Genomic DNA, 56791 nt, shown 5'->3' with positions numbered 1-56791 from the left:
GCCACCAACCCGTGGGAGCATTGGGCCAATTCAGGCGCAGCGGAGGACGGCTCGTTGCAGAACGGCTGGCTGCTGGTGCACGCCGACAAGGCCGCGCGCGTGCCTGACGAGCATTCCGAGACGCCCTACATGACGCGCCGCGCGATGGACTTCATCGGCGAGGCCGAGACCGACGGCCGGCCGTGGTGCCTGCATCTGTCCTACATCAAGCCGCACTGGCCCTACATCGCGCCAGAGCCCTATGCGAGCATGTATTCGACCGATGACATGATCCCGGCGATCCGCTCCGAGCGCGAGCGGCAAAATCCGCATCCGGTGTTCGGCGCCTACATGGACATGCGCTACTCCCGCAACATGGCGCGCGACGATGCCCGCGAGAAGGTGATCCCGACCTATATGGGCCTGATCACCCAGATCGATGATCAAATGGGCGTGCTGATGAAGTTCCTGGAGGAACGCGGCCTCACGGAAACAACCATGATCGTGTTCACCTCCGATCACGGCGACTATCTCGGCGATCACTGGATGGGCGAGAAGGATCTGTTCCACGAGCAGTCGGCAAAGATCCCGCTGATCATCATCGACCCATCGAAGGAGGCCGACGCCACGCGCGGCACACGCTGCGATGCGCTGGTGGAGGGCATCGATCTCGCGCCGACTTTCGTCGATTATTTCGGCGGCAAGGTGCCGGGACACATCCTCGAAGGACGTTCGCTGCTGCCGCTGCTGCGCGGCCCGACACCGGGCGATTGGCGCAAGGTGGCGTTCTCCGAATATGACTACGCCATGCAGGATGTGCGGCTGAAGCTGAACCAGCCGATCGAGCGCTGCCGGCTGTTCATGGTGTTCGACGGCCGCTGGAAATACATCCACGCCTCCGGCTTCCGCCCGATGCTGTACGACCTCGAAACCGATCCGGACGAGTTCTTGGATCGCGGCGACGATCCGGAGTGTGCCGGCGTCATCGCGCGGTTGCAGGCCGAGCTGTTCGACTGGGCGCTGCATCCCAACGACCACATCACCACGCCCCGCGAGAAGATCGCGAACTATGCCGACAGCCAGCTCCAGGTGAAGGGCGGGATTCTGATCGGCGTCTGGGATGAGGCCGAGCTTGCGTCGATCAAGGACGGCATCGCACAGCGCGCGAAGTTATAAGTGAGGGAGCAAAGCTCTCTCAACTCGTCATGGCCGGGCTTGACCCGGCCATCCACGCGTAGCCGAGCCTGACGCAAGACGTGGATGCCCGGGACAAGCCCGGGCATGACGACGGAGTGTTTGGCACGAGCCGAGCCTAATTCTCGATCTTGTATCCCGTCGCCTTCACGATCGGCTGCCAGAACGCCGTGTTTCGCTGCGAGCTCCTTGCTCAGTCCATCCGCGGTGCTGCCGACCGGGATCAGGCCGATCGCCGTCAGTTTCTCTCTCACCTCGGGCTTGGCAAGCGCTGCGCTCGCGGCGGCGCCGAGCTTGCTCGCAAACTCCGGCGGACTGCCGGCGGGAAGCCACATGCCGTACCAGGCATCGGCGACGAGATCGATGCCGCTCTCCTTCAGCGTCGGAACGTCGGGCGCGAACGGCGACCGCTCCGGGCTCGAGACCGCAATGATCGTCACACCCTTGGCGCGATGCTGCGGCAGCGCATCCGCCAGCGTGGTGATCCCAAACGAGATGTGGCCGCCGATGATGTCGTTGAGGATCGGCGCGCTGCCACGATAAGGCACGCGCGTCAGCGGAATGCCGAGATCCTTCTCGAGCTTGGAGCCCATGAAATGCGGAATGGTGCCGTTGCTCGGCACCCCGAACGACGTCTTGTCGGGATGTGCCTTCAGCCACGCGACGAATCCCTTGAAATCCGAGGCATCGATCCCCGGACCGATCACGACGGCGAACTCGAACCGCGCAAGCAGGGAGACCGGCATGAAATCCTTCGCCGTATCGAAGCTCGGTGCCGTCTCCACCATCGGCAGCAGGTACATGGTCGGCCCCGTCGTCACCAGCACCATGCTGCCGTCGGGGCTTGCACCTTTCACCGCCTTGATACCGATCAGACCGTCACCGCCGGTACGGTTCTCGACCACGATGGTCCGTTGCAGCACCGGCGCCATCTCCTGCGCGATCAGCCGACACAGCGTGTCGCCGCCCGCCCCCGCCGCGAACGGGAAGATGACCTTGCTCAGCCCGGCCTGCGCTTTTGCCCCACCCACCTGCGACGGCAGCGGCAACCCGAGACATCCGGCCATGAATTTGCGGCGATCCATTGGTTTCCTCGTCCAGCCCGCTATTGGTTGGCGGCATTAGAACCGGGCTGGCCGGCAAGACAAGGCCGACCTTCGCCGTTTACGATCCCGCCCGCCTTGCGCCGGCCATCGTCCTGCTGCAAAAGCAGGCCTTAACCGGCGCCATTCTCCGCGCCGCCGTTTCCAGAGCAATTCGTCACACGCGCCAGCACCTACAGACATGGCCAGCCCCGAGCTCAGTCAATTCCGCCGCATCGTCGTCAAGGTCGGCTCCGCGCTGCTGGTCGATTCCGACCGGGGCGAGGTGCGGGCATCGTGGCTCGCCGCGCTCGCCGACGACATGGCCAAGCTGCACCAGGAAGGGCGCGACGTCCTCGTGGTGTCCTCGGGCTCGATCGCACTCGGCCGCAGCCGGCTCAAGCTGCCGCGCGGGCCGCTGAAGCTGGAGGAGAGCCAGGCTGCCGCCGCCGTCGGCCAGATTGCGCTGGCGCGAATCTGGTCGGAGGTGCTTGGCGCGCATGGCATCGGCGCCGGACAGATTTTGGTGACGCTGCAGGACACCGAGGAGCGCCGCCGTTATCTCAACGCCCGCTCCACCATCGGCAAGCTTCTGGAGTGGCGCGCGATCCCAGTGATCAACGAGAACGACACTGTCGCGACCAACGAGATCCGCTACGGCGACAATGACCGCCTCGCCGCGCGCGTCGCCACCATGGCGAGCGCCGATCTGCTGGTGCTGCTGTCCGACATCGACGGGCTCTACGACGCCCCGCCGAAGAACAATCCCAACGCCAAGCTGATCCCGGTGGTCGACAGCATCTCCTCGGAGATCGAGGCGGCGGCAGGAGACGCCGAGTCCGAGCTGTCGCGCGGCGGCATGCGCACCAAGGTCGAGGCGGCCAAGATCGCCACCACCGGCGGCACGCACATGCTGATTGCGTCCGGCAAGATCGAGCATCCGCTGCAGTCGATCGCCAATGGCGGCCGCTGCACCTGGTTCCTGACGCCTGCCAATCCCATCACCTCGCGAAAACGCTGGATCGCGGGCACGCTGGAGCCGAAGGGCACGCTGACCATCGACGCCGGTGCGGTGACGGCGCTGCGCGCCGGCGCCAGCCTGCTGCCGGCCGGCGTGATCAAGGTCGAGGGCCAGTTCGCCCGCGGCGACGCCGTGATCGTCCGCGGCCCCGACGCCAGCGAGGTCGGCCGCGGCCTGATCGCCTATGACGCCGAGGTCGCCGAGCGGATCAAGGGCCGCTCCTCGCCCGACGTGATGACCATCCTCGGCAGCAGCGGCAGGTCCGAGATGATCCACCGCGACGATCTGGTGGTGGGGGGATAAGGGCCTTGCCGTCATGCCCGGGCTTGTCCCGGGCATCCACGTTCTTTCGGGGCCAGCAAAGACGTGGATGGCCGCGTCAGGCCCGGCCATGACGTCGGGCTGGGCCAGTGGCCGAGCCCGAACCCACCGACCGAAGCCCTGCCATACCCGCCCGACCCTTCGCAAAAGCGGGATTTCCGTGCTAGGACACTGCCTTAGCAGAAGGTTGAATTCCCGATGGCCGCCCCCCTCAAAGCCGTTGACGGCAATGCCGATCTTCAGGCGCTGATGTCCGATCTCGCAGCCAAAGCCCGCGCGGCTGCGCGCGTGCTGGCGCTGGCGCCGCCGGAGCAGAAGAACCGGGCGCTGGAGGCCATGGAGCGGGCGATCCGCAGCAATGCTGCAGCGATTCTCGCCGCCAATGCCGAGGACGTCGCCGAGGCGCGCGCGTCCGGCAACGCCACCTCCTCCTTCATCGACCGCCTGACGCTGACGCCGGCGCGTGTCGAAGGCATGGCCGAAGGCATCGCGGTCGTGCGCGGTATCGCCGATCCCGTCGGCATCGTCACCGAGAGCTGGCAGCGGCCGAACGGCATGACCATCGAGCGCGTGCGCGTGCCGCTCGGTGTCGTCGGCGTGATTTTCGAGAGCCGGCCGAACGTTGCCGCGGACGCCGGCGTCCTGTGCCTCAAGTCCGGCAATGCCGTGATCCTGCGTGGCGGCTCCGACAGTTTCCGCTCCTGCCGTGCCATCCATGAATGCCTGGTGCAGGGCCTGCGTGAAGCGGGCCTGCCCGAAGCCGCGATCACGCTGGTGCCGACGCGCGACCGCGCGGCGGTCGGTATGATGCTGTCGGGCCTCAACGGCGCCGTCGACGTCATTGTGCCGCGCGGCGGCAAGAGCCTCGTCGCGCGCGTCGAGCAGGAAGCGCGCGTGCCGGTGTTCGCGCATCTTGAAGGCGTCAATCACGTTTACATCGATGGCAGCGCCGATCTCACCATGGCGAAGTCGATCGTCCTCAATGCCAAGATGCGCCGCACCGGCGTCTGCGGCGCCGCCGAAACGCTGCTGGTCGATCGCGCAGCGGCTGCGAAGAGCCTGAAGCCGCTGGTCGAGATGCTGCTCGAGGCCGGCTGCGAGGTGCGCGGCGACGACGCCGTGCAGAAGACCGACGCGCGCGTAAAACCTGCCAGCGAAGACGATTGGGACACCGAATATCTCGACGCGATCATCGCAGCCAAGGTGGTCGACGGCGTCGACGGCGCAATCGCGCACATCCAGGATCACGGCTCGCATCACACCGATGCAATCGTGAGCGAGAATGATTTGGCTGCGAAGAAATTCCTCAGCGAGGTCGATTCCGCAATCGTGCTGCACAACGCCTCGACGCAGTTCGCCGATGGCGGCGAGTTCGGCTTCGGTGCCGAGATCGGCATCGCCACCGGCCGCTTCCATGCCCGTGGTCCTGTTGGTGCCGAGCAGTTGACCAGCTTCAAGTATCGCGTTCACGGCACAGGGCAGACGCGGCCGTAAGGCATGGCGCGAGGCGTGGGGCATTGAATAACAATTTCGTCGCGCCACGTTTCTTCGCGCAGGCCATACCGCCCTACACCGAAGGCATGCGCATCGGCCTGCTCGGCGGCTCGTTCAATCCGCCGCACCAGGCCCACCGCGCGATCAGCCAGTTCGCGCTGAAGCGCCTTCAGCTCGACCGCGTGTGGTGGCTGGTGACGCCGGGGAATCCGCTGAAGGAGAACGGCAATCTGCATGAGCTCGGCGCGCGCATGCAGGCGGCGCGCGATGTCGCCAACGATTCCAGGATCGAGGTCAGCTGTCTCGAATCCGTCATTCGCACCCGCTATACTATCGACACGATCAACACCTTGCGCCGCCGTCTCAGTGGCTTGCGCTTTGTCTGGATTATGGGCGCCGACAACCTCGCTCAATTCCATCGTTGGCAGCACTGGCGGCGCATCGCCGATCAGGTGCCGATGGCGGTCATCGATCGCCCGCCGCAGAGTTTTCGTGCCCTTGCCTCGCCCGCGGCCCAGGCGCTCGCGCGCTATCGCCTGCCCGAGACTAAGGCAGCATTACTTGCGGACCAGCCGGCGCCGGCCTGGGTCTTCCTGACCGGATTGAAGCTCAACCTCTCCTCGACGGGCTTACGGAACCCGGACGGGAGCTGGAAAGGTACGAAGTGAGACAGAGTGTGCGGGATTGAGGGCTCTCTGGCATATTGAAACCCTTAACCCCACATGATGTAGTGTAACCCGTGAGGGGCGGATTCGGTCCTCGCGATACAGTGAAAGGAATGGTCCCTGGCCACGTCTGTATTGTCCAAGTCAGCTTCAACGAAGTCTGTTTTACCCAAGGCTACGAAACCGACGCGTAAAACATCGACAAAAGCTGCGGCCTTGAAGGCGCAACCCGACGCCGACAAGACGCTGAACCTGATCCTCTCCCGCCTCGACGACATGAAGGCGGAAGAGACGGTCACCATCGACCTTCGCGGCAAATCGGCATACTCCGACTACATGATCGTCACCACCGGCCGCGTGAACCGGCACGTTGGCGCGATCGCGGAGAACGTCGCAAAGAGCCTCAAGGAAACCGGCATCAAGAACATCCACGTCGAGGGCTTGCCCAATTGCGACTGGGTGCTGATCGATTCCGGCGATGTGATCGTGCACGTGTTCAGACCCGAGGTCCGTGAGTTCTACAATCTCGAGAGATTGTACACGCAGGGCCCAGGGGCGGCGAAAGCGATCTGACGCGATCTTAGAGGCGACTGGCCGATTTCGAATCGGCTGACGCGCATGCTAGCGTCGTGCGCGCGCGGATTGCGCGCGGTTCGAAAACACGACTCTGAAACCTCATGCGTGTTGCTGTCATTGCGGTGGGCCGGCTGAAGCAGGGCCCCGAACGGGAGCTTGCCGACCGCTATTTCGAGCGGTTCGACGAGGCCGGCCGCAAGCTCGGATTTCGCGAGCTCACCATCCACGAAATTCCTGAGAGCCGCGCACGCGACACCGCGACGCGAATGACTGAGGAGGCCGCGGCGATCGCCGCGCATATTCCCGAAAAGTCGATCCTGGTGGCGCTGGACGAGCGCGGACAAAACCTCGATTCCACCGTATTCGCACGGCATCTCGGGCGCTGGCGCGACGAGGGCGCCGGTCATACTATCTTCGTGATCGGAGGGGCGGACGGACTTTCGCCCGAATTGCGCCGTAAGGCCAAGCTCGCGATCGCGTTCGGCTCTGCGACCTGGCCGCATCAAATGGTCCGCGTCATGCTTCTGGAACAGCTGTATCGGGCCGCCACCATTCTGGCCGGCCATCCCTATCATCGCGCGTGATTCGCGCCACAACGAGCACCTTGCCGACAAGATGCGAGCGCCGATCCTCAATTTGCTGCTGATTGCGAGCTGCGCCGGCGCAAGCCTCTTCGCTGAAGAAAGCCTCTTCGCTGAAGAAAGCCTCGCGCAAGCTCAGACGGCGGCACCGGCGCCACAGACCGCGGCCATCTCGCCCGACGCCATCAAGCAGCGCGAGCAGGAGCTGGAAGCCGCGCGCGCAAGCAAGAAGAGTGCGGAGGAGGCGCAGGCCAAGCTGAAGGCCGAGATCACCTCGCTCGGCCAGGACCGCACTCAGCTCAATCAGCAATTGATCGACACCGCCGCCAATGTCCGAACCGTCGAGACCAAGATCGACGAGGCCGAGGCGCGGCTGAAGACGCTGAACGGCCGCGAGCAGCAGGCCCGCACCTCGCTCGATTCACGCCGCGCCGACATCGTCGAGGTGCTGGCGGCCCTGCAGCGCGCCGGACGGCGCACCCCGCCGGCGCTGCTGGTGCGGCCCGAAGATGCGCTGCAATCGCTGCGCACCGCGATGCTGCTCGGCGCCGTCGTGCCGGAATTGCGCGGCCGCGCCGAGAAGATCGCAGGCGAACTCGGCGAGCTCGTGACCTTGCGCAAGAGCATCGCTAGCGAACGCGACCAGCTCGCCTCCGACCGCGACAGGATCCGCAGCGACCAGACCCGGCTCGCCGCCCTGGTCGACGAACGGCAGCGCCAGCAGTCCTCGCGCGAAAAGGACCTCGACGCCGAGAATTCGCGCGCCATCACGCTGTCAAAGCAGGTCGGCGATCTGCAGGGGCTGATCGCCAAGATGGAGCAGGACCTGCAAAGCGCAGCCAAGGCGGCCGAGAAGGCGGCCGAGGCCGCAAAGCAGGCCGAGGCCAAGGAAGCGGCAAACGCGGCCGCCAACGCCAAACCCGGCCCGGCCGCGTTCAAGGACCGCTCCCGGACCAGCCCGGCCATCCTGTTCGCCTCAGCCAAGGGACTCCTGCCGTTGCCGGTTAACGGTAACAAGATCAGGGACTTTGGCGGTTCCGATGGGCTCGGTGGGCTCCAGAAGGGCATTTCGCTGGCAACCAAGCCCGGTTCGCAGGTCACGACGCCGTGCGACGGCTGGGTGGTGTATGCCGGCCCCTTCCGCAGCTATGGACAACTCTTGATCCTCAATGCCGGGGGCGGGTATCATGTCCTGATCGCCGGGATGGAGCGCATTTCGGTCAACATCGGACAATTTGTGCTCACGGGGGAGCCGGTCGCGACCATGGGGTCGACATCTCAAGTCGCCTCCATTCTCGCCACGAACGCGAGTCAACCTGTGCTGTATGTCGAGTTCCGCAAAGACGGCACTCCAATCGATCCAGGCCCATGGTGGGCCGCAAATGAAGGCGAGAAGGTTCGCGGATGATGCGCAAGACTTCAGTTATCCTCCTCAGCGCTGCGACCGGTGCGGCGCTGACGCTGTTCGTGACCCAGCCGCGCGCGGTGTTCATGGGCTCCAGCGCGCGAGCCGCGACCGCCGACACCTATCGCCAGCTCAATCTGTTCGGCGACGTCTTCGAGCGCGTGCGCTCCGACTATGTCGAGAAGCCCGACGACACCAAGCTGATCGAATCAGCGATCAGCGGCATGCTCACCGGCCTCGATCCGCATTCGAGCTACATGGACGCCAAGAGCTTCCGCGACATGCAGGTGCAGACCCGCGGCGAGTTCGGCGGCCTCGGCATCGAGGTCACCATGGAGGACGGCCTTATCAAGGTGGTCTCGCCGATCGACGACACGCCCGCCTCGCGCGCCGGTGTCATGGCCAACGACATCATCACCAATCTCGACGATGAAGCGGTGCAGGGCCTGACCCTGAACCAGGCGGTCGAGAAGATGCGCGGCCCCGTCAACACCAAGATCAAGCTCAAGATCATCCGCAAGGGCCAGGACAATCCGATCGACGTCACGCTGGTGCGCGACAACATCCGCGTCCGTTCGGTGCGCGCGCGCGTCGAGGCTGACGACATCGCCTATATCCGCATCACCACCTTCAACGAGCAGACCACCGAAGGCCTGAAGAGGGAGGTCGCCAACCTCTCGACCCAGATCGGCGACAAGCTCAAGGGCTACGTCATCGACCTCCGCAACAATCCGGGCGGCCTGCTCGAGGAGGCCGTCACCGTCTCCGACTCGTTCCTGGAGAAGGGCGAGATCGTGTCGACCCGCGGCCGCAACGCCGAGGAGACCCAGCGCCGCACCGCGCACGCGGGCGACCTCACCAAGGGCAAGCCGGTCATCGTGCTCGTCAACGGCGGCTCGGCCTCGGCGTCCGAGATCGTCGCCGGCGCGCTGCAGGACCACAAGCGTGCGACCATCGTCGGCACGCGCTCGTTCGGCAAGGGCTCGGTGCAGACCATCATCCCGCTCGGCTCGGGCAACGGCGCGCTGCGCCTCACCACCGCGCGCTACTACACGCCGTCGGGCAAGTCGATCCAGGCCAAGGGCATCGTGCCCGACATCGAAGTGCTCCAGGAGGTGCCGGACGAGCTGAAGTCGCGCACCGACACCAAGGGCGAGGCTTCGCTGCGCGGCCATCTCAAGAACGACGGCGACGAGAAGACCGGCTCGCAGTCCTATGTCCCGCCGGATGCCAAGGACGACAAGGCGCTCAAGCTCGCCGACGATCTGCTCCACGGCATCAAGAACAGCGCCTCCGCGGCGCCGACGCCCGGCACCACCGACAAGGCGGCAGCCGATAAGCCCAAAGCGGCGAACTAAATCGCAAGCTCAGCAATCTACGGAAAAGGGCGGCTCTTAGGAGCCGCCCTTTTTGCGTGGAACTCCTGACGTCCCCGGCCTATCCCGGCCTGCCGCCGCTTGACCTCGGCGTGGTATCGTCGGTGGAGTGATTCGGGATCTCGCATGACTGAAACGGCCGATGATCTGAGCGCCCCGCTCGGACAGGACAAGCCGCGCCGAAAACGGCGGCTGCGGCTGCCGTTCACGGTCCTGCAGGCGCTGGCCATGATGCTCGGCCTGTTCCTGGTCGCCTTTGCCGGCTTCGCCATCTTCAACAAGGACCCGCTCGGCGGCGAACCGATGACGCGGCTCGCGATTCGCGATCCCAAAGCCACAGACGAGAAGCCTGCTGCCGGCCACGGCGAGGAGCACGCTCAAGAGAGCAAGCACGCGACTAAGGAGGCGCCGAAAGAGGCTGCCTCCGGCGAGCAGAAGACCGTCACCATGATCGACGGCTCCACCGGCGCGCGCCACAACGTGGTGATCGGCGCCGGCGACGCCGCCGACAAGGGCGAGGCAGCCGCAGCAGTGCCGGCCGTCATGGCCGGGATCGACCCCAAACTGCTGGAGAAATCCCGCTACGGCATGATCCCCGCGGTCTCAGGCGATCTCAAGCCGTTCAATGTCTACGCAGCCGAGGCCGACCGCGCCAAAGCCGCGAAAATGCCGGTGGTGGCGATCGTGATCGGCGGCCTCGGCGTCGGCGCCGCCAAGACCACCGATGCGATCATGAAGCTGCCGGGCGCCGTGACGCTGGCCTTCACGCCCTACGGCGCCGACCCCGGCAAGCTCGCCGAGCGCGCCCGCGCCCAGCGCCACGAGATCTTCCTCCAGATTCCGATGGAGCCCTACGACTTCCCGGACAACGATCCGGGGCCCCAGACGCTCTTGACCTCGCTGACCGCCGACCAGAACACCGACCGGCTGTACTGGCACCTCAGCCGGATGCAGGGCTATGCCGGCATCACCAATTTCATGGGCGCCCGCTTCGTGGCGACCGATGCGGCGATGCAGCCGATCATCCGCGAGGCCTCCAGGCGCGGGCTTGGCTTCTTCGACGACGGCTCCTCGCCCCGCAGCATCGCGCCGCAGGCCGCAGGAAGCCTCGCCGTGCCGTTCGGCAAGGGCGACATCGCGCTCGACGCGGTGCCGACCCCGACCGAGATCGACCGCGCCCTGAACAAGCTGGAAGCGACCGCACGGGAACGCGGCGTTGCCGTCGGCACCGCCTCGGCGCTGCCCGTCTCGATCGAGCGGGTCGGCGCCTGGATCAAGACATTGAGCGACCGAGGTATCCTTTTGGTGCCATTGACAACCGCGATGCTGAAATCAAAATCCAGCTAAATCAAACAATTGGTACGGCACGGGCCCGATGGCCCTGCCGGCAGTACGCGAGGGGTTTGGCGGCATGGCGCGTTATGAGGATCTGCCCTACCGAACCTGCGTCGGGGTGATGCTGATCAACAACAAGGGCCTGGTGTTCATCGGTCGTCGTGCCGGCGGTCTCGAGCAGGTCGACGACGGCCATGTCTGGCAGATGCCGCAGGGCGGCGTCGATCCCGGCGAGGACACCTGGGATGCCGCGAAACGCGAGCTCTATGAAGAGACCAGTGTGCACTCGATCGAGCGGCTCGGCGAGGTTCCGGACTGGCTGATTTACGACATCCCGCGCACGGTGGCGGGGCGCGCCTGGAAGGGACGCTACCGCGGTCAGCGCCAGAAATGGTTTGCGGTGCGCTTCACCGGCAAGGACAGCGAGATCAACGTCGAGAAGCCCGGCGGCGGCGGCCACAAGGCCGAATTCGTCAGCTGGCGCTGGGAGCCGATGAAGAACCTGACCGGGCTGATCATCCCGTTCAAGCGCCCGGTCTACGAGCGCGTGGTGAAGGAATTTTCCGCACTGGCGGATGACTAAATCGAATTGTCATCCGGCTTTGGTGCTAAGGCACCGGCTGGGCTGACAACGAGAGATCCACGCGTGACGAACGAAAAACCCTACCGTCCCAATGTCGGGATCGCGCTGTTCCACGCCGACGGCCGTGTGCTGATCGGGCACCGCTTCAAGGGCGACGGCCCCGAGATCATTTTGCCGGGGCTCGACTGGCAGATGCCGCAAGGCGGCGTCGACGAGGGCGAGGTCTTGCGCGATGCCGCTATGCGCGAGCTCTGGGAGGAGACCAGCGTTGTCAGCGCCGACTATCTCGGCGAGACCGACTGGCTCACCTACGAATTCCCGCCCTACGACGGACCGCAGACGCATCGGCTGGCAAAATTTCGCGGTCAGCGCCAGAAGTGGTTCGCGCTGCGCTTCACCGGCAAGGATGACGAGATCGATCCGCTGACGCCACGCAACGGCCAGCCCGCGGAGTTCGACGCATGGCGCTGGGAGCGGCTCGACCGCGTCGCCGACGTCGTGGTGCCGTTCCGCCGCGAGGTCTACCGCGCGGTAGCGCAGCAGTTTTCGCCCTTCGCAAGCTGAAATCGCGTTCGCACTAATTGGTCGGCCCGACCGTAAACGGGCCGATCGCGATGACGTGGCAGTCGCTGTCGTGCTTGACGCAGTCGGCCAGCGCGCCGTTGACGGCGGTCTGCTCGTCGGCGGCCTTCAGGCCGAGGCCGGGACGGCCGGCGGTGCCGACGGCGACCGCGTTCCAGCCCATGCCATCGCCAAGCTTGCGGACGACCTCGTCGCGCGCATCGGCCACGATCGAGGGATTGGTCGGGGCGTGGAAGAAGCCGTTGGGCTTGAGCAAAGTCGGGATCGGCACAACGAAATTGTCGTCGACCGCCACGATCATGCAGGCCGAGCCCGCAATCGCGCCGCAGGACTCCAGCGAACGCCGCGTCGTCTCGTCGACCGATGCCGCCCCCAGCACCATGAAATATTGCCCGGCCGGGCCGAGCGCGACCGAGCGCGATTTTGCCGCCGGCGCGTAGATGTTCTCGACCCGGGTCCTGGCCTGATCACGCAGCATCGGAAAGTCTTTCGAGACGAACGGGCGCTCGGTCATGGTGTCGTGCCGCACCCAGGGCTGCGGCGGCATCGGCGGGCTGCCATGGCTGTAGACGACCTTGTTGCCGACCGCATAGAGCTCGCAGCGCCGCGGCGATTGCGCCGCGTCCGCGCGCTTCTGGCACTGGTCGAGCGCCGCATTGCGCGCGGCCTCCTCGTTCGGCTGGTTGAGCGCGGAGCCGTTGAAGCCGGCGATGTTCAGGGCGTAGGCCTTGTAATCGCCGGCCGCGGAATATTCGTTGCTGAGATAGGCGCGCTGCCGCTCGCCGATGTACGGCACCGCGTCCACGGCGATCTTGCCGCCCGATGCGGCCGGCGGCGAGGGCGTCGGTGCCGGCGGCGGCGTCAGAGCAGCCGTTTGTGTCGGTGTTGATGTCGGCACAGGCGAGGGCATCGGCGCCTTCGTCGCCATCGCGGGCGTCGGGCTTGGGGATAGCGCCGCGGCCGGGCTCGGCGAAGGCGCAGCCGCAGTCGATGACAGCTGGGTGGTCTCGAGCTTGGTGAAATAGAGGAAGCCGCAGACGCCGATGGCGACGACGGAGACCACGCCAACGACCAGCGGCCACATCCAGTTCGGCGCGGGCTGCGCCTTGGCGACCTTCTTCAGCTGCGGCGTCGCATAAGTCCCGTCCTCGCGCCGCATCGCGATCATATAGGCGTGCACGGGCGTCGGGATGTTCTTCACTTCCTGGGCGCCGATATCGGCGAACTGCACCGACAGCTTGTTGGCGACCTGCTCATGCACGGCACGGGAGACGCAGATGCCGCCGACCTCCGCCAGCCCCTCGAGCCGGGCTGCGATGTTGACGCCATCGCCGAGAAGATCGCCGTCGCGTTCGACCACGTCGCCGATGGTGATGCCGATGCGGAACGACATCTGTCGGCTCGGCGGATAGGCCATGTTGCGGGTTCGCAAGCTTTCCTGAATGTCGATCGCGCAGCGCACCGCATCGACCGCGCTCGGAAACTCCGCGAGCACGGCATCGCCGGCGGTGTTGAAGATGCGGCCGTTTGCCTTTGCGATAAAATCGTCGATGACTTCGCGGTAGGAGGCCAGGCGCCGCAGCGTCTCCTCCTCGTCTTCGGCAACCAGCCTTGAGTAGCCGGCAATATCGGCCGCGAAAATCGCCGCGATCTTGCGCTTCATCTGCACCAGCCCTGGAACCTCATCCGCGGCGGCAGAATGCCGCTATCGGCGGCGCGGTGCAACAAAGTTTCAGCGCCCGCCACAACCGTGACGAGCGCTGAACTTTTTCAGGAATTCTAGGCTTGAGCCCCGACGCAGTGCGCCGGGGCTTAGTGCATAGCCGTGGAGCTGAGCTGCTGCTGGATGCTCTTGTAGTGATCGAGCCGCTCGATGGCCTGATCGAGCTCGGTGCCTTCGTGCTCCTTGAGGCCCTCTTCCATGTCCGAGATGGTCTCGGCGAACTTGGCGCGGTCGAGCTCGGCCAGCGACGTCGCGACGTCGGCGAGCACGGTCAGGCCCTTCTCGGAGACTTCGGCGAGGCCGCCGAGCACGATGATCTTCTCGTGGCGGCCAGCGGTGGTGATGGTGAGGATGCCGGGGCGGATCGCAGCCACGACCGGCGCATGACCCGCCAGCACGCCGAAATCACCCTCGGCGCCGGGAATGTCGACCTGATCGACCTCGCCCGAGAATGCGAGCTTTTCCGGAGAGACGAGATCGAAGTGGAAGGTGGCCATGGGTTACCTGCGAATGGTGAGTAGCGACCAGGCGAGTGGCGAGTAGCGAATGGCGAATAGATCTACTCGCCACTCCCTATTCGCTATTCGCCAGCTTAGGCGGCCTCGGCCGCCAGCTTCTTACCCTTCTCGATCGCCTCTTCGATGGTGCCGACCATGTAGAAGGCGGCTTCCGGCAGGTGGTCATACTTGCCTTCGCAGAGGCCGCGGAAGCCCTTGATGGTGTCCGCGAGGTCGACGAACTTGCCGGGCGAGCCGGTGAAGATTTCGGCGACGTGGAATGGCTGCGACAGGAAGCGCTCGATCTTGCGGGCGCGGGCCACCGTCAGCTTGTCCTCTTCCGAAAGCTCGTCCATGCCGAGAATGGCGATGATGTCCTGGAGCGACTTGTAGCGCTGGAGCACTTGCTGGACCTGACGCGCGGTGTCGTAGTGCTCCTGCCCGACGACGAGCGGCGAGAGCATGCGCGAGGTCGAGTCGAGCGGATCCACCGCCGGATAGATGCCCTTTTCCGAGATCGCGCGGTTCAACACCGTGGTGGCGTCCAAATGCGCGAACGAGGTCGCGGGCGCCGGATCGGTCAAGTCGTCGGCCGGAACGTAAATGGCCTGCACCGAGGTGATCGAGCCCTTCTGAGTGGTGGTGATGCGCTCCTGCAGCGCGCCCATGTCGGTGGCGAGCGTCGGCTGATAACCCACCGCCGACGGGATGCGGCCGAGCAGCGCCGACACTTCCGAGCCGGCCTGCGTGAAGCGGAAGATGTTGTCGACGAAGAACAGCACGTCCTGGCCCTGGTCGCGGAAGTGCTCGGCGACGGTCAGACCGGTGAGGCCGACGCGGGCGCGGGCGCCGGGCGGCTCGTTCATCTGGCCGAACACCAGCGCGCACTTCGATTTCACGCTTGGATCCGGATTGTGCGGATCGGCGTTGACCTTGGACTCGATGAATTCGTGATAGAGGTCGTTGCCCTCGCGGGTACGCTCGCCGACGCCGGCGAACACGGAATAACCGCCGTGCGCCTTCGCGACGTTGTTGATCAGCTCCTGAATCAGCACGGTCTTGCCGACGCCGGCGCCGCCGAACAGGCCGATCTTGCCGCCCTTGGCGTAGGGCGCGAGCAAGTCGACGACCTTGATGCCGGTGACGAGAATTTCAGCTTCGGTCGACTGGTCGGTGTAGCTCGGCGCTTCCTGATGGATGGCGCGCTTGCCCTCGAACTTGATCGGACCGGCTTCGTCGATCGGCTCGCCGATGACGTTCATGATGCGGCCGAGGGTGCCGTCGCCCACCGGAACCGCAATCGGCTGGCCGGTGTCGGTCACGGCCTGGCCGCGCACCAGACCTTCGGTCACGTCCATCGCGATCGTGCGCACGGTGGACTCACCGAGATGCTGCGCAACTTCCAGCACGAGGCGGATGTTGCCGTTCTTGGTTTCCAGCGAATTGAGAATGGCCGGCAGGTGGCCTTCGAACTGAACGTCGACGACGGCGCCCATGACCTGGGTGACGCGACCGACCTGGTTAGCTGCTGTAGCCATGAAGCTCTCCTTCGAAATTCTGTACTTGAACGAGCGTCGTTTGGTTCGTGCGTCAGACCGCCTCGGCGCCGGAGATGATCTCGATCAGCTCCTTGGTGATCTGGGCTTGACGGGTTCGGTTGTAGATCTGGGTTTGCTTGCGAATCATTTCACCCGCGTTGCGGGTGGCGTTGTCCATCGAGCTCATCTGCGCGCCGTAGAACGAGGCGTTGTTTTCCAGGAGCGCGCGGAAGATCTGCACCGCGATGTTGCGCGGCAACAGGCCGGAGAGGAGTTCATCCTCCTCCGGCTCGTATTCATAGGACGTCGTCGGCGCGTTCGCCGCCTTTTCCTCGACGACGAGCGGAATGATCTGCTGCGCGGTCGGGATCTGGGCAATCACCGACTTGAACTGCGCATAGAACAGCGTGCAGACGTCGAACTCGCCGGCGTCGAAACGGGCCAGCACCTTCCTGGCGATGTCCTCGGCGTTGATGAAGCCGAGCTGACGAACGCCGCGCAGGTCGAGGTGCTCGACGATCTGCTTGTCGTAGAGGCGGCGGAGCTGCTCGTAGCCCTTGCGGCCGACGCAGAAGAATTTGACTTCCTTGCCCTGGGCAATCAGCGCCTGGGCGCGCTCGCGGGCGAGGCGCACGATCGAGGAGTTGAAGGCGCCGGACAGGCCGCGCTCGCCGGTGCAGACCAGCAGCAGGTGAACCTGGTCACGGCCGGTGCCGGCGAGCAGCGCCGGCGCACCGGGCGAGCCTGCAGCGGCGCCGGCGATGTTGGAGATCACGGCGCTCATCTTGTCGGCATAGGGCCTCGCCGCCTCGGCCGCTTGCTGGGCGCGGCGCAACCTGGACGCCGCGACCATCTGCATGGCCTTGGTGATCTTTTGCGTCGCCTTGGTGGAGGCGATGCGGACGCGCATGTCTTTAAGTGACGCCATTCTTCGTTCACCCCGGCGGTTCGGCCCTTACAGCCAAGCCACGAGCCTATCCCAGTCATCATGCCCGGGCTCGTCCCGGGCATCCACGTCTCATCTTCCACACGGCTAGGCGTGGATGGCCGGGACATCAATTGCGAAGACGCGCTTCGCGCTTTAGCCCGGCCGTGACGGTGTTCTTATGCGAAAGACTTCGCGTAGCCCTCGACCACCGACTTCAGCTTGGCAGCGGTGTCGTCGGTGAGGTCGCGGGTGTCGCGGATCGAATTGAGGATCTCGGTGTTCTTGCCGCGCAGCAGCGACAGCAGACCGTCCTCGAACGCGCGCACCTTGTTGACCGGAAGCGGATCGAGATAGCCGTTGGTGCCGGCCCAGATCACGCAGACCTGCTCCTCCATCTTCAGCGGCGAGAACTGCGGCTGCTTCAGGAGTTCGGTCAGGCGCGAGCCACGATTGAGCAGGCGCTGGGTCGAGGCATCGAGGTCGGAGCCGAACTGCGCGAACGCCGCCATTTCGCGGTACTGCGCGAGCTCGCCCTTGATCTTGCCGGCGACCTTCTTGGTGGCCTTGGTCTGCGCCGAAGAACCGACGCGCGACACCGACAGACCGACGTTCACCGCGGGACGGATGCCCTGGAAGAACAGGTCGGTTTCCAGGAAGATCTGACCGTCGGTGATCGAGATGACGTTGGTCGGAATGTAGGCCGACACGTCGTTGGCCTGGGTTTCGATGACCGGCAATGCCGTCAGCGAGCCGGAGCCCTGGTCCTTGTTCAGCTTCGCCGCGCGCTCGAGCAGGCGGGAGTGCAGATAGAACACGTCGCCGGGATAAGCTTCGCGGCCCGGCGGGCGGCGCAGCAGCAGCGACATCTGGCGGTAAGCGACGGCCTGCTTGGACAGATCGTCATAGATGATGACGGCGTGCATGCCGTTGTCGCGGAAATACTCGCCCATGGTGCAGCCGGTGAACGGCGCGATGTACTGCATCGGCGCCGGATCCGACGCGGTGGCGGCGACGATGATCGAGTATTCGAGCGCGCCCTGCTCTTCCAGCACCTTCACGAACTGGGCAACGGTGGAACGCTTCTGACCGATCGCGACGTAGACGCAGTACAGCTTGATGTTCTCGTCGGGCTGCGCGTTGAGCGGCTTCTGGTTCAGGATGGTGTCGAGCGCGATCGCGGTCTTGCCGGTCTGACGGTCACCGATGATCAGCTCGCGCTGGCCGCGGCCGATCGGGATCAGGGCATCGATCGCCTTGAGGCCGGTCGCCATCGGCTCGTTCACCGACTTGCGGGGAATGATGCCCGGCGCCTTGACGTCGACGCGCATGCGCTTGTCGGCCTGGATCGGGCCCTTGCCGTCGATCGGATTGCCGAGGCCGTCGACAACGCGGCCGAGCAGGCCCTTGCCGACCGGCGCGTCCACGATGGCGCGGGTACGCTTGACGGTCTGGCCTTCCTTGATCTCGCGGTCGGCACCGAAAATAACGACGCCGACATTGTCGGTCTCGAGGTTCAGCGCCATGCCGCGGGTGCCGTTCTCGAACTCGACCATTTCACCGGCCTGGACGTTGTCCAGACCGTAGACGCGAGCGATACCGTCGCCGACGGACAGCACCTGTCCGACTTCGGAGACTTCAGCTTCCTGGCCGAAATTCTTGATCTGGTCCTTGAGGATCGCGGAAATTTCCGCGGCGCGGATGTCCATCAGCCTGCCTCTTTCATCGCGTGCTTGATCGAATTGAGTTTGGTGCGAAGCGAACTATCGATCATGCGGCTGCCAAGCTTCACGACGAGGCCACCGATGATCGAGGGATCGATCTTCACGTTGAGCGCGACGTCCTTGCCGGTCACCGACTTCAGGGCGACCTTGAGGGCGTCGAGATTCTTGTCCGAGAGCGCCTCCGCCACGGTGACATCCGCGGTCGCCTCGCCCTTGAACTTGGCGAGAAGGGCGCGATAGGCACGAATGACGTCAGCCACCACGAACAGGCGGCGATTGGCGGTCAGCACTTTCAGGAAATTGGCGGAGATGCCGGCGATGCCTGCCTTGTCCAGGACGGCCGAAAGGGCCCTGGACTGGGCATCGGCCGCGAACACAGGGCTGCGGACGAGGCGCTTGAGATCGGCGCTTTCATTCAGCAGACCCTCGAACCGCTCGAGATCGGCCTTGACCTCGTCGACCACCTTCTGGTCGCGGGCCAGTTCAAACAAGGCCGTTGCATAACGGCCCGACACACCTGAAACGGACGTATCTTCTGCAGCCACAGACGCGCTCTTTTAGCTGTCAAATTCGCAAGGGAAAAACCGTCGCCACGAAGCGGCGCCTAGCGATCCAAGCCCTTGGAATTCAAGCGGGACTTTGATTCTCGGCCGACACGGGACGTGCCGGGTCCGTTAAAATCGCGGCTTTGCTAACATAGCAGGCGCGCACGTGCAACATGACGGCAACTTAAAGGCCCGGCAGTGTCCCGCCAGTTCGTCGCACGCTGCGGTCATCGATCGCCGGCCCGCCAGCAACCTGCCGTGAACCTGCCATGCCACGGAATTGCCACGACCGTTACGTCGGCAAGTGGCCCATTCGTTCCTGCCCTCAGCGCATAGCGGCCATGAACACGGCTCGCTGAGGCGTGACCAGATCCGCGCCGCGCTCGTCCGTCGAATACTTATCGAATTCTAAATGTTGAAGCCGACGACTTCCATCTACAGTATTCTGAAGTAATACTTGGGTTAACAAATTGTTAAAGCGAAAGATTACGGAACATCCCCGGGAATATCCGTGCGGGTCACAAGATATTTCATCACGACACATAACAGAACTACTGCCCAATTCATGCCTCATTAGGAATCGAAACGCCAACCCGCTCACAAACTGATGGGGGCTCCACTGGCCACATATGTGGCAATACTAGCGTAGGGACCACTAAATGCTGTCTTTGAAGACGCTGGGCGCTCTGACCCGGCCGCCTACGGCGATCGCTTTCGCCGCCGCAACTCTCCTCGTCGGGGGAACTGCCACCGAAGCTTCCGCCAAATCCAGGCATCACCACAGCTACTCTCACCATCAACACCGCCACCACGCCCAGGACGATACCAACGCGACCTCCGATTGGCGCAACGCCAGTGCGTCGATGACGCCGTCGTCGGGCACGGGCCGCAGCTTCTCGGGCATGGCGTCCTTTTACGGCAACGAGTCCGGCAGCCGCACCGCCTCGGGCCAGCGCTTCAACCAGAACGCCATGACCGCAGCGCACCGTTCGCTGCCGTTCGGGACCAAGCTGCGCGTCACCCATGGCGGCTCGAGCGTCATCGTCACCATCAATGACCGTGGCCCGTTCGTGCGCGGCCGCGTGCTCGACCTCTCCACTGGCGCTGCCCGCGCCATCGGCCTCACCGGCGCCGGCGTCGGCCGCGTCACCGCGGAAGTCGTCTCCTAACGGCGTTCGACGCGCCTCATCTCGCACGCGCAGTTTTCATCATCGTCCGCATGGACATGAGCAGTTTGATGCGCGCGTGAGACAAGCCCGTGGTCTTGGGGGACCGCGGGCTTTTTTGTTGGCTCCGTCATTCCGGGGCGCGCGAAGCGCGAACCCGGAATCCATTTCACCGCGGGAAATGCCGCCCGATGGATTCCGGGCTCGCGACTTCGTCGCGCCCCGGAATGACAGTGGGGCCTACAAAAAGCTCTGCGGATCGACATCGACCTCGAGCTTTTGATTGCCCTTTGGCTTCGGGCATACCGCGAGCCAGTTCCGCAGATAATCGGAGAGATCAAAACCGCGCGCCGATTTCACCAGGATGCGGAAGCGGTAGCGGCCCTTGATCACGGCGAGCGGGGCTTCGGCCGGGCCCAGCACCACCACGCGCTCGTCGCGCGGCGCGAGCGCAACGAGCTTGCGGCCCAGGCCTTCTGCGCTCGGACGGTCGCCGGCCGAGATGATCAGGCTCGCGAGCCGGCCGAACGGCGGATAGAGCGTCTTCTCGCGCAGATCGATCTCGCTGTCGTAGAAGGCCTCGCGGTCGCAGGCGATCAGCGCCTTCATCACGGGGTGATCCGGCTGATGGGTCTGGAGATAGCCGACGCCGCGGCCCTGCTCACGCCCGGCACGGCCGATCACCTGGTTGAGCAATTGCCAGGTCCGCTCCGCCGCACGCGGATCGCCATTGGAAAGGCCGAGATCCGCATCGACCACGCCGACCAGGTTGAGCCGCGGAAAATTGTGGCCCTTGGCGACGAGCTGCGTGCCGATGATGATGTCGACGCGGCCCTCCGCGATCTCGGCAAGTTCGGAACGCATCGTCTCGATCGAGGTGATGAGATCGCTCGACAGCACGATGGTGCGCGCCTCCGGAAACAGCGCGGCCGCCTCCTCCTGCAGGCGCTCGACGCCGGGCCCGACCGCGACCAGCGATTCCTCCGCCGCGCAATGCGGGCAGGTCTGCGGACGCGGCATCGAGAAGCCGCAGTGATGACAAACGAGACGCTGGCGAAAGCGGTGATCGACCAGCCAGGCATCGCAGATGGTGCAGGCGAAGCGATGGCCGCAGGCGCGGCAGAGCGTTAGCGGCGCATAACCGCGGCGATTGAGGAACAGCAGCGCCTGCTCGCGCTTCTCGATCGCGGTTCTGATCTCGCCGGCCAGCCGCGGCGAGATGAAGCGGCCGCGCGCGGGCGGCTCGCGGCGCATGTCGATCGCCTCGATATGCGGCATGTGCTGGCCGCCGAAGCGCGACGGCAGCGCGATGCGTTGATAGCGGTTCTTGCGCGCATTGACCTCGGACTCGACCGACGGCGTGGCAGAGGCCAGCACGATCGGGATCTTGGCGATATGTGCGCGCACCACCGCCATGTCGCGGGCGTGATAATGCACGCCCTCGTCCTGCTTGTAGGCCTGGTCGTGCTCTTCATCGACGACGATGAGGCCGAGATTGGCGTAAGGCAGAAACAGCGCCGAGCGCGCGCCGACTACGACCGGCGCGGTCCCTTCCGAAATCGCGGCCCAATTGCGCGCGCGGGTGCGCGGCGTGAGCTCGGAGTGCCACTCGATCGGGCGCACGCCAAAACGTTGCGCGAAACGATCGAGAAACTGGCCGGTGAGCGCGATCTCCGGCATCAGGATCAGCGTCTGCTTGCCGCGGCGGATCGATTCCGCAACGGCTTCGAAGTAGACCTCGGTCTTGCCCGAGCCGGTGACGCCGTCGAGCAGTGCGACGTGGAAGGTGCCGTTGGCCGCGAGCGCGCGCATCGCATCCACGCCGGCCCGCTGCAGCGGCGAAAAATCCGGCCGGCCGAAATCCGGATCGGGCGCCGGCGGCGGAGGCGGGGGCGGCATCGGCTCGACCGTGAGCGTGCCCTCGTCGACGAGGCCGTCGATCACGCCGGCCGACACGCCGGCTTCCTTCGCGGCCTCGGATTTGGCGTGCAGCAGCCGGTCCGACAGCACCTCGATCACGCGCTGACGTGCCGGCGTCAGCCGCCGCGGGGGATCGCCAACCAGACGCACGCCGGCACGCACGCGCTCGGGCCCGAGATGCTCGCCCATCCGCAGGCACATGCGCAGCACCATGCCACGCGGGCTCAGCGTGTAATTGGCGACCCAGTCGACGACCGCGCGCAGATCACCCTTGAGCGGCGGAAGATCGAGCTTCTCGTTGACCTCCTTGAGGCGGTTGTGGAGGCGCGGATCGGGATTGGCGTTTTCCGCCCAGACCACGGCGAGCACCTCGCGAGGCCCGAGCGGCACGCCGACGAGATCGCCGGCCTTCAGCTCCATGCCGCGCGGCACCTTGTAGGAATAGGTCTGGTCGAGCGCGACCGGCACCAGCACGTCGACCATGCGGGTCGCGGGGGCGGGGGCGGTCTGGCTGCGCGACGAATGATCCATGAATGATTTTTGGACGGAGAATCGGAACCTGGGGGAGTTGAGGCTAGCGCCGTGGCGTCGCCTTAGCGAACAGTAAACGGGTGTGATGCGATATACTGTGCGGAATCATTACGTCCAGAGCGCATGAGCAAAGCGGCCGCCCCTCCAATCGAGCTCGCCAGCGCCGATCCTGACATCGCGCAGGAGATGGCACGCTGGCTGGCGCATCTCGGCGCCGAACGGCGGCTGTCGCCGAAGACGCTGGAGGCCTATGGCCGCGACTTGCGGCAATGCCTGGATTTCCTGTGCAGCCATTGGGGTGAACGCGTGACGCTGGCGCGGTTTGCGTCGCTGGAAGCCACCGATATCCGCGCCTTCATGGCGATGCGGCGCGCCGACGATATTGCCGGCCGTTCCCTGATGCGCGCGCTCGCGGGCCTGCGCTCCTTCGGCCGCTTCCTGGAGCGCGAAGGCAAGGGCAAGGTCGGAGCACTCTCCGCGATCCGCGCGCCGAAGGTCGCAAAAACCTTGCCAAAGCCGCTGCCGATGGCGTCGGCAAAGCGCCTGGCTGACGCCGACGAGCGCGCCGGCGAGGATCGCGAGACCTGGATTCTGGTGCGCGACGCGGCCGTGATGGCACTGCTGTATGGCTCGGGCCTGCGCATCTCCGAAGCGCTCGGCCTGAAGCGTCGCGAGGTGCCGAAGGCCGGCGAAGGCGACGTGCTGATCGTGACAGGCAAAGGCAACAAGACCCGCATGGTGCCGGTGCTGCAAAACGTGCTCGCGCTGGTGCAGGAATATGTTGCGATGTGCCCGTATGCGCTGCCACAGGACGGGCCGATCTTCGTCGGCGCCCGCGGCGGTCCGCTGAGCCCGCGGATCATCCAGCTCGCGATGGAGCGGCTGCGCGGCGCGCTTGGACTACCCGACAGCGCTACGCCGCACGCGCTGCGGCACTCATTCGCTACGCATCTGCTCTCGCGCGGCGGCGATCTGCGCGCGATCCAGGAATTGCTCGGCCATTCCTCGCTCTCGACCACGCAAATCTACACCGGCATCGATTCCGAGCGGCTGCTGGAAGTCTATGCGAGCGCGCATCCAAGGCGCTAACACCTGACATGAAGCTGTCATAGCAGGCTCTGTTGGCGAGCATGCCTCTTGCGCAGGCCGCGCGGTTCGGTCAATCGTTGCGGAACCGAGGCAGGAGGGATTTATGAGCGCACACGAAAGCATGGAGCACGCCGAGCATGCCGAGCACGCATCCGGCGAGAACAAGAAGATCGCCCTGCTGATCGCGGTCCTGGCGCTGTTCCTGGCGATCTCCGAGACGCTCGGCAAGGGCGCCCAGACCGAGTCGATCAGCAAGAACGTCGAGGCCTCCAATCTCTGGGCGTTCTTCCAGGCCAAGAGCATCCGCCGCACCGTGGTCCAGACCGCCGCCGACCAGGGCAAGCTGACGCTGGGCGCCGCCACCGACGACGCCATGAAGGCCGCGGTGCAGAAGCAGATCGACGACTGGCAGAAGACCGCGGCGCGCTACCGCTCCGAGCCCGAGACCGGCGAAGGCACCGAGCAGCTCGCCGAGAAGGCCAAGGAAGCCGAGCACGTGCGCGACGAGGCGACCGCGAAGTACCATCACTTCGAGCTGGCGTCAGCCGCATTCCAGATCGGCATCGTGCTGGCGTCGGCCACCATCATCACCGGCATGCTGCCGCTCGCCTGGATCGCCGGCCTGCTGACGCTCGCCGGACTTGGCATGACCGTGCTCGGCGCATGGTCGCCGCATTTGTTGCATCTGCACGGGTGAGGGGCGCTGCCACGCACACCGCTGTCATGCCCCGGCTTGGCCGGGGCATCCAGTACGCCGCAGCTCCTCGGTTCTAATCTCGCTGTCTCTGGAATACTGGATTGCCCGGTCAAGTGGGCAATGACCGTGAGTGTGGGGCGAACCGCTCACCGCGCTTCGTGCACGCTCTTCCGAAAGCGCTGGATCAGACGGAGCGTGCGCGAGGACCAGCCTTCGCCGTTGCCCTTGATCAGCTCGCGGATGCGCCGCTTGACCGGATCGACGATCTCGGCGGCCTTGGCGCGCAGCTTCAGCACCAGCTCATAGAGCCGCTCGAACCAGTGCATCTCCAGAAGCTTGTCGCGCGTGACGTCGAACACGAAGGCGGTGACGCCGACGCCGAGCATCTTGGCAAACAGGATCGTGAAGAGCGCGCTGGTCCAGTATTCATGCGTGAGCAGCCACAGGCCGACCAGCTTGAGCGGAAACAGCGGGATGATCGGGACGACAAACACGATCAACGTCATCGCCGGGGAGAGCGCGTCGACGCGCTCCGAAAGCCAGTCCTTGAACCGGGCGAGCGGGATCAGCGCGACAACCCGCGCAACGATCGGCTCGCAATGGTCCCACAGCCAGGCTTCGATCAAAAAGATGATCGCCAGCAGGATCCAGACCGGTTGAAGAAGGCGGCGCAGCATGTGTTTCCCGCCCGATTCGGCTCTGGAACCGAACCTACATATGGATGGCCCGCTTGCCGACTGCAAGCGCGGCTTCCTTGATGGCTTCCGAGCGGGTCGGATGCGCATGGCAGGTACGCGCGAGATCCTCCGCACTGCCGCCGAATTCCATGAGAACGCAGGCTTCATGGATCATTTCGCCGGCCTCGATGCCGATGATGTGCACGCCGAGCACGCGATCGGTCTTCGCATCCGCGAGGATCTTCACAAAACCGTCAGTGGTCTGATTGACCTTGGAGCGGCCGTTGGCGGTAAAGGGAAACTTCCCGACCGTATAAGCCACGCCGGCCTGCTTCAGCTCTTCCTCGGTCTTGCCGACGCAGGACACTTCCGGGGTGGTATACACGACGCCTGGAATAACGTCGTAGTTCACGTGACCGGCCTGGCCCGCAATGATCTCCGCAACCGCCACGCCTTCATCCTCGGCCTTATGTGCGAGCATCGGGCCGGCGACGACGTCGCCAATGGCATAGACGCCCTTCAGGCTGGTGGCGAAATGCGGATCGATCTGCACGCGACCACGGGGATCGAGCGCGACGCCGGCTTCCTTCAGGCCGAGCCCGTCGGTGTAGGGCACGCGGCCGATGCAGACGAGCACGACGTCGGCTTCGAGCGTCTCGGCGGCGCCGCCGGCCGCCGGCTCGATGGTCGCCTTCAGCGTCTTGCCTGAGGTGTCGACGGCGGTGACCTTGGCGCCGAGCTTGAATGCAAAGCCCTGCTTCTCGAGGATGCGCTGGAATTGCTTGGCGATCTCGCCGTCCATGCCGGGCAGGATGCGGTCCAGGAATTCAACGACAACGACCTCGGCACCGAGCCGCTTCCAGACCGAGCCGAGCTCGAGCCCGATCACGCCGGCGCCGACGATGAGAAGCTTGCCCGGGACCTTGTCCAGCGACAACGCGCCAGTCGACGACACGATACGCTTCTCGTCGATCTCGATGCCCTTGAGGCGCGCGATGTCCGAACCGGTGGCAATCACGATGTTCCTGGTCTCGATCACCTGCGACTTGCCGTCGGCGGAGACTTCGACCTTGCCGGTGCCCAGAATCTTGCCGGTTCCTTTGAGCACGTCGACCTTGTTCTTCTTCATCAGGAACTCGACGCCCTTGACGTTGCCGTCGATGCCCTGCTGCTTGAAGTTCATCATCGCCGGCAGCTCGAGCTTCGGCGTGGAGACGGACACGCCCATCTTGGCAAAGGAGTGCCCGGCTTCCTCGAACATCTCGGAGGCGTGCAGCAGCGCCTTCGACGGCATGCAGCCGACATTGAGGCAGGTGCCGCCGAGCGTTGCGTCCTTTTCGACCACGGCGACCTTCATGCCGAGCTGGCTGGCGCGCACCGCGCAGACATAACCGCCCGGTCCGGTGCCGATGACGACGAGATCGTAGGTAGCCATGAGAGAAAGTCCCGTAAGTTTAGCGTGATGAGGATGTGTCAGCGTCCGCCGGACACATCGAGAATGGCTGAGGTGACGTAGGAGGCATCGTCCGACATCAGCCAGACAATGGCATTGGCGATTTCATCAGCGGTGCCGACGCGCTTCATCGGAACCAGATGGGCCAGGCGGTGGTGCCGGTCCGGCTCGCCGCCGGAGGCGTGGATTTCGGTGTCGATCAGGCCGGGGCGAATACCGGCGACGCGGATGCCTTCGCTGGCGACCTCATAGCCGAGACCGATGGTGAAGGAATCGATCGCACCCTTGGACGCGGCATAGTCGACATAGGTGTTGGGCGCACCGAGCTTGGCAGCAACCGATGACAGATTGACGATGACGCCGCCCTTGCCACCATGCCTGGTCGACATCCGCTTCACCGCTTCGCGCGCACAGAGGATGGAGCCGGTAACGTTGACCGCCATGACGCGCTGGATGCGCTCGGCCGACATCTCGTCGACGCGCACGCCGCTCTTGCCGACGATGCCGCCATTGTTGACAAGTGCGGCAAGCGTGCCGAACTGGTCGGCTTGCTTGAACAGGTCGACGATATCGCTTTCCTCGCCGACATCGCATTTCACCGCGATGGCCTTGCCGTTGCCGGCCATGATCGCGGCGACGACCTCGTCGGCGGCCTTCCTGTTGCTGGCATAGCCGACCACGACGCGGTAGCCGCGCGCGGCCGCCGCAAGCGCGGTCGCCCGCCCGATGCCGCGGCTGCCGCCGGTGATGACAACGATTTTATCGGTCACGCGCGCCTCCATGGTTCGACACACGCCGTCGCGCAAAGGGGCGACGGCGCTGGCAGAGCATCGGGGATCAGAGGTCCAGCACCAGGCGCGCCGGATCTTCCAGGCTCTCCTTGACGCGAACCAGGAAGGTCACGGCTTCCTTGCCGTCGATGACGCGGTGATCGTAGGACAGCGCCAGATACATCATCGGGCGGACCTCGACCTTGCCGCCGACGACCATCGGCCGCTCCTGGATCTTGTGCATGCCGAGAATGCCGGACTGCGGCGCGTTCAGGATCGGGGTCGACATCAGCGAGCCGTAGATTCCGCCATTGGTGATGGTGAAGGTGCCGCCCTGCATCTCGTCGATCTTGAGCTGGCCGTCACGGGCGCGGCGACCGAAATCGGCGATGGCCTTCTCGATGTCGGCAATCGACTTGTTGTCGCAATCGCGCACGACCGGCACGACGAGACCCTTGTCGGTGCCGACGGCGACGCCGATGTGGTAGTAGTTCTTGTAGATCAGGTCGGTGCCGTCGATCTCGGCGTTGACGGCCGGGATGTCCTTCAGCGCCTGCACGACGGCCTTGGTGAAGAAGCCCATGAAGCCGAGCTTCGAGCCGTGCTTCTTCTCGAACGCATCCTTGTAGTGGGCCCGCAGCGCCATGACGTTGGTCATGTCGACCTCGTTGAAGGTCGTCAGCATGGCCGCGGTGTTCTGCACGTCCTTGAGGCGGCGCGCGATGGTCTGGCGCAGGCGGGTCATCTTGACGCGCTCTTCGCGGGCGGCGTCGTCGGCCGGCGAGGCGCTGCGCACCTGCACGGCGGCGGCGGGCTGGTTGACCGGGGTCGGCGCAGACGCCGCACGCTCGATCGCGGCGAGCATGTCGCCCTTGGTGACGCGGCCATCCTTGCCCGAGCCCGGAACGGTCGAAGCATCGACGCCGGTCTCGGCGGAGAGTTTTCGCACGGACGGGGCGAGCGGCGCATCGGCCGGCGGCGCCTTCGCAGCCGGAGCGGGAGCCGCAGCAGCAGGCGCCGGAGCAGCGGCGGCGGCCTTGGCGGGAGCAGCAGCCGGCTTTGCACCGGCGGCACCTTCGGTGATCTGGCCGAGCAGCGCGCCGACCGCAACGGTCGTACCGTCAGCGGCGATGATCTCGCTCAGCGTGCCGGCGGAGGGCGCCGGGACCTCGATGGTGACCTTGTCGGTCTCGAGCTCCACCAAGGGCTCGTCGACGGCGACGGGATCGCCGGCCTTCTTGAACCAGCGGCCGATGGTGGCCTCGGTGACGGATTCGCCGAGCGTCGGCACACGAATTTCAGTCATGGTCTTTTCCTTAAGGGATCGCCAATGCGGTCGTGAATTTCATACGTCATTGCCCGCCTTGTGCGCGCTTGCGCACGGGGGCGGGCAATGACGTACGCCGAGACTTTCGTGATTAAAACGAGCGCCGCGGCATACTGGATGCCCCGCCCTTGTGCGCGATTGCGCACTGGGCGGGGCATGACGACGTCTTGAAAACTTCTTAGCTCAATGCTTCGTCCAGGAACGCCTTCAACTGCGCCTGATGCTTGGACATCAGACCAGTGGCGGTCGCGGCGGAAGCGGCGCGGCCGACATACCGCGGACGCCGGCTCACGCCGTTCACCTGGTTCAGCACCCATTCCAGATAGGGCTCGATGAAGTGCCACGCGCCCATATTGCGCGGCTCTTCCTGGCACCAGATCACTTCGGCCTTCTTGAAGCGGGACAGCTCCGCCACCAGCGCCTTCAGCGGCACCGGATAGAGCTGCTCGACGCGCATCAGGTAGATGTCGTCGATGCCGCGCTTCTCGCGCTCCTCGTAGAGGTCGTAATAGACCTTGCCCGAGCACAGCACGATCCGGCGGATCTTGTCGTCCGGAACGAGCTTGTTGGCCTCGCTCGGCTGCATCTGGGCGTCATCATAAAGGATGCGGTGGAACGTCGTTCCCTTCGCGAGCTCCTCCAGACGCGACACCGCGCGCTTGTGGCGCAGCAGCGACTTTGGCGTCATCACGATCAGCGGCTTGCGGATCTCGCGATGAAGCTGGCGACGCAGCACGTGGAAGTAGTTCGCGGGCGTGGTCGGATAGACTACCTGCATGTTGTCTTCCGCGCACATCTGCAGATAACGCTCCAGACGCGCCGAGGAGTGCTCCGGTCCCTGGCCCTCATAGCCGTGCGGCAACAGGCAGACGAGACCGGACATGCGCAGCCATTTGCGTTCGCCCGAGGAGATGAACTGGTCGAACACGACCTGCGCACCGTTGGCGAAATCGCCGAACTGGGCTTCCCACAGGGTCAGCGTGTTCGGCTCGGCCAGTGAATAACCGTATTCGAAGCCGAGCACGGCTTCTTCCGACAGCAGCGAGTTGATGACCTCGTAATGGCCCTGCTCGTGGCCGAGATGGTTGTACGGCGTGTAACGGCTCTCGTCCTCCTGGTCGATCAGGACCGAGTGGCGCTGCGAGAAAGTGCCGCGCTCCGAATCCTGGCCTGACAGGCGCACGTGGTGATTCTCGTTGAGCAGCGTGCAGAACGCCAACGCCTCGCCGGTTGCCCAGTCGATGCCGGCGCCGGTGTCGATCGCCTTCGAGCGGTTCTCGAGAAACCGCTGGATGGTGCGGTGAACGCGGAAACCGTCCGGCACCTTGGTGATCTTGCGGCCGATATCCTTCAGCGCGGTGACGTCGACGCCGGTGACGCCGCGCCGCGCATCCTCTTCCTGGTCCGCGATCTTGAACCCGGCCCACTTGCCGTCGAGCCAGTCGGCCTTGTTCGGCTTGTAGGAGGTGCCGGCCTCGAACTCTGCATCGAGCCGCGCGCGCCAGTCGGCCTTGGCCTTGTCGACCTCGCCCTCGGTCATCACGCCTTCGCCGATCAGGCGGCGGGCGTAGAGCTCCAGCGTCGTCGGATGAGCCGCGATCTTCTTGTACATCACCGGCTGGGTGAACGCCGGCTCGTCGCCTTCGTTGTGGCCATGCCTACGGTAGCAGAACATGTCGATGACGACGGGCTTGTGGAATTTCTGCCGGAACTCGGTCGCGACCTTGGCCGCGAACACTACGGCTTCCGGATCGTCGCCGTTCACGTGGAAGATCGGCGCGTCGATCATCTTCGCCACGTCCGACGGGTAAGGCGAGGAGCGCGAATAGCGCGGATAGGTGGTGAAGCCGATCTGGTTGTTGACGATGAAGTGCACGGAACCGCCGGTGCGGTAGCCCTTCAGGTCCGACAGACCAAAACATTCCGCGACCACGCCCTGGCCGGCGAACGCGGCGTCGCCATGCATGAGCAGCGGCATCACCGAGATGCGCTGGTCCGGCGGATCGCCGTGCTGGTCCTGCTTGGCGCGAACTTTTCCGAGCACGACGGGATCGACGATCTCGAGATGCGAGGGGTTCGCGGTCAGCGACAGATGGATGCGGTTGCCGTCGAACTCGCGGTCCGAGGACGCGCCGAGGTGGTACTTGACGTCGCCCGAGCCTTCGACCGCGTCGGGATTGGCCGAGCCGCCCTTGAATTCATGGAACAGCGCGCGATGGGCCTTGCCCATCACCTGCGTCAGCACGTTGAGGCGGCCGCGATGCGGCATGCCGACCACGACTTCCTTCACGCCGAGATTGCCGCCGCGCTTGATGATCTGCTCGAGCGCGGGGATCAGCGATTCAGCGCCGTCGAGGCCGAAGCGCTTGGTGCCGGTGAACTTGGTATCGCAGAATTTCTCGAAGCCTTCGGCTTCGACCAGCTTCATCAGGATGGCGCGACGGCCTTCGCGGGTGAAGGAGATTTCCTTGTCCGGTCCCTCGATGCGCTCCTGGATCCAGGCCTTCTGCGCGGCATTGCTGATGTGCATGAACTCGACGCCGAGCGTCTGGCAGTAGGTGCGCTCGCAGATCGCGGTGATCTCACGCAAGTTGGCGTATTCGAGACCGAGCACGTGATCGAGGAAGATCTTGCGGTCGAAATCGGCCTCGCTGAAGCCGTAGGTGCGGGGATCGAGCTCTTCGCGGTTGCGCGGAGCTTCGATGCCGAGCGGATCGAGCTTGGCGTGGAAGTGGCCGCGCATGCGGTAGGAGCGGATCAGCATCAACGCACGGACGGAGTCGCGCGTGGCCTGGAGCACATCTGCGGAAGAGACATCCGCGCCCTTGTCAGCCCCCTTGGCTTGCGCCTTGGCGGCGATCTTGGTGCCGATCGCCTTCTCGACCTCGGCCCAGTTGCCGTCGAGCGCGGAGGTCAGGTCGTCCTTCGGGGTCAGCGGCCAGTTGGCGCGTTCCCAGGACGGGCCTTCGGCGTTCTTGCGGACGACAGCGGGCTGGTCGTTGAGGCTCTTGAAGAACTCCTGCCACTCGGCGTCGACCGAGGACGGGTCCTTCTCGTAGCGGGCGTAGGTTTCGTCGATGTAGGTGGCGTTGGTGCCCTGCAAAAAGGATGAGAGGGCAAAGGCTGCGTTCGCGTCTTGGCGAGACATACTTGAGTTCCTGGCGATTTCGGTTCGCGCATAACAAACGGCGCTCACGCTGAGCTCCCCGGCAGGGGCTCAGCGCGACAGGCACCATTTATCCTATTTGCTGCGAAACTTCGCCCGGAAAAGCACGAAGGAGTGAATTAGCCTTTCAACTTTTCGGCAAGCGTGTGGCCAAGACGCGCGGGAGACGGCGACACTGTAATCCCTGCGGATTTCATCGCGTCGGTCTTGGAGCCGGCATCGCCCTTGCCACCGGAGATGATCGCGCCGGCATGGCCCATGCGGCGACCGGGAGGTGCGGTCACGCCGGCGATGAAACCGACCATCGGCTTCTTGCGGCCGCGCTTGGCCTCGTCCTTAAGGAACTGGGCGGCGTCTTCCTCGGCGGAGCCGCCGATCTCGCCGATCATGATGATCGATTCGGTCTTGGGGTCGGCCAGCAGCATTTCCAGGACGTCGATGAACTCGGTGCCCTTGACCGGGTCGCCGCCAATGCCGACCGCAGTGGTCTGGCCGAGGCCTTCCTGGGAGGTCTGGAACACGGCTTCATAGGTCAGCGTACCCGAGCGGGAGACGATGCCGACCGAGCCGGTCTTGAAGATGTTGGCCGGCATGATGCCGATCTTGCATTCGCCGGCGGTCATGACGCCCGGGCAGTTCGGCCCGATCAGGCGCGACTTGGAGCCGGCCAGCGAGCGCTTCACCCGGACCATGTCAATGACCGGGATGCCCTCGGTGATGCAGACGATCAGCGGGATCTCGGCGTCGATGGCTTCGCAGATCGCGTCCGCGGCACCCGGCGGCGGCACGTAGATCACCGATGCATCCGCGCCGGTCTTCTCGCGCGCCTCGCGCACGGTGTCGAACACCGGCAGGCCCAGATGGGTCGCGCCGCCTTTGCCCGGAGAGGTGCCGCCGACCATCTTGGTGCCATAGGCAATCGCGGCCTCCGAGTGGAAGGTACCGTTCTTGCCGGTAAAGCCCTGGCAGATGACCTTGGTGTTCTTGTCGATCAGGATGGACATGAGGTCTGCTTTCGCGAAACTAACGAGTGAGAGGTCAGTGGATGCGGCGGTAGACGCCGGTGAGCACGTCAGCCCAGCCTTCCGCGTCCGGCGAGAACTGGATCTTCAACGAGTAGGAATTGTCGTCGATGATCTCGTAGACGTGGCGCGCATTGCCGCGGAGCGAGCCGCGCACCAGCGTCAGGGTCTTACCGACCCACCCGCCGGAGGCGGGCGAGGGCGGCGTGTAGCCGAGTGAATCGTACCAGAACAGCTTGTAGGTCCGGTCGTCGCGGTCCCAGGTGAAGAGGCCGTGAGTGGCGAAGCTCTGCTTGCCCTCACGCATCTGCACCGAGTCCTGGATCAGATAGAAGCCATTGAGATCCATGCGCGCCACGATGCGCGAGGTCGCCGGCCCGCCTTCCATCCAGCGCGACGGAAAGACCACCTCTTCGCCGTTCCATTCACCGGCGAACGCGGCGAGACGCGCATGCTCTGCAAGTGGGGCTGATGCGGAGAGATGGTCCTGGGTCATGGCCTTAGCCTCCCTTGACGGCCTTCACGATCTTCTGCGCGGCGTCGTCGAGATTGTCGGCCGGCACCACGTTCAGGCCGGATTCACGGATGATCTTCTTGCCGAGCTCGACATTGGTGCCTTCGAGGCGAACCACAAGCGGCACGCTGAGGCCGACCTCGCGCACGGCGGCGGTGACGCCCTCGGCGATCACGTCGCACTTCATGATACCACCGAAGATGTTGACCAGGATGCCCTTCACGTTGGGATCCGCGGTGATGATCTTGAACGCGGCCGCCACCTTCTCCTTGCTGGCGCTGCCGCCGACGTCGAGGAAGTTCGCCGGCGCCATGCCGTAGAGCTTGATGATGTCCATCGTCGCCATGGCGAGACCGGCGCCGTTGACCATGCAGCCGATATTGCCGTCGAGGGTGACGTAGTTGAGGTCGTACTTGGACGCCTCGATTTCCTTGGCGTCTTCCTCGGTCTCGTCGCGCAGCGCGAGCACATCGGGATGACGGAACAGCGAATTGTCGTCGAACGACACCTTGGCGTCGAGCACGCGGAGCTGGCCCTGCTTGGTCACGACGAGCGGGTTGATCTCCAGCATCGACATGTCCTTGGCGACGAAGGCCGCATAGAGCTGCGCGGTGAGCTTCTCGGCCTGCTTGGCGAGATCACCGGAAAGCTTCAGCGCGTTGGCAACGGTGCGGCCGTGATGGCCCATGATGCCGGTCGCGGGATCGACCGAGAAGGTCACGATCTTCTCAGGGCTATTGTGCGCGACGTCCTCGATGTTGACGCCGCCCTCGGTCGAGACCACGAACGAGACGCGCGAGGTCTCGCGGTCGACCAGGATCGAGAGATAGAATTCCTTCTCGATGTCGGAGCCGTCCTCGATGTAGAGGCGGTTGACCTGCTTGCCGGCGGCGCCGGTCTGGATCGTGACGAGGGTGGCGCCGAGCATCTGCTTGGCGAATTCGGTGACCTCGGCGGCCGACTTGGCGATGCGGACGCCGCCCTTGTCGCCGGCCGAGGCTTCCTTGAACTTGCCCTTGCCGCGGCCGCCGGCATGGATCTGGCTCTTCACCACCCAGACCGGGCCCGGAAGGGCCTTGGCGGCGGCTTCCGCGTCAGCGGCCTTCAGGACCGGAACGCCCTTCGAGATCGCTACGCCGAACTCGCTCAGCAGCGCTTTGGCCTGATATTCATGGATATTCATATGGTCGCTCCCTGAACCCGCGGGCGGAGACCCCTAGGGGCCCACCTCAGTCTTGTGGCTGGCATACCATATACCACAGGAACTGCAACCCGGATTCTATGACATCGAAATCGCGGAACCGGAACCCGCCAGCCTTCACCAAGAGTTGCAGCCGGGGTCCGGAAATGAAACCGCCGAAGACCGGGTTTCGATCTTCGGCGGGATTGGTTGGCCCTTAGCGGCCGAGAAGATCGGGTGCGATCTTCTTGCAGGCATCGACGAGGCCCTGCACCGCGCCGACCGACTTGTCGAAGGCCTCGCGGTCCTTGCCCGCAAGCTCGATCTCGACCACGCGCTCGACGCCCTTGGCGCCGATCACGACGGGGACGCCGACATACATGTCCTTCACGCCGTATTCGCCGTTCAGGTACGCCGCCGAGGCCAGCACGCGCTTCTTGTCGCGCAGATAGCTCTCGGCCATCGCGATTGCGGAGGCCGCCGGCGCGTAGAAGGCCGAGCCGGTCTTGAGCAGGTTGACGATCTCGGCGCCGCCGTTGCGGGTGCGGTCGACGATCTCGTCGAGGCGCGCCTGCGAGGTCCAGCCCATCTTGACGAGGTCGGGCAGCGGGATGCCGGCAACGGTCGAGTACTTCACCAGCGGCACCATGGTGTCGCCATGGCCGCCGAGCACGAAGGCGGTGACGTCTTCAACGGAGACGTTGAACTCGTCGGCCAGGAAGTAGCGGAAGCGCGACGAGTCGAGCACGCCGGCCATGCCGACGACCTTCTTGTGCGGCAGGCCGGAGGCCTTCTGCAGCGCCCAGACCATCGCGTCGAGCGGGTTGGTGATGCAGATGACGAACGCGTCGGGGGCGTACTTCTTGATGCCGGCACCGACCTGCTCCATGACCTTGAGGTTGATGGAGAGGAGGTCGTCGCGGCTCATGCCGGGCTTGCGTGGCACGCCGGCAGTGACGATGCAGACCTTGGCGTTGTCGAGCGCTTCGTAGGAGTTGGCGCCGGTGTAGTGCGCGTCAAAACCGTCGACCGGCGAGGACTGCGCGATATCCAGCGCCTTGCCCTGTGGCACGCCCTCGGCGATGTCGAACATCACGACGTCGCCCAGTTCTTTCAGGCCGATGAGGTGAGCCAGCGTTCCGCCGATCTGGCCGGAGCCAATCAAAGCAATCTTGTCGCGCGCCATGTGAACCTGTCCTTTAGACACGTGAGGAGGAAAAACTGAATGGGTGGTTATCCCTTTCGCTTCCGCCGTTCAAGTCGCCGGATGCTCAATTGTCGGGCTTGCCGAGATTGCAGCCAGCATACCCCGTCCGTCATTCCGGGATGCGCCGACAGGCGCAGGCCCGGAATCCATTGGGCGGCAGAGTTGGTGGCACGATGGATTCTCGGGTGCGCGATTGCGCACCATAGCTCGCGACTTCGTCGCACCCCGGAATGACACCGGCTGGAGGCGGCGGCGAGGATAGGACTTAAGTCTCCACCAGGCCCTTGGTCGAGCCGCTGGCGGCGGAATCCTTGCGGCCGTGAGGCAGCGCCAGATAGGATTCCGAGCTCATCTCGATCAGGCGCGACGCGGTCCGCTTGAACTCGTTGGCCTCATTGCCCTCATCGGCGAGGTAGAGCGAGATCGGGTTGGCATCGGCCGAGGCCATCAGCTTCACGGCATTGTCATAGAGCGTGTCGATCAGCGTGATGAAGCGCTTGGCCGCGTTGCGCTGGGAAAAGTCCATCACTGGAATATGGTCGACCAGGATGGTGTGATAGTCGTGCGCCAGTCTGAGGTAGTCGGATGCGCCCAGCGGCTTCTCGCAGAGATCGGCGAAGGCAAAGCGCGCCACGCCATGGGCCGAGCACGGCACGTGCAGGATGCGGCCCTTGATCGAAATGTCGCGCGACTTGCATTTGGCGTTGCCGGTCATCTTCGACCAGGCGCGGTCGAGCGCGGCGTCGGCGTCGCCGTCCGCCGGCGTCAGCCACATCGGCACGCCCTGAAGTTTCTCGAGCCGGAAATCGGTGCGCGCGTCGAGCCGCCGCACGTCCATGTGGTCGGTGATCTGCTTGATGAAGGGCAGGAACAGCGCGCGGTTCAGGCCGCCCTTGTAGAGATCGTCGGGCGCGACGTTGGAGGTCGCGACCACGACGGTGCCGAGCTCGAACAGCTTTGCGAACAGGCGGCCGAGGATCATCGCGTCCGCAATGTCGGTGACGTGGAACTCGTCGAAGCAGAGCAGCCAGCTCTCCTCGAAGATCGCATGCGCGGTCAGCGCGATGACGTCGCCGTCGGCGGTCTCGCCACGCGCGATGCTCTGGCGATAGTCGTAGATGCGCTCATGCACGTCCGCCATGAATTCGTGGAAATGCGCGCGCCGCTTGTGCTCGACGGTCGAGTGCTGGAAGAACAGATCCATCAGCATGGTCTTGCCGCGGCCGACCTCGCCATGGACGTAGAGCCCGCGCGGCGCCTCGTCCTTGTCGCCGCCGTTGAACAGGCGGGCGAGCAGCCCCTGCTTGCGCGGCGGCTTGTAGCTCGCGAGCCTGAGGTCGAGCGCCGCATAGGCCTCGGCCACCTCGGCCTGTGCAGCGTCGGGCTCGATCGCGCCGGAGGCAATCTGGGTTTGATAGACTTCGCTGAAGGAGGAACTGGGCGTGGAGAGCATCGCTCTTTACCGCCAGAGACCGGCGGAAATTGCAACTGCGTATTGGCGCAACGGCTTATGCGTCCCGTCCTTCGCGGGCAGATGGCGCGGAGGAGAAGGACCTACCTGCAGGTCTGTTGGGTCCGCCGAACGGATCTATTGTTGCGCTCAACTGGGCTAGAATATACCTATTGAGGAACCAAGGAACCTCAGCATGGCACTTAGCATCAAGGACCCCGAAACGGAGCAATTGGCCCGGAGCCTGGCGCAATTGACCGGCGAGAACATCACGACAGCAACCAGGCGCGCCATTGAGGAGCGATTACGCCGGCTGGGCGGTCAAACTCACAAAGACGCGTTACTGCAGGACATGGCCGAGATCAGGCGACGCTGGAGCGAAATGCGAGTCGTGGATGACCGCACGCCCGAGGAAATTCTCGGATATGACGAGCATGGATTGCCGCGCTGATGGTGATTGATACGTCGGCGATCGTGGCAATCGCGCTCAACGAAGACGATGCAGCAGATATTGAGCGACTGATCGTGGATGATCCGATCCGCCTGATCTCCGCGGCAACCGTACTTGAAGCAACTATGGTGATCGAGACGCGACTGGGCGATGCGGGTGGCCGCGAGTTCGACCTTTGGCTCGTCAAGATCGGCGCCGAGATCGTGTCGGTCGATGCCGGACAAGCCGATGCAGCACGGCGCGCGTGGCGGCGCTACGGGAAGGGGCGTCACGCCGCGTCGCTCAACTACGGTGACTGCTTTTCGTACGCGCTGGCCATCACCCGCAGCGAACCATTGCTGTTCAAAGGCGAGGACTTTGCGAAGACCGACATCAACCGATCGGGCGTGGCGCCGCTGCGATAGCGCGCCGAGGTGAAGACCTTACTCGCACAGCTCGTAGGCGTCCTCGACCACATACGGGCCGCCGCCGGTCGACGCGCGCGACGAGAACAGCACGAACCGCTCGGCCGTGAACGCCTTGCTCGGGAAGTAGCCGCGCAGCGACAGATAGTCGGCGACGTCGCGGTCGGTGGCGTCATGCAGCCGGGCCAGCGTGACATGCGGAATGAATTTGCGCCCCTCCGGATCGAGGCCGATCCGCTGCATCAGGCGCTCGAGTTCGGCCTGCAATTCCATCAGCGGCTTGCTCGGCGCGATGGTGGCAACCACCGCGCGCGGCTTGCGGCCGCCGAAGCTTTGCAAGCCCTGCACTTTCACTTCGAAAGGCTTGCGGTCGACGCGAAACAGCATCGATGCGATCTCGTTGGCGGAGACGCCGTCGATGTCGCCGATGAAGCGCAGGGTGACGTGATAATTTTCGGGATCGATCCAGCGGGCGCCTGGAAGGCCACCTCGCAAATTGGAAAGCGTCTGGCAGACCTCGGCCGGGATTTCCAGACCAGTGAACAAACGCGGCATCGTTTCGCACTCCCGATGCTTGGGCATGATCCGAGGGTAAGGATCATATCCAAATTTTAGAGCCGGCGACGAATCATCTGTACTTCAATTCCTATCGCAGTTGTGTGACTCTGCGAAGAGTGCCCGAGGCTACACCGGGAAAACCCTGGTTGTCAGGGTTGGCGCTGCCTGCTTTTCAGCGGCGTTGCTCGCCGATCGTGCGCAGGAATGCCTCTACCGTGGGCAGCATGTTGTCGACGATGATGTCGACGCCTTCGGCAGTCGGGTGAATGCCGTCGGCCTGGTTGAGCTTGGCGTCGGCCGCGACACCGTCGAGGAAGAACGGATAGAGCGGCACGTCGAACTGTTTCGCCAGATCCGGATAAATCGAATTGAAGCGCGCGCCATAATCCGCGCCCAAATTCGGCGGCGCCTGCATCCCACACAGCAACACGGCGATCTTGCGCGCCTTGAGACGCCCGACGATGTCGGTCAGCGCCGCGCGCGTCAAGCCGGGGTCGATGCCGCGCAGCGCGTCATTGGCGCCGAGCTCGACGATGACGCCCTCGGTTCCGTCGGGCACCGACCAGTCGAGCCGGTCGCGGCCCCCCGACGAGGTGTCGCCGGACACGCCCGCGTTGGTCATGTCCACGGCTATACCTTTGGCTTGCAAGGCTTTTTGCAGCCTGGCCGGAAACGCGTCCTGGGCCGGAAGGCCGAGACCGGCACTCAAGGAATCGCCCAAAACAACAAGCTTGATCGGCTTGGTCGCTTCTGCCCAAGCCGGGTTCACGACCGTCATCAAAGCGAGCATCAACACGGCTATGTGCATGAAGAATCTGTAACGCCTCTCGACCGCGCGTGCGGAGTTGCCATATGACCGGACCATGGACAGTCGCATCGAATCCTCTTCGCTCGCCGGCACCGCGCCGGACACCATCGCCATCTCCAACGTCAATCTCTCATTGGGATCGGGGGCGGCACGCGTTCACATCCTCAAGGATATCAGCCTGCGCGTCGGCTCGGGGGAGACGATCGGCCTGATCGGCCCGTCAGGCTCGGGCAAATCCACGCTGCTGATGGTGATGGCGGGGCTGGAGCGTCCTGATAGCGGAGAGGTGGTGGTCAACGGCACGCCTTTCAATGCCCTCGACGAGGACGCGCTGGCCCGCTTCCGCGGCCGCCAGGTCGGCATCGTCTTCCAGTCCTTCCATCTGATCCCGACTATGACAGCGCTGGAGAACGTCGCCGTGCCGCTCGAGCTCGCCGGCAATCCCGATGCCAACAAGCGCGCAGCCGAGGAGCTGCAATCGGTCGGGCTCGGTGATCGCCTGCATCATTATCCAACGCAGCTCTCCGGCGGCGAGCAGCAACGCGTGGCGCTTGCGCGCGCGCTGGCACCCGATCCCGCCATCCTCGTCGCCGACGAGCCGACCGGCAATCTCGACGAGACCACGGGAAAGCAGATCATCGATCTGCTCTTCACCAAGCATGCCGAGCGCGGCATGACGCTGGTGCTGGTCACGCACGATTCCTCGCTCGCGCATCGCTGCGATCGCGTGATCCGCCTGCGCTCGGGCCGCATCGACACGCAGACGACCAAAGCATGAGCATTGCTGTCGAACCGTTTGCGAAGCCGAACGGCGTCGCACTGTCGCTGCGCTACGCGCTGCGCGAATTGCGCGGGGGCCTGCGCGGCTTCTACGTCTTCATCGCCTGCATCGCGCTCGGCGTGATGGCGATCGCCGGCGTCGGCTCGGTGTCGGCGAGCCTGAGCGACGGCCTCGCGCGCGAGGGGCGCACGCTGCTCGGCGGCGACGTCTCCTTTGTGCTGTTCCAGCGCGAAGCCAAGCCCGAGGAAGTTGCCTTCCTGCGCTCGCGCGGCACAGTCTCCGTGGCCTCCACCCTGCGCGGCATGGCGCGCTCGGCCGAGGGCAAGCTGGCGCTGGTCGAGATGAAGGCGGTCGACGACACCTACCCGATGCTCGGCCAACTCACGCTGGCGCCGCAACTGCCGCTGACCGATCTGCTCACGGAGCGCGACGGCGCGTTCGGCGCCGCCGCCGATCCGACGCTTCTTGCGCGTCTCTCCCTCAAGATCGGCGACCGCGTCACCATCGGCTCCGCGACCTTCCAGATCCGCAGCAGCGTCGAGGCCGAGCCCGATAAGCTCGCCGGCGGCATCGGTTTCGGCCCGCGCTTCCTGATCAGCGAGGCCGCCCTGCGCGCCACCGGCCTGATCCAGCCCGGCAGCCTGGTGCGCTGGGTCTACCGGGTGAAGCTGCCGGATAGCGCCAACAGCGACCGTGCCACCGATGCCTTCATTGCGGACGCGCGCAACGCGGCGCCGCAGGCCGGCTGGGAAGTCCGCAGCCGCTCCAACGCCTCGCCGCAGCTCGAGCGCAATATCGGCCGCTTCACGCAATTCCTGACCCTGGTCGGGCTCGCTGCGCTTTTGGTGGGCGGCGTCGGCGTCGCCAACGCGGTGAAGAGCCATATCGACCGCCGGCTCGAGGTGATCGCGGCCCTCAAGGCCGTTGGCGCCACGGGGCGCGACGTGTTCGGCATCTATCTCGCGCAGGTCGTCCTGCTCGCCGGGATCGGTTCGGTGATTGGCCTGGCGCTCGGCGCGGCGATGCCGTTTGCCATCGTCGGCCTGTTCGGCAAGCTGTTGCCGCTGCCGGTGGTGCCGGCCGTGCATGCCGGCGAGCTCGCGCTGTCCTTTGTCTACGGCCTTTTGACCGCGCTCGCCTTCGGCCTGTGGCCGCTTGGACGCGTGCACGACGTGCCGGTCGCCGCGCTGTTCCGCGACACCATCGCTGCCGAATGGCATCGGCCGCGGTGGAGCTACCTCGTTTTCATGGGCGTCGTCGTCGCGCTGCTGGTTGCGGTCGTGATCGGCCTGTCCTTCGACAAGCGCATCGCGGCGGTGTTCGTGGCCTCCTCCGTCGTCGTGTTCGCAGTGCTGCGCGGTGTCGCCGCCGTGCTGATGGCCATCGCGCGACGGCTGCCGCGCACGCGCTTCACCATGCTGCGGCTTGCGATCGCCAACATCCACCGGCCGGGCGCACTGACGCCCTCGGTCGTGCTCTCGCTCGGTCTCGGCCTCGCCGTGCTCGTCACCATCACCCAGATCGACGGCAATCTGCGCCGGCAGTTCCTGGCGGCGTTGCCTGATCGCGCGCCGGCGTTCTACTTCATCGACATTCCAAGCACCCAGGCCGCACCGTTCGACGATTATCTGCGGCAGATCGCCCCTGGCGCGAAGGTCGAGGACGTGCCGATGCTGCGCGGGCGCATCGTCGGTGCGCGCGGCGTCCGCGCCGAGGAGCTCAAGCCCACCACCGATTCCGAATGGGTGCTGCAGAGCGACCGTGGCCTGACCTACACCGGCGAGCTGCCAAAGGGCTCCAAGGTGGTCGAGGGCGAATGGTGGGGCGCCGACTATTCCGGCCCGCCACTGGTCTCGATGGAGAAGAAGATCGCCGACGGCCTCGGCCTCAAGCTCGGCGACGAGGTCGTGGTCAACGTGCTCGGCCGCGACATCCCGGCGAAAATCGGCAATCTCCGCACCATCGACTGGCAGGGGCTCGGCATCAATTTCGTGCTGGTGTTCTCGCCGAACGCCTTCAAGGGCGCGCCGCATACCCACATCGCGACGCTGACCGAAGCCGGCGGCGATGCGACCGGCGACGGCAAGATCATCAAGCAGGTGGCGGATGCCTATCCGATGGTGACGAGCGTGCGCGTGCGCGAGGTGATGGAGACGGTCGGCGCGGTCGTGACCAACCTCGCGCTCGCGATCCGCGGCGCCAGCGCCGTGACCCTGATCTCGGCGATCCTGGTGCTGGGCGGCGCGCTCGCCGCCGGTCACCGCCATCGAGTCTATGACGCGGTGATCCTGAAGACGCTGGGCGCCACGCGGCTGCGGCTGCTCGGCGCTTATGCGCTCGAATATCTCCTGATCGGGCTCGCCACCGCCGTATTCGGCGTGATCGCCGGCAGCATCGCGGCCTGGATGATCGTGACCCGGCTGATGACGCTGACCTTCGTCTGGCAGGCCGGCAGCGCGGCCGGCGTGGTGGCCGCCGCCCTGATCGTCACCGTCGGGCTCGGGCTCGCCGGCACGCTGCTGGCGTTGAACAAAAAGCCTGCCACGGTGTTGCGCAATTTGTGACAAAAGGTAGCGGGAGGCTGCGCCGGACCGGAATCGCGCGATTCCCCGCGCTTAACCACGTCTGCTCGTCAGGATTGCGCGCCAAGGGCGACATTCGGCCGCGCGTGGACGGTTGCACCGAATGTGTTAGTTTCCCACATATCGGATGGGTTCGGAGCCCCGATTGTTAGCCAAATTTAATGTCGGCAGACATCGGTATCCGAGATAGAGTTTGACGAACCGGCGGCATGGCGACCCTCATGCCGGACCGGGCCAACCAACGGGAATTCGACCATGTCGGACCTAGACCGCAATTACGCTTCTCCTTTCGGCAGGGCCGCCGGGCGTGTTGACGCCGCGACGGTCGATGCCGGTCTGCGCGCCTATATGCTGCGCATCTACAACTACATGAGCATTGGCCTCGCCATCACTGGCCTCGCCGCACTCGGCGTCTACATGGCTGCCGTGACCGACGTTCCGACCGCGGAAGCCGTCCGCGTCGGCAAGCTGTTCCTGACGCCGTTCGGCTACGCGATGTTCGTGAGCCCGCTGAAGTGGCTGTTCATGCTGGCGCCGCTCGCCATGGTGTTCGTGATCTCGGCTGGCATCAACCGTCTCGCCCCCTCGACCGCCCAGATCCTGTTCTGGGTGTTCTCGGCGCTGATGGGCATCTCGCTGTCCTCGATCTTCCTGGTGTACACGCACACCTCGATCGTGCGGGTGTTCTTCATCACCGCGGCGACCTTCGGCGCGCTGAGCCTCTACGGCTACACCACCAAGCGTGACATGAGCGGCATGGGCTCGTTCCTGTTCATGGGCCTGATCGGCATCATCATCGCGAGCCTGGTGAACCTGTTCCTGGCCAGCACGGCGCTGCAGTTCATCGTGTCGGTGGTTGGCGTGCTGGTATTCGCCGGCCTCACCGCCTGGGATACGCAGCGGCTGAAGAACGACTACATCTACGGCTACGCTTCGGCCGGCGGCGACATCGCCGAGCGCGCGGCGATCTCCGGTGCGCTGTCGCTGTACCTGAACTTCATCAACCTGTTCACGCTGCTGCTGCAGCTCCTCGGCCAGCGCGACTAAGCGCCAGACCTGAGAGAACGGATCCGAACCCCGGCCGCGAGGCCGGGGTTTTTGTTTGGGGCCGAGCTGTCCCCACAAACACCGTCATTGCGAGCGAAGCGAAGCAATCCAGACTCCCCCCGCGGATGCATTTCTGGATTGCTTCGTCGCAAGGGCTCCTCGCAATGACGGAGTGCGTGGAAACGCCGTTGCCTCTTCCAGCCGCCGCGCGAACGCTCTAATGTTCCGCCCATGTCCACACCCGATATCAGGCCCACGACCGAGGCCGACCTTCCCGCCATTAGCGCCATCTATCAGCAGGCCGTCCGCGAGGGCACCGCGACGTTCGAGATCGAGCCGCCTGACCTCGCCGAGATGATGCGCCGCTATCGCACGCTGGTCGACGGCGGCTATCCCTATTTCGTCGCCGTCCTCGACGGCCGCGTTGCCGGCTACGCCTATGCCGGCGCCTACCGGCCCCGCCCGGCCTACCGCTTCACGGTCGAGAACTCGATCTATCTCGATCCCGCCTTCCACCGCCGCGGCATCGGCGCGCTGCTGCTGGAGCGGCTGATCATCGAATGCGAGGCGCGCGGCTTCCGCCAGATGATCGCGGTCATCGGCGATTCCGCTAATGCCGGCTCGATCGGCGTGCATACCAGAGGCGGCTTCAAGATGATCGGCACGCACCCGAATGTCGGCCTGAAGTTCGGCCGCTGGCTGGATACCGTGATGATGCAGCGCGACCTCGGCGAGGGCGCGAGCACCGTGCCGGCGAAATAACCCGGTCTCGTAGGGTAGGCAAAGCGTAGCGTGCCCACCGCGGCGATTGAGGAGAGATGGTGGGCACGGCGCTTTGCGCCTTTGCCCACCCTACTGCAGCGTTGGTGTGGCTACACCACCGCCAGTTTCCGGTCGATCACCAGCAGCACGCGGTCGAGCTCGTGGCCGCGGCGCAGGATCAGGCCGGTCGCCGCGATCACGCTGTACATGCCCTGCTTGCGGGCCAGTCGCGGATCTTTCTCGATGCGGTAGATCGGCACTTCGGAGGCGCGGCGATAGACCGAGAACACCGCGCGGTCCTTCAGGAAGTCGATGGCATAGTCGCGCCACTCGCCGTCGGCGACCATGCGGCCGTAGAGATTGAGAATTCGGCTCAACTCGAGCCGGTTGAACGTCACCCGGCTCAGTTGGGCATTCGCAGCGGCGGGGCGCGCCACTGCGCGCTGCTCGCTCGGATCGGCATCCTCCGGCGTCAAGCTCATGCAGCGCCTCCTGTCGCATCAGCACGACCCGCCTCCGCGAAGACCGTCCCCGGAGCCGCGGATCATGACAATGGCATGATTGCGCCAACTGTTCCCCGCCGCAAGAGGCTCTTGAAGGGCTCTTTTGGAGCGCTCTTGAAGGACCGTGGCTTATCTCGCGGACCGGTTGCGAATCATGACACATGCAACGGTGGAACTCCTCAGCGGCAAACCGTCACGGGATCGTTAGCAGGAATCACAGGATCGCCGCTTTTCCGCCCACCGCCCGCCGCCCTGCACTGCGAAAAGACCTCTGTGCGTTGACCCGGTCCTTTCGGTTCCGGATTCCTCAGCCCCCAGCCCCCCGGGGTCGAACAGGATCGGGTCTGTACGCGCGACAAGGAGGGCCAACGCAAGTTGGTCCTTTTTTGTTTGTGTCGGGGTGTCGCTGGCCGCAATTGCGCACCGTAGTTCGCGCTTCGCGCGCCCCGGAATGACGACAGACAAATTGTCTTGAGACGATCTTGAGCGCGCGTCGCTTCAGTGCAGTGACGTGTACGCCGCGCCCAGCATCGCGCCCGGCTTCTCGCGGCTGCCGTCCTGGACATAGACCACCGCACCATCGACGCCATCGCGCGAGGTGAGGTTCTCAAGCGGCACCGTCCAGGTTTCCGGATGTCCGTTCCAGTCGCCGACCTTGAGCAGATTGCGCACCACGTTGTGGTAGGTGATCTGCTGTCCGCGATTCTCGCCGCGGCTGATCTCGATTGGCACCGATTTCGCAATCGAGCAGATCCAGACCTCGCCATGCGAGATCGCCGGCTCGTTGCCCGCGGCCACCGATACATTGATCTGCTTGCCTGCCAGCGACATCGTCACCGGCACGCTCATCACGCCAGTGCCCCTGTCGGTCTTGCCGATCGCGCTTTCGATGCCGGCCCGATCGCTGCCGATGACATGCACAGCGCCATTGACCACGACCTGCGGCGTGTAGACCTCGCGGTCACCGCGCATGCGTGAATAGGCGCGCTGCCGCGCCGAGAAACGCGAATCTGCCAGCGTGTCCTTCCAGCCGAGATAGTCCCAATAATCGATCGGCATGCTCAGCGCGATGATCGAGGGATCCTTGGCGAGGTCGCCGATGACCTTGTCGGCGGGCGGGCAGGAGGAGCAGCCCTGCGAGGTGAAGAGCTCGACCACGGCGCGGGGATCGGCCTGGGCGGGACGGATGACGGCGACGATTGCGCAGATGCCCAGTGCTCCCGACCAGAGTGCGCCGGACCATCGCGAAACCAAATGAGAAGCCATCATTCCAGTCATGTCGAACGTCACATCTCGTCTTCGTGGAGGGATATCCTATCGCCCGATGGTCACCGTAGTCTTACGGGCACGGCAGTCTTACGGGCACGGCGGTCTTACGGGCACGGCGGTCTTACGGGCACGGCGCATTCCGCCCGATGCGAAGTGTCCGCCGGGTGGGCCCATCTGAAGCATGCCGTAATGCACGAAGGCGGCCTTGTGATAGGCCGCCTTTGTTTAACCTTCTACTCACGTCGCAGTGAGCCACCGTTCACAAATTCGCGCTCAGGCCGCGAGCTTGCGCAGCACATAATGCAGAATGCCGCCGTTCCGGTAATAATCGAGCTCGTCCAGCGTATCGATGCGGCAAAGCAGCGAAACGCGCCGCAATGAACCGTCCCCGGACACAATCTCCGCGGTCAGCTTCTGGCGCGGCCTAAGGTCGCCGACGAGGCCACGCAGCGTGACCTTCTCGTCGCCCTTCAGGCCGAGCGACGACCAGGAGGTGCCGTCCTCGAAGGTCAGCGGCAGCACGCCCATGCCGACCAGGTTGGAGCGATGGATGCGCTCGAAGCTCTGGCAGATCACGGCGCGCACGCCGAGCAGACGCGTACCCTTCGCAGCCCAGTCGCGCGAGGAGCCGTTGCCGTATTCGGCGCCGGCGAACACCACCAGCGGCACCTGCTCCTGCTGGTACTTCATCGCGGCGTCGTAGATCGACATCTGCTCGCCGTCGGGCCAGTGCTTGGTGAGACCGCCCTCGGGGATGTTTCCATCCGCGCCCTTGAGCATGAAGTTCTTGATGCGGATGTTGGCGAAGGTGCCGCGCATCATCACCTCATGGTTGCCGCGACGCGTGCCGTACTGGTTGAAGTCGGCGGGCCGCACCTGGTGCTCGCTGAGATATTTGCCAGCGGGCGAGGTGAGCTTGATCGAACCGGCCGGCGAGATGTGGTCGGTGGTGATCTTGTCGCCGAACATGGCGAGGATGCGCGCCTCGACGATATCGGTGACCGGCTCCGGCTCCTTCTTCATGCCGTCGAAATAGGGCGGGTTCTGCACATAGGTCGAAGACATGTTCCAGCGATAGGTCTCGCTCTCGACCGTCTTGATCTTGCGCCAGTTGGCGTCGCCCTTGAACACGTCGGCATACTTCTTCTTGAAGATCGCCGCGGTCACGAACTTCTTCATGAAGGCGTTGATCTCCTTCGTCGTCGGCCAGATGTCCTTCAGATACACCGGCTTGCCGTCCTTGCCTTCGCCGAGCGGCTCGACGGCGAGGTTCTTGGTGACGCTGCCGGCGAGCGCATGCGCGACGACCAGCGGCGGCGAGGCCAGATAGTTCGCCTGCACGTCCGGCGAGACGCGGCCTTCGAAGTTGCGGTTACCCGAGAGCACAGCAGCGGCAACGATGCCGTTGTCGTTGATCGATTTTGAGATCTCCTCCGGCAGCGGGCCGGAATTGCCGATGCAGGTGGTGCAGCCGAAGCCGACGAGGTTGAAGCCGACCTTGTCGAGATCGGCCTGCAGACCGGAATCGGCGAGATAGCCCGCGACCACCTGGCTGCCCGGAGCGAGCGAGGTCTTCACCCACGGCTTGGCCTTGAGGCCCTTGGCCGCTGCGTTGCGCGCGAGCAGGCCGGCACCGATCAAGACGCTCGGGTTCGAGGTATTGGTGCAGGAGGTGATGGCGGCGATCACGACGTCGCCGTGGCCGATCTCGAAGTTCTTGCCTTCGACGGCGAAGCGCTTGTTGGGTTCGTCGGTCTTCTTGTATTCGGTACCGAGCGCGAGCGAAAAGCCTTCGGCGACCGAAGGCAGCGCGATGCGGCCTTCGGGACGCTTCGGACCGGCCATCGACGGCACGACGTCGGCGAGATCGAGCGTCAGCGTTTCCGTGAACACCGGATCGGCCGACTTGGCGGTGCGGAACAGCCCTTGCGCCTTCGCATAGGCCTGCACCAGCGCGACGCGCGGTGCGGCGCGGCCGGAGGTCTTGAGGTAGTCGATCGCGGCGGCGTCGACCGGGAAGAAGCCGCAGGTCGCGCCATATTCCGGCGCCATGTTGGCGATGGTCGCCTTGTCGGCGACGGAGAGATTGTCGAGGCCGGGGCCGAAGAACTCGACGAACTTGCCGACCACGCCGAGCTTGCGCAGCATCTGCGTGACGGTCAGCACGAGGTCGGTCGCGGTGACGCCTTCCTTCATCGCGCCCTTCAGCTTGAAGCCGACGACGTTGGGCAGCAGCATCGACAGCGGCTGGCCGAGCATGCAGGCTTCAGCCTCGATGCCGCCGACGCCCCAGCCGAGCACGGCGAGACCGTTGACCATGGTGGTGTGGGAGTCGGTGCCGACGAGCGAGTCGGGATAGGCGACCTCGAAGGTGCCGGTCTTCTTGCCGACCGTCATCTTCTCCTTCTTGGTCCACACCGTCTGGGAGAGATATTCGAGATTGACCTGGTGGCAGATGCCGGTGCCGGGCGGCACGACGGAGAAGTTCGAGAACGCCTTCTGGCCCCACTTCAGGAACTCGTAGCGCTCCTGGTTCTGCTTGTATTCCTCGATGACGTTCTTGCCGAAAGCCTTGTTGTCACCGAAGAAGTTCACGATCACGGAGTGGTCGATGACGAGATCGACGGGGACCAGCGGGTTGATCTTCTCGGCATCGCCGCCGAGGCTCTGCATCGCGTTGCGCATCGCGGCGAGGTCGACCACCGCCGGCACGCCGGTAAAATCCTGCATCAGCACGCGCGCGGGACGGAACGCGATCTCATGCTCCAGCGACTTCTTCCGCAGCCACTTCGAGACCGCGACGATGTCCTCCTTCTTGACCGAGCGCCCGTCCTCGTTGCGGAGGAGATTCTCGAGCAGGACCTTCATCGAATAGGGGAGTTTCGAAATTCCCTTCAGACCATTCTTCTCGGCCGTGGGCAGGCTGTAATAGACATAGGTCTTGGCGCCGACCTTGAGGGTCTTTTTGCATTTGAAGCTGTCGAGCGAGGTCATGTAGGAAATCCCAATTGTTAGTTATACCCGGCAAGGGGTATCGTAACACCGTCAGCGCAGCAGGTTAGGTCGCTTGCAGGGGCAGGTTGAGTTGCTGCATCAAGTAGTTCCGGGCTTATAGAAGCTTTCTAACCGCGCCGCCACAGCCACAATCGTACCGCAGCAATTCGCGAGCCAAAAATTCTGATGCGCTACCCCCAGTTTTCCTGAGGCCCGGCTTTGAGCGGGTTGCAACGAGGCGAGATGCGGCTCTCTGGACAGGGGCTAACCTGCGTGCGGGGCGGTCGCGAGGTATTTTCCGGGCTCGACTTCGAGGCGGCCTCCGGCGACGTCGTGGCGGTGGTGGGCCGCAACGGATCGGGCAAGACCTCGCTGCTGCGGCTGATTGCCGGCCTGCTCATTCCGGCTGGCGGCAGGATCGTACTCGACGGGGGCGACGCCGAAATGACGCTGCCCGAGCAATGCCACTATCTCGGCCATCGCGATGCCCTCAAGCCGGCGCTGAGCGTGGCGGAAAACCTGTCATTCTGGGCTGATTTTCTGGGGGGCGAGCGCTGCGGCGCCGCTGAAAGCCTCGCCACCGTCGGCCTCGACCACGCCACCGATCTGCCCGCGGCCTTCCTGTCGGCCGGCCAGCGCCGCCGGCTCTCGCTGGCCCGGCTGCTGACAGTCCGCCGCCCGGTCTGGCTGCTGGACGAGCCGACCAATGCGCTGGATGTCGCCGGCCAGGACTTGTTCGGCGGCCTGATGCGCGACCATCTGGCGCGCGGCGGCCTGATCATCGCGGCGACGCATACCGCGCTGGGTATCGCGGCGCGGGAGCTGCGGATCGGGGGGATGGCATGATTCCGACAGACCCTCAGCTTTCCAAGTGGCCGGACTCGGCTCTCTCCGTTCCCTCCCCCCCTGTGGGGAAGGGTAATCGCCTATGGGTTTCACTGAGCTTGTCCGCGGGCTTGCTTCGCCTCTCCCGCTTGCGGGAGAGGCCGACGCGCTCGCAGAGCGCGGCGGGTGAGGGCTCTCGCCGCGCAGAGACGTTCTCCGCAATCCTCAATAGTCCCGACGCAGAGACACCCTCTCCCCGACCCTCCCCCGCAAGCGGGGGAGGGAGCGCAGCGCCCTTGGGGCTTGATGGGAGCGCCCCATGACCGCCCTCGCCGCCCTGATCCGCCGGGACATCCGGATCGCGCTCCGCGTCGGCGGCGGGGCGCTGATTGGCGTGCTGTTCTTCCTCACCGTGGTGGTGCTGATGCCGTTTGCGGTGGGGCCGGACCTGGCGCTGTTGTCGCGGCTGGGGCCTGCCATCCTCTGGCTCGGCGCCCTGCTGGCCAGCCTGCTGACGCTGGACCGGCTGTTCATGGCTGACCATGAGGACGGCTCGCTCGATTTGATCACGATGAGCCGGACGCCGCTGGAACTGGCCTGCGCGGCCAAGGCGCTGGCGCATTGGCTGGCCGCGGGCCTGCCGCTGATTGTCGCAACCCCCGTGCTGGGCCTGTTGCTCAACCTCGACATGGCCGCGACCGGTGCCGTGGCGCTGACGCTGCTCGCCGGCACCCCGGCGCTGACATTTACCGGCATGATCGGTGCGGCACTGGCGGTGACGCTGCATCGTGGTGGCCTCTTGATGGCCGTCCTGGTGCTGCCGCTATCGATTCCCGTGCTGATCTTCGGCGTTGCGGCCTCGCAGGCCGCGATCACCGGGCCATTGTCATTCGGCGCGCCGTTCTCGATCCTCTGCGCGCTGTCGCTGGTCAGCCTCATCGTAGGCCCATTCGCGGCGGCGGCGAGCCTGAAGCATGGACTGGACTGACCTTGACCCCGATCAACTTTCGCTGCGCACTTTGATGCTGATTGCGTGAGCCCGGACCTGCGATTATCAGGATAGGATGACGCTGATCGATCTCGCCAACCCCACACGGTTCCTCGCGCTGAGTGCGCGGGTGGTGCCGTGGCTTGCGGCCGCGACCGTCATCCTGCTCACGATCGGCCTTTATCAATCCGCCACCGCGCCCGACGACTATCAGCAGGGCGCGACCGTGAAGATCATGTTCATCCACGTGCCCAATGCGTGGCTCTCAATGTTCGTCTGGGGCGTGATGAGCGTCGCCTCGCTCGGCACGCTGGTGTGGCGGCATCCGCTCGCCGACGTCGCCGCCAAGGCCGCGGCACCGATCGGCGCCAGCTTCACCTTCCTCGCGTTGCTCACGGGCTCGCTATGGGGCCGGCCGATGTGGGGCACTTATTGGGAATGGGATGCGCGGCTGACCTCGGTGCTGATCCTGTTCCTGATGTATCTCGGCCTGATGGCGCTATGGCGCGCGGTTGAGGATCCCTCGCGCGCGGCACGCGCAGCGGCCGTGCTGACGCTGGTCGGTGCGATCAATCTGCCGATCATCAAATTCTCGGTCGACTGGTGGAACACGTTGCATCAACCGGCCTCGGTGATGCGCATGGGCGGCTCGACGCTCGACAAGTCGTTCCTGATTCCGCTCCTGGTGATGGCGGTCGCATTCACGCTGCTGTTCGTCACACTGCATCTGGCGGCGATGCGCAACGAGATCTTGCGCCGCCGCGTCCGCTCGCTGCAGATGATGCAGGCGAGCCAGAAAGCCGCATGACGATGTCGCTTGGTCCCTATGCGTCATTCATTGTGACCTCCTATGCTGCCGCCGCCATCGTCGTCGCGATCCTGATCGGCTGGGTCGTGCTCGATTATCGCAACCAGGCCCGACGTCTGCGCGAGCTCGATCGCAGCGGCGTCACGCGCCGCTCGGGCCGCAGCGCGGTGGATACACCATGAGCGAGCAATCGACCCCCGCGACGCCGCCGCGACGCACCTTCCTGATGGTGCTTCCGCTGCTCGCCTTCGTCGCCCTTGCCGTGCTGTTCTGGTTCCGGCTCGGCAGCGGCGATCCTTCGCGAATTCCCTCCGCGCTGATCGGCCGGCCCGCACCGCAGACCACGCTGCCGCCACTTGAGGGATTGCAAGCCGACAGCGTGCAGGTGCCCGGGCTCGACCCCGCTGCGTTCAAGGGCAAGGTCAGCCTCGTCAATGTCTGGGCCTCCTGGTGCGTGCCCTGTCACGACGAGGCGCCGCTGCTGACGGAGCTTGCCAGGGACAAGCGCTTCCAGCTCGTCGGCATCAACTACAAGGATGCACCCGACAACGCGCGGCGCTTCCTCGGCCGTTACGGCAACCCGTTCGGCCGTGTCGGCACTGACGCCAATGGTCGCGCCTCGATCGAATGGGGCGTCTATGGCGTGCCTGAGACCTTTGTCGTCGGCCGCGAAGGCACCATCGTCTACAAGCTGGTCGGCCCGATCACGCAGGAGAATTTGCGGACGGTGCTGCTGCCGGAGATGGAGAAGGCGTTGAAGGCGGGATCTTAGTACGATCTCGTGCCCCGGACACAGCGCTGCGCTTGTTCAGCGATGCGCTGCAGAGCCGGGGCCCATGCCGCCGCGACCGCGCTTCTAGAGAGAGCCTGGGTCCCGGCTCGCGCTTCGCGCGTCCGGGACACGAGCATTACCCCTTCCGCACATCTCCCGCCTCGGCCTCGCTGGTCTCCAGCGACACCGGCTCGACGCCGTAGCGCTTGGTCAGCGGCATCTGGGCGATGGCGAAGATCATGGTGATGGGCGTGACGCCAAACACCTTGAAGTTCACCCAGAAATCCGTGCTCTGGGTGCGCCAGACGATCTCGTTCAGCACCGCCATGCCGGCGAAGAACAGCGCCCAGCGCAGCGTCAGGATGCGCCAGCCCTGCGGGGTCAGGTTGAACATCTGGTCGAACATCACGGCGATGAAGGAGCGGCCGAACAGCAGGCCGCCGCCGAGGATCGCGGCGAACAGGCCGTAGATGATGGTCGGCTTGACCTTGATGAAGGTCTCGTCGTGCAGGACCAGGGTCAGCGTGCCGAACACCAGCACGATCACGCCGGTCACGATTGCCATGATCGGGATATGGCGCGTCACCACATAGGAGGCGATCATCGCCACCACGATCGCGACCATGAAGGCGCCGGTCGCGGCGAACAAATTGAACTTCGCATTCACGAAGAAGAACACGAGCAGCGGACCGAGCTCGGTCGCAAGCTTGAACAGCGGATGCGGCTGGGTCTTGTCCATTACCTGACCTTTGTTGTTGTCATGCCCCGCGAAGGCGGGGCATCCAGTACGCCGCGCCGCTGGTTGTAGACCACAGGCGGCTCGGAATACTGGATCCCCCGCTTTCGCGGGGGATGACGAAGGAAACCTACGATTCGATTCCGGCGATCGCACGAGCAAAATCGCGCGCGGTGAACGGCGCGAGATCGTCGACGCCTTCGCCGACGCCGATGAAATGCACCGGCAGCTTGAATTTCTCCGCGAGAGCCACCAAAATGCCGCCGCGCGCGGTGCCGTCGAGCTTGGTCATCACGAGGCCCGTCACCCCTGCGGTGCGATGAAAGGCCTCGACCTGCGACAGCGCGTTCTGGCCGACGGTGGCATCGAGCACGAGCAGCACCGCATGCGGCGCCGAAGCGTCGACCTTGCGGATGACGCGCACGACCTTCTCGAGCTCGTTCATCAGCTCGGCCTTGTTCTGCAAGCGGCCGGCGGTGTCGACCAGGAGCACATCGATGGCCTGCTCCTTCGCCGCCGTCAGCGCATTGAAGGCGAGACTTGCCGAATCCGAGCCCTGCGCACCCGCGATGACCGGCGTCCTGGTGCGCTCGCCCCAGACCTTGAGCTGCTCGATCGCTGCTGCGCGAAACGTGTCGCCGGCGGCCAGCATCACCTTGCGGCCTTCGGAGCCGAATTTTTGCGAGAGCTTGCCGATGGTGGTGGTCTTGCCGGAGCCGTTGACGCCGACCACGAGGATCACGAACGGCTTCCTGCCCGCATCGATCTCGAGCGGCTTGGCCACCGGCGCCAGCACCTTCTCGACCTCGGTTGCGACCACGTCCTTGACCTCGTCGGCCGAGATCGCCTTGTCGTAGCGCCCGGTGCCGACCGCATCCGCGATCCGCACCGCGACCGAGGTGCCGAGGTCGGCGCGCAGCAGCACATCCTCGATGTCGTCGAGCATGGCGCGGTCGAGCTTGCGCTTGGTGACGAGATCGGCGACCGCGGTTCCGAGCGAGGACGAGGTGCGCTTCAGCCCGTTGGACAGGCGGCGCCACCAGCTCAGCTTGGAGGTCTCGGGGGTGGTATCGTTCATGGTGGCGGTGTGTTAGCCGTTCCCGCTGTTAAACGAAAGTCTTGCAATTGCTCGATGTTCCCGAATTGACCGCTGACGAGATTTTGGCGCGCGTGCTCCATCGCGACGGGCTGATGCTGGTCATCGACAAGCCGTCCGGTCTGCCGGTGCATCGCGGCCCCAAGGGCGGCGCCAATCTGGAAGCCTCCTTCAACGCGCTCTGTTTCGGCCTGCCGCGGCCGCCGGTGCTGGCCCATCGGCTGGACAAGGACACTTCCGGCTGCCTCGTGCTCGGCCGCCATCGCAAGGCGACCGCTTCGCTCGGCCTGCTGTTCAAGCATGGCAAGATCGGCAAGACCTACTGGACCGTGGTCGAGGGCGGCCCTGCCGAGGACGAAGGCACCATCGACATGCCGCTCGGCCGGCTCAATGCGGAGCGCGGCTGGTGGCAGAAGCCTGACCCGGAGGGGCAGAAGGCCGTCACGAACTGGAAGGTGATGGGCCGCGGCGAGGGCTTCACCTGGCTCGCCATGGAACCGGTGACGGGGCGGACCCATCAATTGCGGGTGCATTCGGCTTCGACCGGCTGGCCGATCTTCGGCGATAACATATACGGCCGCGGCCCGCGCTTCGGCGAGCCGAAGCTGCACCTGCATTCTCGCGAGATCGTGGTGCCGATCTCCCGAAACAAGGAGCCGGTCCGCGTCGTCGCACCGGCCCCGCCCCACATGCATGAGAAGCTCCGCGCCTGCGGCTGGAACGGGGAATAACCCCTTCCCCGAGCCATGGTTTACGAAACGTTCAGTGCTCGTCTCTAATGATAGCGGTTGCTTAGAACAAGCTTCCGTCATCCGCTCAGGACGAGCAACGCGTCATGTCCAATGCCGAACTATCGATCATCGACGAGGTTGAAGCCGCCATTCTTCTCGGTTCGGCGGAAAAGGGCCTCGAAACGGCCCGGCGCGTCACCGACCTGTTCCTGTCCTCCGCCGGAAGTTTTGACGACGAGCAGATCGCGCTGTTCGACGACGTGCTCGAGCGCCTGATCGGCACCATCGAGCTGCGCGCCATCGCCGACATGGGCGCGCGCGTTGCGCTCGCCGAAATCAGCGCCCAGCTTGCGCCGATCGCGCAGGCCCCGCCCTCCGTCATCCGCCGCCTCGCCAACAATGACGAGATCCGCATCGCCGGCCCCGTGCTGCAGGAATCCGCGCGCCTCGACGACGGCGAGCTGGTGAAGATCGCATCATCCAAGGGCGAGCCGCATCTGCTCGCGGTCGCCGGCCGCTGGTGGCTGAAGGAGATCGTCACCGACGCGCTGCTGGCGCGCCGCTATCCGAGCGTCAGCCGCCGACTCGCCGCCAATCCCGGCGCGCGCGTTTCGGGCAACGGATTCACCGTTATTGTCGGCCAGGCCGAGTCCGATCCGGAGCTCGCCGTCAGCGTCGGCGTCCGCGTCGACCTGCCGTCGGAGCTGCGCCGCCAATTGCTGCGCTCGGCGACGGACACGGTTCGCACACGATTGCTGTCGCGCGCGCCGCCCGATCTGTTCGATGAAATCCAGAGCGCGATCGCCGCCGTCACCGTCGGCGTCGCGCGCGAGATGTCGGGGGTCCGCGATTTCGAGGGCGCCAAGCGCGCGATCGCGAATCTCAAGGCATCCGGTCAGCTCAATGAGGCGACGCTGCTCGGCTTCGCCAGGCAGCGGCGCTACGAAGAGGCCGTGGCCGCGTTGGCGGCATTGTCAGGGTCAACGGTCGAGGTGATTCGTCCGCTGATGCAGAGCCTGCGCGAAGACGGCCTGCTGGTGCCGTGCAAAGCGGCGCAGCTGAGTTGGGAAACCACCGCCGCCGTGCTCGAAAGCCGCTTTGCGACAGGTGCAATGAAGCCGGCGGATGTTGCGAGGGCGCAGAGCAATTTTGCACGGATGTCGCCGGAGAATGCACGACGCACGCTGCGCTTCTGGCAGGTCCGGGCGTCGTAATTTTCCCTCTCCCCTTGTGGGAGAGGGTGGCTCGCCGCGCAGCGGCGAGACGGGTGAGCGGTCTCTCTCCGCGTGTGAGTCTCTCGCAACAGAGCTCGCTGAAGCAACCCCTCATCCGGCGCTTCGCTGTCCAGCGGATGGATTGGT

At 64.9% G+C, this 56791-nt stretch carries 52 protein-coding genes (1 of these 52 cut by a window edge); 27 read left to right on the top strand and 25 right to left on the bottom strand.

Going from position 1 to position 56791, the window contains the following annotated elements; genetic code table 11:
* On the top strand, positions 1-1155 hold the 3' portion of the coding sequence (locus tag FXB38_RS33000; RefSeq protein WP_148755149.1) for an alkaline phosphatase family protein. Its footprint begins 480 nt before the window's first position; only the last 1155 of its 1635 coding nucleotides appear in the window; its start codon lies beyond the left edge, outside the window; its stop codon occupies positions 1153-1155.
* Here FXB38_RS33000 and FXB38_RS32995 read toward each other — a convergent pair.
* The gene (locus FXB38_RS32995; RefSeq protein ID WP_246230314.1) at positions 1047-2258 is read right to left on the bottom strand and encodes a Bug family tripartite tricarboxylate transporter substrate binding protein; all 1212 of its coding nucleotides are present in this window, start codon (positions 2256-2258) and stop codon (positions 1047-1049) included. The two genes, FXB38_RS33000 and FXB38_RS32995, sit on opposite strands and share 109 nt — an antisense overlap.
* A 199-nt stretch (positions 2259-2457) precedes the next feature.
* Here FXB38_RS32995 and proB point away from each other — a divergent pair, with 199 nt between their 5' ends.
* The 10 genes from proB (at position 2458) to FXB38_RS32945 (ending at position 12176) form a co-directional block, all read left to right on the top strand.
* Complete coding sequence (proB, locus tag FXB38_RS32990) at positions 2458-3579, top strand: glutamate 5-kinase (RefSeq protein ID WP_148755148.1); 1122 nt, start codon at positions 2458-2460, stop codon at positions 3577-3579.
* A 216-nt stretch (positions 3580-3795) separates the two neighbouring features.
* A complete protein-coding gene (locus FXB38_RS32985; protein WP_148755147.1) occupies positions 3796-5091 on the top strand; it encodes a glutamate-5-semialdehyde dehydrogenase in 1296 nt (431 codons plus the stop codon).
* Between the two features lie 23 nt (positions 5092-5114).
* Positions 5115-5759, top strand: a complete 645-nt coding sequence (locus FXB38_RS32980) for a nicotinate-nucleotide adenylyltransferase (protein ID WP_148755146.1) — start codon at positions 5115-5117, stop codon at positions 5757-5759.
* A gap of 213 nt (positions 5760-5972) precedes the next feature.
* On the top strand, positions 5973-6329 hold the full coding sequence (rsfS, locus tag FXB38_RS32975) for a ribosome silencing factor (RefSeq protein WP_148755145.1): 357 nt from the start codon (positions 5973-5975) through the stop codon (positions 6327-6329).
* Positions 6330-6433: 104 nt separating this feature from the next.
* Complete coding sequence (gene rlmH, locus FXB38_RS32970) at positions 6434-6916, top strand: 23S rRNA (pseudouridine(1915)-N(3))-methyltransferase RlmH (protein ID WP_148755144.1); 483 nt, start codon at positions 6434-6436, stop codon at positions 6914-6916.
* Between the two features lie 31 nt (positions 6917-6947).
* A complete protein-coding gene (locus tag FXB38_RS32965; RefSeq protein WP_148755143.1) occupies positions 6948-8321 on the top strand; it encodes a murein hydrolase activator EnvC family protein in 1374 nt (457 codons plus the stop codon).
* Complete coding sequence (locus tag FXB38_RS32960) at positions 8318-9676, top strand: S41 family peptidase (protein WP_148755142.1); 1359 nt, start codon at positions 8318-8320, stop codon at positions 9674-9676. The genes FXB38_RS32965 and FXB38_RS32960 overlap by 4 nt, the downstream gene beginning before the upstream one ends.
* Before the next feature lie 144 nt (positions 9677-9820).
* Complete coding sequence (locus FXB38_RS32955; protein WP_148755141.1) at positions 9821-11041, top strand: divergent polysaccharide deacetylase family protein; 1221 nt, start codon at positions 9821-9823, stop codon at positions 11039-11041.
* 64 nt (positions 11042-11105) lie between these two features.
* Positions 11106-11612 carry an RNA pyrophosphohydrolase gene (locus FXB38_RS32950; RefSeq protein WP_148755172.1) on the top strand — a complete coding sequence of 169 codons (507 nt, stop codon included), beginning with the start codon at positions 11106-11108 and terminating at the stop codon, positions 11610-11612.
* Positions 11613-11675: 63 nt separating this feature from the next.
* Positions 11676-12176, top strand: a complete 501-nt coding sequence (locus FXB38_RS32945) for an RNA pyrophosphohydrolase (protein ID WP_148755140.1) — start codon at positions 11676-11678, stop codon at positions 12174-12176.
* 13 nt (positions 12177-12189) lie between these two features.
* Here FXB38_RS32945 and FXB38_RS32940 read toward each other — a convergent pair whose 3' ends face one another.
* The 6 genes from FXB38_RS32940 to FXB38_RS32915 form a co-directional block, all read right to left on the bottom strand.
* On the bottom strand, positions 12190-13857 hold the full coding sequence (locus FXB38_RS32940) for an adenylate/guanylate cyclase domain-containing protein (RefSeq protein WP_148755139.1): 1668 nt from the start codon (positions 13855-13857) through the stop codon (positions 12190-12192).
* Between the two features lie 149 nt (positions 13858-14006).
* Complete coding sequence (locus FXB38_RS32935) at positions 14007-14414, bottom strand: F0F1 ATP synthase subunit epsilon (RefSeq protein WP_148755138.1); 408 nt, start codon at positions 14412-14414, stop codon at positions 14007-14009.
* 95 nt (positions 14415-14509) lie between these two features.
* Positions 14510-15952: a F0F1 ATP synthase subunit beta gene (gene atpD, locus FXB38_RS32930; RefSeq protein WP_148755137.1), complete on the bottom strand. Its 1443-nt coding sequence runs from the start codon at positions 15950-15952 to the stop codon at positions 14510-14512.
* A 52-nt stretch (positions 15953-16004) separates the two neighbouring features.
* The gene (locus FXB38_RS32925) at positions 16005-16880 is read right to left on the bottom strand and encodes a F0F1 ATP synthase subunit gamma (protein ID WP_148755136.1); all 876 of its coding nucleotides are present in this window, start codon (positions 16878-16880) and stop codon (positions 16005-16007) included.
* A 176-nt stretch (positions 16881-17056) separates the two neighbouring features.
* Positions 17057-18586 carry a F0F1 ATP synthase subunit alpha gene (gene atpA / locus FXB38_RS32920; protein WP_148755135.1) on the bottom strand — a complete coding sequence of 510 codons (1530 nt, stop codon included), beginning with the start codon at positions 18584-18586 and terminating at the stop codon, positions 17057-17059.
* Entirely contained in the window at positions 18586-19146 is a 561-nt protein-coding gene (locus FXB38_RS32915; protein ID WP_148755134.1) for a F0F1 ATP synthase subunit delta, read from the bottom strand. The genes atpA and FXB38_RS32915 overlap by 1 nt, the downstream gene beginning before the upstream one ends.
* A gap of 659 nt (positions 19147-19805) precedes the next feature.
* On the opposite strand from FXB38_RS32915, the gene FXB38_RS32910 reads away from it, so the two are divergent.
* Positions 19806-20315: a septal ring lytic transglycosylase RlpA family protein gene (locus FXB38_RS32910; protein ID WP_148755133.1), complete on the top strand. Its 510-nt coding sequence runs from the start codon at positions 19806-19808 to the stop codon at positions 20313-20315.
* 237 nt (positions 20316-20552) lie between these two features.
* Here the strand turns inward: FXB38_RS32910 and FXB38_RS32905 are convergent, their stop codons facing one another.
* Positions 20553-22763 carry a primosomal protein N' gene (locus tag FXB38_RS32905; RefSeq protein ID WP_148755132.1) on the bottom strand — a complete coding sequence of 737 codons (2211 nt, stop codon included), beginning with the start codon at positions 22761-22763 and terminating at the stop codon, positions 20553-20555.
* 123 nt (positions 22764-22886) lie between these two features.
* Here FXB38_RS32905 and FXB38_RS32900 point away from each other — a divergent pair, with 123 nt between their 5' ends.
* Together FXB38_RS32900 and FXB38_RS32895 are read left to right on the top strand one after the other, a co-directional pair.
* Positions 22887-23852 carry a tyrosine recombinase XerC gene (locus FXB38_RS32900; protein WP_148755131.1) on the top strand — a complete coding sequence of 322 codons (966 nt, stop codon included), beginning with the start codon at positions 22887-22889 and terminating at the stop codon, positions 23850-23852.
* Positions 23853-23955: 103 nt separating this feature from the next.
* Complete coding sequence (locus tag FXB38_RS32895; protein WP_148755130.1) at positions 23956-24549, top strand: DUF4337 domain-containing protein; 594 nt, start codon at positions 23956-23958, stop codon at positions 24547-24549.
* A 146-nt stretch (positions 24550-24695) separates the two neighbouring features.
* On the opposite strand, the gene FXB38_RS32890 is transcribed toward FXB38_RS32895, so the two are convergent.
* From FXB38_RS32890 to zapE, 10 genes are all read right to left on the bottom strand, one after another.
* A complete protein-coding gene (locus FXB38_RS32890; RefSeq protein ID WP_148755129.1) occupies positions 24696-25226 on the bottom strand; it encodes a hypothetical protein in 531 nt (176 codons plus the stop codon).
* A gap of 34 nt (positions 25227-25260) precedes the next feature.
* Entirely contained in the window at positions 25261-26661 is a 1401-nt protein-coding gene (gene lpdA / locus FXB38_RS32885; RefSeq protein WP_148755128.1) for a dihydrolipoyl dehydrogenase, read from the bottom strand.
* Between the two features lie 38 nt (positions 26662-26699).
* The gene (locus FXB38_RS32880; RefSeq protein ID WP_148755127.1) at positions 26700-27461 is read right to left on the bottom strand and encodes an SDR family oxidoreductase; all 762 of its coding nucleotides are present in this window, start codon (positions 27459-27461) and stop codon (positions 26700-26702) included.
* Between the two features lie 55 nt (positions 27462-27516).
* On the bottom strand, positions 27517-28755 hold the full coding sequence (gene odhB / locus FXB38_RS32875; RefSeq protein WP_148755126.1) for a 2-oxoglutarate dehydrogenase complex dihydrolipoyllysine-residue succinyltransferase: 1239 nt from the start codon (positions 28753-28755) through the stop codon (positions 27517-27519).
* Positions 28756-28954: 199 nt separating this feature from the next.
* Complete coding sequence (locus FXB38_RS32870; protein ID WP_148755125.1) at positions 28955-31924, bottom strand: 2-oxoglutarate dehydrogenase E1 component; 2970 nt, start codon at positions 31922-31924, stop codon at positions 28955-28957.
* Positions 31925-32061: 137 nt separating this feature from the next.
* On the bottom strand, positions 32062-32946 hold the full coding sequence (sucD, locus tag FXB38_RS32865; protein ID WP_148755124.1) for a succinate--CoA ligase subunit alpha: 885 nt from the start codon (positions 32944-32946) through the stop codon (positions 32062-32064).
* Positions 32947-32980: 34 nt separating this feature from the next.
* Positions 32981-33460, bottom strand: a complete 480-nt coding sequence (locus FXB38_RS32860) for a DUF1579 family protein (RefSeq protein ID WP_148755123.1) — start codon at positions 33458-33460, stop codon at positions 32981-32983.
* Between the two features lie 4 nt (positions 33461-33464).
* Positions 33465-34661, bottom strand: a complete 1197-nt coding sequence (gene sucC / locus FXB38_RS32855) for an ADP-forming succinate--CoA ligase subunit beta (protein ID WP_148755122.1) — start codon at positions 34659-34661, stop codon at positions 33465-33467.
* A gap of 214 nt (positions 34662-34875) precedes the next feature.
* On the bottom strand, positions 34876-35844 hold the full coding sequence (gene mdh, locus FXB38_RS32850) for a malate dehydrogenase (protein ID WP_148755121.1): 969 nt from the start codon (positions 35842-35844) through the stop codon (positions 34876-34878).
* A 286-nt stretch (positions 35845-36130) separates the two neighbouring features.
* A complete protein-coding gene (gene zapE / locus FXB38_RS32845) occupies positions 36131-37318 on the bottom strand; it encodes a cell division protein ZapE (RefSeq protein ID WP_148755120.1) in 1188 nt (395 codons plus the stop codon).
* 193 nt (positions 37319-37511) lie between these two features.
* Between zapE and FXB38_RS32840 the strand changes: the two genes are divergently transcribed.
* A complete protein-coding gene (locus FXB38_RS32840; protein WP_148755119.1) occupies positions 37512-37766 on the top strand; it encodes a type II toxin-antitoxin system VapB family antitoxin in 255 nt (84 codons plus the stop codon).
* A complete protein-coding gene (locus FXB38_RS32835; RefSeq protein ID WP_148755118.1) occupies positions 37766-38170 on the top strand; it encodes a type II toxin-antitoxin system VapC family toxin in 405 nt (134 codons plus the stop codon). Before FXB38_RS32840 ends, FXB38_RS32835 begins: the two co-directional genes overlap by 1 nt.
* Positions 38171-38188: 18 nt before the next feature.
* Here the strand turns inward: FXB38_RS32835 and thpR are convergent, their stop codons facing one another.
* Together thpR and FXB38_RS32825 are read right to left on the bottom strand one after the other, a co-directional pair.
* Positions 38189-38725, bottom strand: coding sequence for an RNA 2',3'-cyclic phosphodiesterase (gene thpR / locus FXB38_RS32830; protein WP_148755117.1), 537 nt, complete (start codon positions 38723-38725; stop codon positions 38189-38191).
* 175 nt (positions 38726-38900) lie between these two features.
* Entirely contained in the window at positions 38901-39536 is a 636-nt protein-coding gene (locus tag FXB38_RS32825; protein WP_187435309.1) for an arylesterase, read from the bottom strand.
* Positions 39537-39591: 55 nt separating this feature from the next.
* Between FXB38_RS32825 and FXB38_RS32820 the strand changes: the two genes are divergently transcribed.
* From FXB38_RS32820 to FXB38_RS32805, 4 genes are all read left to right on the top strand, one after another.
* Positions 39592-40314, top strand: a complete 723-nt coding sequence (locus FXB38_RS32820) for an ABC transporter ATP-binding protein (protein ID WP_148755116.1) — start codon at positions 39592-39594, stop codon at positions 40312-40314.
* Positions 40311-42881, top strand: a complete 2571-nt coding sequence (locus tag FXB38_RS32815) for an ABC transporter permease (RefSeq protein WP_148755115.1) — start codon at positions 40311-40313, stop codon at positions 42879-42881. The genes FXB38_RS32820 and FXB38_RS32815 overlap by 4 nt, the downstream gene beginning before the upstream one ends.
* Before the next feature lie 273 nt (positions 42882-43154).
* On the top strand, positions 43155-43946 hold the full coding sequence (locus tag FXB38_RS32810) for a Bax inhibitor-1/YccA family protein (RefSeq protein ID WP_148755114.1): 792 nt from the start codon (positions 43155-43157) through the stop codon (positions 43944-43946).
* A gap of 231 nt (positions 43947-44177) precedes the next feature.
* Complete coding sequence (locus tag FXB38_RS32805; RefSeq protein WP_148755113.1) at positions 44178-44708, top strand: GNAT family N-acetyltransferase; 531 nt, start codon at positions 44178-44180, stop codon at positions 44706-44708.
* A 110-nt stretch (positions 44709-44818) separates the two neighbouring features.
* Here the strand turns inward: FXB38_RS32805 and FXB38_RS32800 are convergent, their stop codons facing one another.
* The 3 genes from FXB38_RS32800 to acnA form a co-directional block, all read right to left on the bottom strand.
* Entirely contained in the window at positions 44819-45190 is a 372-nt protein-coding gene (locus FXB38_RS32800; RefSeq protein WP_148755112.1) for a DUF2794 domain-containing protein, read from the bottom strand.
* A gap of 519 nt (positions 45191-45709) precedes the next feature.
* Positions 45710-46489, bottom strand: a complete 780-nt coding sequence (locus FXB38_RS32795; protein ID WP_148755111.1) for a DUF1223 domain-containing protein — start codon at positions 46487-46489, stop codon at positions 45710-45712.
* Positions 46490-46753: 264 nt separating this feature from the next.
* Positions 46754-49474: an aconitate hydratase AcnA gene (acnA, locus tag FXB38_RS32790; RefSeq protein ID WP_148755110.1), complete on the bottom strand. Its 2721-nt coding sequence runs from the start codon at positions 49472-49474 to the stop codon at positions 46754-46756.
* A gap of 243 nt (positions 49475-49717) precedes the next feature.
* Between acnA and ccmA the strand changes: the two genes are divergently transcribed.
* From ccmA to FXB38_RS32765, 5 genes are all read left to right on the top strand, one after another.
* On the top strand, positions 49718-50320 hold the full coding sequence (gene ccmA / locus FXB38_RS32785; protein ID WP_148755109.1) for a heme ABC exporter ATP-binding protein CcmA: 603 nt from the start codon (positions 49718-49720) through the stop codon (positions 50318-50320).
* Between the two features lie 298 nt (positions 50321-50618).
* Positions 50619-51287 carry a heme exporter protein CcmB gene (ccmB, locus tag FXB38_RS32780; RefSeq protein WP_148755108.1) on the top strand — a complete coding sequence of 223 codons (669 nt, stop codon included), beginning with the start codon at positions 50619-50621 and terminating at the stop codon, positions 51285-51287.
* A gap of 76 nt (positions 51288-51363) precedes the next feature.
* Positions 51364-52095 carry a heme ABC transporter permease gene (locus FXB38_RS32775; RefSeq protein ID WP_148755107.1) on the top strand — a complete coding sequence of 244 codons (732 nt, stop codon included), beginning with the start codon at positions 51364-51366 and terminating at the stop codon, positions 52093-52095.
* The gene (gene ccmD / locus FXB38_RS32770; protein ID WP_148755106.1) at positions 52092-52277 is read left to right on the top strand and encodes a heme exporter protein CcmD; all 186 of its coding nucleotides are present in this window, start codon (positions 52092-52094) and stop codon (positions 52275-52277) included. Before FXB38_RS32775 ends, ccmD begins: the two co-directional genes overlap by 4 nt.
* Entirely contained in the window at positions 52274-52867 is a 594-nt protein-coding gene (locus tag FXB38_RS32765) for a DsbE family thiol:disulfide interchange protein (protein ID WP_148755105.1), read from the top strand. Before ccmD ends, FXB38_RS32765 begins: the two co-directional genes overlap by 4 nt.
* A gap of 136 nt (positions 52868-53003) precedes the next feature.
* Here the strand turns inward: FXB38_RS32765 and FXB38_RS32760 are convergent, their stop codons facing one another.
* Both FXB38_RS32760 and ftsY read right to left on the bottom strand, forming a co-directional pair.
* Positions 53004-53606 carry a septation protein A gene (locus FXB38_RS32760; protein WP_148755104.1) on the bottom strand — a complete coding sequence of 201 codons (603 nt, stop codon included), beginning with the start codon at positions 53604-53606 and terminating at the stop codon, positions 53004-53006.
* A 127-nt stretch (positions 53607-53733) separates the two neighbouring features.
* Positions 53734-54681, bottom strand: a complete 948-nt coding sequence (gene ftsY, locus FXB38_RS32750; protein WP_148755103.1) for a signal recognition particle-docking protein FtsY — start codon at positions 54679-54681, stop codon at positions 53734-53736.
* Between the two features lie 47 nt (positions 54682-54728).
* Between ftsY and FXB38_RS32745 the strand changes: the two genes are divergently transcribed.
* Both FXB38_RS32745 and FXB38_RS32740 read left to right on the top strand, forming a co-directional pair.
* Positions 54729-55430: an RluA family pseudouridine synthase gene (locus FXB38_RS32745; RefSeq protein ID WP_187435308.1), complete on the top strand. Its 702-nt coding sequence runs from the start codon at positions 54729-54731 to the stop codon at positions 55428-55430.
* 104 nt (positions 55431-55534) lie between these two features.
* Positions 55535-56644, top strand: coding sequence for a DUF2336 domain-containing protein (locus tag FXB38_RS32740; RefSeq protein WP_148755102.1), 1110 nt, complete (start codon positions 55535-55537; stop codon positions 56642-56644).
* Positions 56645-56791: the final 147 nt, after the last annotated feature.

The organism is Bradyrhizobium cytisi (genome assembly GCF_008123515.1).
Lineage (GTDB): Bacteria > Pseudomonadota > Alphaproteobacteria > Rhizobiales > Xanthobacteraceae > Bradyrhizobium > Bradyrhizobium cytisi.
Note: the sequence above shows the minus strand (reverse complement) of the source record. Positions and strands in the feature narration are given on the sequence as shown.

Excerpts from the sequence above, each read along its gene's own strand:
- FXB38_RS32910 (WP_148755133.1), top strand. The coding sequence starts at position 19,806 with ATGCTGTCTTTGAAGACGCTGGGCGCTCTGACCCGGCCGCCTACGGCG.
- rlmH (WP_148755144.1), top strand. The coding sequence starts at position 6,434 with ATGCGTGTTGCTGTCATTGCGGTGGGCCGGCTGAAGCAGGGCCCCGAA.
- FXB38_RS32895 (WP_148755130.1), top strand. The coding sequence starts at position 23,956 with ATGAGCGCACACGAAAGCATGGAGCACGCCGAGCATGCCGAGCACGCA.
- FXB38_RS32870 (WP_148755125.1), bottom strand. The coding sequence starts at position 31,924 with ATGTCTCGCCAAGACGCGAACGCAGCCTTTGCCCTCTCATCCTTTTTG.
- mdh (WP_148755121.1), bottom strand. The coding sequence starts at position 35,844 with ATGGCGCGCGACAAGATTGCTTTGATTGGCTCCGGCCAGATCGGCGGA.
- zapE (WP_148755120.1), bottom strand. The coding sequence starts at position 37,318 with ATGCTCTCCACGCCCAGTTCCTCCTTCAGCGAAGTCTATCAAACCCAG.
- FXB38_RS32925 (WP_148755136.1), bottom strand. The coding sequence starts at position 16,880 with ATGGCGTCACTTAAAGACATGCGCGTCCGCATCGCCTCCACCAAGGCG.
- atpA (WP_148755135.1), bottom strand. The coding sequence starts at position 18,586 with ATGGACATCCGCGCCGCGGAAATTTCCGCGATCCTCAAGGACCAGATC.
- FXB38_RS32805 (WP_148755113.1), top strand. The coding sequence starts at position 44,178 with ATGTCCACACCCGATATCAGGCCCACGACCGAGGCCGACCTTCCCGCC.
- FXB38_RS32810 (WP_148755114.1), top strand. The coding sequence starts at position 43,155 with ATGTCGGACCTAGACCGCAATTACGCTTCTCCTTTCGGCAGGGCCGCC.
- FXB38_RS32795 (WP_148755111.1), bottom strand. The coding sequence starts at position 46,489 with ATGACTGGAATGATGGCTTCTCATTTGGTTTCGCGATGGTCCGGCGCA.
- FXB38_RS32995 (WP_246230314.1), bottom strand. The coding sequence starts at position 2,258 with ATGGATCGCCGCAAATTCATGGCCGGATGTCTCGGGTTGCCGCTGCCG.
- FXB38_RS32905 (WP_148755132.1), bottom strand. The coding sequence starts at position 22,763 with ATGGATCATTCGTCGCGCAGCCAGACCGCCCCCGCCCCCGCGACCCGC.
- FXB38_RS32940 (WP_148755139.1), bottom strand. The coding sequence starts at position 13,857 with ATGAAGCGCAAGATCGCGGCGATTTTCGCGGCCGATATTGCCGGCTAC.
- FXB38_RS32765 (WP_148755105.1), top strand. The coding sequence starts at position 52,274 with ATGAGCGAGCAATCGACCCCCGCGACGCCGCCGCGACGCACCTTCCTG.
- FXB38_RS32840 (WP_148755119.1), top strand. The coding sequence starts at position 37,512 with ATGGCACTTAGCATCAAGGACCCCGAAACGGAGCAATTGGCCCGGAGC.
- FXB38_RS32860 (WP_148755123.1), bottom strand. The coding sequence starts at position 33,460 with ATGACCCAGGACCATCTCTCCGCATCAGCCCCACTTGCAGAGCATGCG.
- thpR (WP_148755117.1), bottom strand. The coding sequence starts at position 38,725 with ATGCCGCGTTTGTTCACTGGTCTGGAAATCCCGGCCGAGGTCTGCCAG.
- FXB38_RS32985 (WP_148755147.1), top strand. The coding sequence starts at position 3,796 with ATGGCCGCCCCCCTCAAAGCCGTTGACGGCAATGCCGATCTTCAGGCG.
- FXB38_RS32800 (WP_148755112.1), bottom strand. The coding sequence starts at position 45,190 with ATGAGCTTGACGCCGGAGGATGCCGATCCGAGCGAGCAGCGCGCAGTG.
- FXB38_RS32965 (WP_148755143.1), top strand. The coding sequence starts at position 6,948 with ATGCGAGCGCCGATCCTCAATTTGCTGCTGATTGCGAGCTGCGCCGGC.
- FXB38_RS32950 (WP_148755172.1), top strand. The coding sequence starts at position 11,106 with ATGGCGCGTTATGAGGATCTGCCCTACCGAACCTGCGTCGGGGTGATG.
- lpdA (WP_148755128.1), bottom strand. The coding sequence starts at position 26,661 with ATGGCTACCTACGATCTCGTCGTCATCGGCACCGGACCGGGCGGTTAT.
- FXB38_RS32820 (WP_148755116.1), top strand. The coding sequence starts at position 39,592 with ATGGACAGTCGCATCGAATCCTCTTCGCTCGCCGGCACCGCGCCGGAC.
- odhB (WP_148755126.1), bottom strand. The coding sequence starts at position 28,755 with ATGACTGAAATTCGTGTGCCGACGCTCGGCGAATCCGTCACCGAGGCC.
- sucD (WP_148755124.1), bottom strand. The coding sequence starts at position 32,946 with ATGTCCATCCTGATCGACAAGAACACCAAGGTCATCTGCCAGGGCTTT.
- FXB38_RS32775 (WP_148755107.1), top strand. The coding sequence starts at position 51,364 with ATGACGCTGATCGATCTCGCCAACCCCACACGGTTCCTCGCGCTGAGT.
- FXB38_RS32955 (WP_148755141.1), top strand. The coding sequence starts at position 9,821 with ATGACTGAAACGGCCGATGATCTGAGCGCCCCGCTCGGACAGGACAAG.
- proB (WP_148755148.1), top strand. The coding sequence starts at position 2,458 with ATGGCCAGCCCCGAGCTCAGTCAATTCCGCCGCATCGTCGTCAAGGTC.
- FXB38_RS32815 (WP_148755115.1), top strand. The coding sequence starts at position 40,311 with ATGAGCATTGCTGTCGAACCGTTTGCGAAGCCGAACGGCGTCGCACTG.
- FXB38_RS32825 (WP_187435309.1), bottom strand. The coding sequence starts at position 39,536 with ATGCACATAGCCGTGTTGATGCTCGCTTTGATGACGGTCGTGAACCCG.
- FXB38_RS32760 (WP_148755104.1), bottom strand. The coding sequence starts at position 53,606 with ATGGACAAGACCCAGCCGCATCCGCTGTTCAAGCTTGCGACCGAGCTC.
- ftsY (WP_148755103.1), bottom strand. The coding sequence starts at position 54,681 with ATGAACGATACCACCCCCGAGACCTCCAAGCTGAGCTGGTGGCGCCGC.
- FXB38_RS32740 (WP_148755102.1), top strand. The coding sequence starts at position 55,535 with ATGTCCAATGCCGAACTATCGATCATCGACGAGGTTGAAGCCGCCATT.
- FXB38_RS32960 (WP_148755142.1), top strand. The coding sequence starts at position 8,318 with ATGATGCGCAAGACTTCAGTTATCCTCCTCAGCGCTGCGACCGGTGCG.
- FXB38_RS32880 (WP_148755127.1), bottom strand. The coding sequence starts at position 27,461 with ATGGAGGCGCGCGTGACCGATAAAATCGTTGTCATCACCGGCGGCAGC.
- ccmD (WP_148755106.1), top strand. The coding sequence starts at position 52,092 with ATGACGATGTCGCTTGGTCCCTATGCGTCATTCATTGTGACCTCCTAT.
- FXB38_RS32935 (WP_148755138.1), bottom strand. The coding sequence starts at position 14,414 with ATGGCCACCTTCCACTTCGATCTCGTCTCTCCGGAAAAGCTCGCATTC.
- acnA (WP_148755110.1), bottom strand. The coding sequence starts at position 49,474 with ATGACCTCGCTCGACAGCTTCAAATGCAAAAAGACCCTCAAGGTCGGC.
- atpD (WP_148755137.1), bottom strand. The coding sequence starts at position 15,952 with ATGGCTACAGCAGCTAACCAGGTCGGTCGCGTCACCCAGGTCATGGGC.
- FXB38_RS32900 (WP_148755131.1), top strand. The coding sequence starts at position 22,887 with ATGAGCAAAGCGGCCGCCCCTCCAATCGAGCTCGCCAGCGCCGATCCT.
- ccmB (WP_148755108.1), top strand. The coding sequence starts at position 50,619 with ATGACCGCCCTCGCCGCCCTGATCCGCCGGGACATCCGGATCGCGCTC.
- FXB38_RS32890 (WP_148755129.1), bottom strand. The coding sequence starts at position 25,226 with ATGCTGCGCCGCCTTCTTCAACCGGTCTGGATCCTGCTGGCGATCATC.
- FXB38_RS32835 (WP_148755118.1), top strand. The coding sequence starts at position 37,766 with ATGGTGATTGATACGTCGGCGATCGTGGCAATCGCGCTCAACGAAGAC.
- ccmA (WP_148755109.1), top strand. The coding sequence starts at position 49,718 with ATGCGGCTCTCTGGACAGGGGCTAACCTGCGTGCGGGGCGGTCGCGAG.
- sucC (WP_148755122.1), bottom strand. The coding sequence starts at position 34,661 with ATGAATATCCATGAATATCAGGCCAAAGCGCTGCTGAGCGAGTTCGGC.